This window comes from Pseudomonas sp. WC1 (assembly GCF_050586565.1).
In the GTDB taxonomy this organism is placed as follows: domain Bacteria; phylum Pseudomonadota; class Gammaproteobacteria; order Pseudomonadales; family Pseudomonadaceae; genus Aquipseudomonas.
Window position 1 is genome coordinate 1 of the sequence record NZ_JBOBDQ010000020.1, and the last position, 57,671, is coordinate 57,671.

Here is a 57,671-nt window from a genome sequence, read left to right on the forward strand (position 1 = left end):
TCCGCAAGACCTGCGTTCGGCCTCCTGAAGTCGCAATTTGTGTCGCCTGAACTATCGCGCACTTAGAAGCAAGAGCAAGAGCAAGAGCAAGAGCAAGAGCAAGAGCAAGAGCAAGAGCAAGAGCAAGAGCAAGAGCAAGAGCAAGAAAATATGTTTTGGATTGGGAGTTGAAAGTTCTTATATGCAGTCAGGCCTCTCGCCGATAACCAGGCATGAGGCCACTGCAGAATTATCAAACTGTAAGAGAATTCTATAAACCGCCCTGTCCATCACGCACAAAGCCGCAATGGCTCCAACGTCCTGCACAGCACATCAAGCACACGATCTTCATGCTCATGTATAAAGAAATGCCCTCCCGGAAACTTCGCCAGCGAATACTCGCCAACCGTCTCCCGCCCCCAGGCCTGCAATTGTTCATCATTGGCGCGATCGTTCTCGCCAGCGAATACATGCAAGGGACATTGCAATGGCAGGCGCTGCTCATACGCATAACGGCCGCAAAGCAGGAAATCCGCCTGCACGATCGGCAAGGCCAGGCTCATGAGCTCTTCGTTGGCCAGCACCTCCTCGGAGGTACCACCCAACTTGCGCAATTCGGCGATCAATTCGGCATCGCCACGCGGCTCGGTCCATTTGCCACCGGCGTAATCCTCGCGCCGGGTCGGCGCTGCGGTGCCGCAGGCGAACAAGGCCACAGGCGGCGGGCAGCCGAGTGCACGCAACTCATGGGCCAGCTCGAAGGCGACCAACGCCCCCAGGCTGTGCCCGAGCACGGCGTAAGGCGCATGGGTGACGGCGCGCTGCTCATGGGCCAACTGCCGGGCCAGGGCCCGCAGGTCGGTGTGCAGCGGATCGCCCATGCGCGCGCCGCGCCCGGGCAGCTCTACCGGGCGCACCTGCAGCCAGGCCGGCAGCTTGCGTCGCCAGCGGCTGTAGACCATCGCACTGGCACCGGAATACGGCAGGCACAGCAGGTTCAGGGTCGACACCGCCTTACTGCGCCACGGCTTCGGCCATCTTCTGGCGCAGGCTCAGTGGGCGCATGTCGGTCCAGACTTCGTCGATGTACGCCAGGCAGTCCTTCTTCAGGCCGCTCTTGCCCACCGCGCGCCAGCCATTGGGGATCGCCTTGTAGTCGGGCCAGATGGAATACTGCTCTTCGTGGTTGACCACTACCTGGAACTGGATATCGTCGCGGTCGAAAACGGAAGTCATTGCCTGTCTCCTTGAATGATGAGGGCCGAACGCGCCGGGCGCAGGGCGGCTTTCATGAAAACGAAAGGCGCGCGGGGAAAATTAGGCCATTGCTCGTGGTCTTGCCAAAGGAGGGAAGCCCGCATGTCTTGCCGGGCTGCCACAGCGTACCTGGCAACACAGGCTACATCGCCTCGCTCCCCCACCCCAAGGCTTTGTACAGCGCAATCGCATCCAGGTACGAGGCCGTCTCCGCCTCCGCCACCTCGCGCTTGATCGAGAACAGCGCACGCTGGTTCTCGAGCACCGCCAGGTAGGTGCCGGCCCCGCGCCGATAGCGCTTGTTGGCAATGTCGATGGCCTCGCTGCCGTGCCCGGCGGAGGCCACCAGGCTTTGCAGCCGCGCCTGGTTGCGCACCAGTTGCGTAACGGCGTTTTCCACTTCCTCGCGGGCCAGCAGCACCGCCTGCTGGTAGCGCGCCTGGCTGCCCTCGGCCAGCGCCTCGCGCACCCGCAGGCGGGCGCGGGCATTGCCCAGGCGCAAGGCCGGCCAGGTGACCATCGGCGCCAGCTCATAAGCGCGGGCAGCGCTGCCCAGGTCGCCGCTGCGCAAGGCGAAGAAACCGATGAAACCGCCCAGGTCCAACCGTGGGTACAGCTCGGCGGTGGCCGCGCCGACATCCTCGGTGCTGGCCGCCAGCTCACGCTCGGCACTGACCACATCAGGTCGCTGGCCAATCAGCGCATCAACGTCACCCAGCGGCAACTGGCGCGCCAATGGCGGCAGGAACGGCGCGGCGCCCTGCTCCTGGCTGCCCGGCACCTGCCCGGTCAACACATCGAGGCGATAGCTCGCCTGCTCGATGGCCGCCTGCAACGGCGGTACCGCCGCCTCGCTGAGCAACAGGTTGGCATGGGCGTTCTGCTGGTCTTCGTACTGGCCACTGCCGGCGCGCACCTGGGCGCTGGTCAGTTGCAGGGTCTCGCGCCAGGCCTCGACCTGATCCTCGGCCACCACCAGGCTGCGTTTGAGCCCGAGCTTGAGGTAGTAATTGCGCGCCACCTCGGCGGCGATGCTCAAGCGCACCTGGCGAAGGTCAGCCGCCGCCGCGTCGGCACGCGCCTCGGCGGCGTCGGTCAGGCGCTGCAGGCGGCCGAACAGGTCGATCTCCCACTGCACGTCGAATCCGGCGCGGTACTGCTCGGTGCGCATGCGCCGCGGGTCGCTGCCATCGGCCGGTTGCTGCTGCTCCAGGCTCTGGTTGTAGCCAGCGCGGGCGGTGACCCAGGGGTAGCGGTCGAGGCTGCGGTCGTCGAACAGCGCCCGCGCCGCCAGCAGGTTGGCATGGGCCTGGCGGATATCGTGGTTGTTGACCAGGGCCTGGTCGACCAGACGCACCAGCTGCGGATCGTCGAAGAACCGCCACCACTGCTCCGGCATCTCGCCACGGGCGGCGAAGGCGGCGCGCTGCGGACTGTGCAGACCACTGGCAGGTGCCTCGGGCTTGCGGTAGTCGGGGCCGACGCTGCAGGCCGACAAGGCCAGGGCCAGCAGGGATACGACGAATACCGGCTTCATGGCTGCCCCTCCAGGGTTTCGGCCAACGATCGGGCCCGTGCCGAACGCGCCGTGCTGGCATGGTCACGGGCCAGCAGGCTGTAGATGGTCGGCAGCACGAACAGGGTGAACAAGGTGCCGACCAGCATCCCGGTGACAATCACCACGCCGAGCCCGAAGCGGCTGGCAGCACCGGCACCGGAGGCGAACAACAGCGGGATCAGCCCCACCACCATGGCCGCCGTGGTCATCAGGATCGGCCGCAAGCGGATCTGCGCTGCCTTGCCGATGGCCGTGCGCCGGTCCAGGTGCTGCTCGGCCTGCAAGGTGTTGGCAAATTCGACCATGAGGATGCCGTGCTTGCTGATCAGACCGATCAGCGTCACCAGGCCGATCTGCGTGTAGATGTTCACCGTGGCTACCCCCAGCGCCAGCGGTAGCAGGGCACCGCTGATCGACAGCGGCACGGTGATCAGGATGATCAGCGGATCGACCAGGCTTTCATACTGCGCCGCCAGCACCAGGTAGATCACCACCACGGCGGCGAGGAAGGCCAGCATCAGGGCGTTGCCCTCCTGCTGGTACTGGCGCGCGTCGGACTGCCAGTCGATGCTGAAGCCCGCCGGCAGTTCGGCGGCGGCGTGCTCGAGGAAGGCCACGGTGTCGCCCAGGGTGACGCCGGCCGCCGGAATACCCTGGAAGGTCGCGGCGTTCTGCTGGTTGAACTGGGTCAGGCGGTTGGGCTCGACCTGCTCGCTGACCTGCACCACGGTGGACAGCGGCACCAGCCTGCCCTCCTCGCTGCGCACGTACTGCCGGGTCAGGGCCTGAGGGGTCAGGCGCTGGTCACGCGGGCTCTGCGCGATCACATCATAGGAGCGGCCATCCAGGCCGAACCGGTTGAGGTAGTTCTCGCCCACCAGCACCGCCAGCGACTCGCCGATGTCCTGCATGCGGATACCCATGCTGTTGGCCTTGGCCCGGTCGACGCGCACCTGCACCACCGGGTTGTTGTAGTCCAGGTCGCTGTCGACCACGGCGAACAGGCCGCTCTGCCGCGCCTTGGCCTTGACCTGCTCCATGGTGTCGAACAGCACCCGGTAGTCCTGCGAGCTGCGCAGCACCATCTGCACCGGCAGGCCACCGGTGGAGCCCGGCAGCGCGGGCAGCTGGAAGGCGAAGATGCTGGTGCCCTCGACATCGTTCACCGCCGCCTGCAGGTCGAGCTGGATCTGCGAGGCATTGCGTTCGCGCTCGCCCCATGGCTGCAGGTTGATGCCGCCGATGCCCGAGGCGATGCCGTCGCTACCGTTGATGATCCAGGTGCTGACGGTCTCTGGCAGGGTCCGGTAGACCGCGTCGAGCTTGTCGGCGAAGCGCTCCACATAGGCCAGGTTGGCGTGCTGCGGCGCCTTGATCGCGGTGAGCAGCCCGGCCTGGTCCTCGGTCGGCGCCAGCTCGCGCTGCGGCAAGGCGTACAACAGCGGCAGGCTGACCAGCACCAGCAAGGCGAAACCGACGCTGATCCAGCGGTGTTTCAGCGAGAAGCCCAGCACATGGGCGTAGCGCTCGGCCAGCCAGTCGAAGAAACGGTTGGCTGCGTGGGCCATGCGCCCCTCGGACTGGCGGGCGTCGAGCAGGAACGAGCTCATCACCGGCGACAGGGTCAGGGCCACCACGCCGGAGACCACCACCGCCCCGGCCAGGGTCAGGGCGAACTCGCGGAACAGCGCGCCGGTCAGGCCGCCCATCATGCCGATCGGCGCGTACACCGCCGCCAAGGTGATGGTCATGGCGATCACCGGCCCGGCTACCTCGCGGGCGCCGATCAACGCCGCCGCCACCGGCGTGCGCCCTTCCTCGATATGGCGGTGGACGTTCTCCACCACGACAATGGCGTCGTCCACCACCAGCCCCACCGCGAGCACCATGGCCAGCAGGGTAAGCAGATTGACGCTGAAACCGAAGGCCAGCATCAGCGCCGCGGCCCCGAGCATCGACAGCGGGATGGTCACCACCGGAATCAGCACCGTGCGCAGCGAGCCCAGGCACAGGTAGATCACCACCACGACGATTGCCAAGGCCTCGAGCAAGGTCTTGGTTACCTCGTCGATGGAGGCCTGGATGAAACGCGCCGTCTCGAAGGCAAGCTCGGCCTTGACGTCGGGCGGCAGGGTCTGGCGAATCTGCGGCAGCAATTGGCGGATGCCGTCGACGATCACCAGCGGGTTGCCGCCCGGGGTGGCGAACAGCCCCAGATGCACCGCCGCTACGCCGTCCATGCTGGCGCTGGTCTCGGCCGAAGCCGCGCCCAGCTCGACCGTGCCGATGTCGCGGATGCGCACCAGGCCGTTGCCGTCGTTGCGGATCACCAGCTCACGGAAGTCGCCGACCGAGGTCAGGTCGGTGTCGACGCGGATATTGGCGATCACATACTGGCCCTTCACCTTGCCCGGCGCCGCCTGGTAGTTGTTGCGGCGCACCGCCTCGGCCACGTCGGCCGCGGTCAGGCCCCGGGCGGCCAGGCGTGCCGGGTCGATCCACAGGCGCATGGACAGGGTCTGGCCACCGAACACCTGGACCTTGGCCACACCCTCGATGGTACTGAGCAGCGGCTCGACCACCCGGGTGAGGTAGTCGGTCATGGCCGGGATCGGCAGGCTCGCGCTGGCAAAACCGATGTAGGCCACGGCCGTGGACTCGCCCGCCGAACGCTCGATCACCGGATCGTAGGCCCGCTCCGGCAGGCGGAAACGCACCTGGTTGACCTTGGCCATCACCTCGGTGAGGGCCTGGGTCGAGTCGCGGTTCAGCTCCATGCGCACGGTCACCAGGCTACGGCCCTGCACCGACGAGGACGACAGGTAGTCGATACCTTCCACCGACGACACCGCCTGGGCGATCGGCTGAGTGACGAAACCCTGCATCAGCTCGGCGGGGGCGCCGGGGTACTCGGTGGTCACGGTGATGGTCGAGCTTTCCAGCAAGGGGTACTGGCGGATCGGCAACTGCAGCAGCGACAGCAGCCCCAGCAGCAGGATCAAGGTGCTGACCACCAGCGCCAGCACAGGCCGGCGCACGAACAGGTCGGTGAATGTCATGGCGTTTTCTCGCTGGGGTCAGGCGCCGCTGGCCGGGGCCTGCAGGGTGTCTTCGGTGGCTTGCACGGCGGCGCCGTCGCTCAGGCGCAACTGCCCGGACACCACTACCTGGTCGTCCTCGCGCAAGCCCTGCTCGATCACCACCCGCCCGGCCTGGCGTTCACCGGTCCGCACCGCCACACGCTGCACCACCAGGGCATCGGCGGCGGCATCGTGGCGGGCGACGAACACCGTGTCGCCGTAAGCGGTATAGGCAACGGCGGTTTCCGGCACGGTCAGCACCTGGCCGTCATCGGGGCTGGCTACCTGCACGCTGGCATACATGCCGGCCGACAGGCGCGCATCGGGCTTGGCCAGGGTGGCCTGCACCTGCACCGTGCGCGAACGGCCGATCAAGGGGTCGATAGCGGTGATGTGCGCGGTGAAGGCCGTATCGGGGAAGGCATCCAACCGCACCTCGACCGCCTGGCCGGTGCGCAGCTGGGCGCTGAGCTGCTCCTCGAGGGAGAAGTTGACGTACAGGCTGCGGGTGTCGATCAGGCTGACCACCGGGTCGCCGACATTGAGGTACTGGCCCTGGTTCACCCGGCGGATACCCAGGCGCCCGTCGAAGGGTGCGCGCACCGCCTTCTGGGCGATCACCGCCTCGGTACGGGCCAGCTCGCCCTGGGCCATGTCGCGGGCCGCCAGGGCGTTGTCCAGCTGTTCCTGGGTGGCGGCGTTCTCGCGCAGCAGGTCCTTGACGCGCCGGTAGTTGGTCCGCGCATTGTCCAGCTGGGCCTTCAGGCGCAGGCGCTCGGCCTGCTCCGGGGCATCGTTGAGGGTGACCAGCACATCACCCTTGCGCACCTGCTGGCCGGAGCTGAAGTTGATCGCCGTCACCCGCCCGCCGATCTCGGCCGACACCAGCACCTGGTGCACCGCCTCCAGCTCGCCGACGCCGGCGAAGGCGCGTTTCTGCGGTGCTTTCTGTACCGTGGCCAGGGCCACCTTGACCAGGTGCCGCGGCGCGGCTGCCGTGGCCTGGGCCTCCCCGGTGTGGCGCCAGGCCAGGCCACCGGCGGTGGCCAGGGCCAGCACCAGGGCACTGCCAAGTATTGCCTTGCTATTCATTGCGCGTCCTCGCCTCAGGCCCAATCCAGGTTGAACAGGAAGAACGCCAGGGTCGCCCACAGCACCAGCACCAGGTGGGTGAGCTGCAGGCCTTCCTGGCGTATCCAGTAGCCGAACCACAGGCCCCCGAGCAGCATGGCGAAAGTGAAAGCGAGGAAGGCGCCAAGTGCCAGGTTCAACCAGGCCCGGGCCAGGAGCGGATCCTGGGCGACGATCAGCCCATAGGTGCCGACCCAGGCCGCCAGGCTGGCGACGATCTGCAGTAGCAGGATCACCAGCAGCGCGGCGCGGGCCAGGCCCGCCGAATGACAGGCCCTGCGCAGCAAGGGGAATTCAATGGCCGGCGGCTGGCGCAGTGGCGCCATGGCCAAGGTGGCGCCAATGGCGCCGACGGAGCTGGCGAAGGCCTGCAGGTTGTTCAATACCGCGATGCTCAGCCACAACGCCAGGCCCACGGCCTGGATGGCCTGGAACAGCCACAGGGAAGTGTGCAAATCCATATCAACGTCCGTATTGATGGCCTGGGCGGGACGCCAGGCAATTACACAAGAAAACGCTTGGATATTAGAGGCAGCCTTGCCGATACACAAGCGCCCCTATTACAGGGGCGCGTGTTGACAGGGAAGTTGATGCGGATCAGTCGGGAGACATTTGCAGGGCTGGAGGTGCCAGGAACCGGGATTCTTGGTCAATGAAAATCCTGCAAGAGCGGCTTTGACCGCTCCTGCAGAAGGCGTGGTTCACGCCTGCCCAGGCACCCGAGTCAGGGCTTCGCGAAAGCGCTGGGTACTGGCCAGCGCCAGCACCAGGCCGACAACCGCCACGCCGCCCCCCACCAGGCCGATATGCGCCACGCCCACCTGGCTGCTGACAATGCTGCCAAGCAACGCACCGCCACCGATACCGATGTTGTAGATACCGGAGAACAACGCCATGGCCACGTCGGTGGCATCCGAGGCAAGCTTGAGGGTCTTGGACTGCAAGGCCAGGCTGAAGCTCAGGATCGCCACGCCCCAGACCATGCTCAGGGCGGCGAACACCTGGAAATTGCCCGACAGCGGCAACAGCAGCAGCAGGCACGCGGCAAGCGCGCCGATGGCGCCCACCAGGAAGCCATGGGGGAAACGCTCGCTGTAGCGGCTGAACAACACCGAGCCGAACACGCCGGCACCGCCGTACAGCAACAGCAGCAACGTGGTGTGTTCGCCACTGATCCGTGCCACGTGCAGGGCGAAGGGTTCGATGTAGCTGTAGGCAGTGAACTGCGCGGTAATCACCAGGGTTACCAGCATGTAGGTGATCACCAGCGCCGGACGCTTGAACAGCACCGGCAGGCTGCGCAGCGAGCCGGAGTTCTGGCTCGGCAGCAGCGGCAGCGACTTCATCAGGCAGAGCATGGTCGCCAGCGCCACCCCGGCGATACACAGGAAGGTAATGCGCCAGCCCAGCGCCTCACCCACCACACGCCCCAGCGGGATGCCCATGACCATCGCCAGGGTGGTGCCGGTGGCCAGCAGGCCCAGCGCCTTGGCCTGCTGGCCGGGCGGCGCCACGCGCACCGCCAGCGACGCGGTGATGGCCCAGAACACGGCATGGGCCAGGGCGATGCCGATGCGGCTGACCAGCAGCATGGCGAAGCTCTGGGACAGCCACGACATCAAGTGGCTGACGATGAACACCAGGAACACCAGCAGCAGCAGGCGGCGGCGTTCGATGTTGCGGGTCACCAGCATCATCGGCAGCGAGGCCAGTGCCACCACCCAGGCGTAGATGGTCAGCATCAGGCCGACCTGTGCGGTGGTCATCTCGAAGCTGCGGCCGATATCGCTGAGCAGCGCCACCGGGACGAACTCGGTGGTATTGAAGATGAACGCCGCCAGCGCCAGGGCGATGACGCTCAGCCAACTGCCGCTGCCGGCGGTGGGAGGCATGGAGGTGGGGACGGGACCATTCATGTGAAGATGTTTTTCTCCGCGGACAAGGCAACAGGACGCGCATCGCCTGCCCAGGTTCCAGGCCGGTGACGCACGTTTTCTTATTGAAAGGATGTCCGGCATGGTACGCATCAAGGCCGAGCCTCACAACCGCGGGCGCGGACGGAGTACCATGCGCGCCTGCGTGCACCCTTTTGTCGCACATCACCTACCCTGCGGAACAAGGAGTTCGATCCGCCCATGGACAAGCAGCACCCCCAGCAGCAATGGCGCGAGGCGGTCATCGCCTATGCCGAGGCCATCAACCGCTATGTCGCGCAGGGCCGCGCGCAAGGCTGGGACGATCTGGAGGAACCACAGGCGCCGGCCACCGAGCACCTGCTTGACGCCTGGCAGGCGGCGCTGCTGGCCATAAACCGCCCGGGCACCGACGAACAGCAACGCCAGTTGTTCCGCGAAGCCTGGCCCCCGGCGCATCTGCCGCTGTTGCCATTGCTCGACGAACAGGCCCAGGGCATCGGCAACCTGCTGCTGCTCGACGACGGCAGCCTGCTGGTGCGCATCGGCATGCCGTTCGAGCGCGGCCAGGTGCTGCGCCTCGACGACCAGGGCGTCACCCCGGTGATCGGTGTCGAGCACTTCGGGCGCTGCCCAGGGCGGCGCTACTTCGCCCTGGGCAACGCCGAGGGGGTACGCGTGACCGATGGCTGGGGTGGCCCGCAAGTGGCGCGGCTGGCCTGGCCCCATGGTCTGGAAGGGTTACCGGCGGGTTACCCGTTCGACCCCTTCGACCTGCCGCCGACGCCCACTGCGCTGCTGCCCTTCCCCGATGGCCAGCGGGTCCTGCTGGTCAGCAGCGACGGCATCTTCGTGCTTGCCGCCGCTGGTGTCACGCGCCTGCTGCCACGCGAGGACGATATTCTCGAGGAGCTGCGCCAGGGCACTGACCCGGACGACATCGCCTTGGGCCTGACGATGGCACATGCCGCGCTGTCACCGGACGGCAGGCTGGTCGCCCTGGGCGAACAATGCGGCCGTCACCTGGTGCTCGACGAGCAGTTCAGGCGCATCGCAGAGGTCGGCCCGGCCAGCGAGTACCCGCACTTCGCGCTGTTCAACCGCCGGGGTGACCAGCTGATCCTCAATGCCTGCCACTTCTATCAGGGCGGCACCGTCGGCGTGCGGTTGGCCGACCTGCCGGGGCTGGATACCGGTTTCTACAGCAATGACCCGCGCACGCCACTGCTGCAGGACGGCGCAAGGGTCTACGCCGGGGTGGCCCGCGATGGCGAATACATCGTCGGTGACGCCCATGGCTACCTGCGCGCCTTCGGCGAGGACGGCCACGAGCACTGGCAGCACTATCTTGGTTCGACCATCAGCGCGATGGACATCAGCGCCGACGGCCGCACCCTGGTGGTGGCCAGCCATGCCGGGTTCATTTCGCAGATCGCCCTGGACCGTGGCCGACCGCAGTGGCAGATCGGCACGGGGGCGCATGGCGAGGTGCGCCGCTGGTTGTGCTGGAAAGGGTTCGACCGGCCGCTGGCCTGGTAGGTCGCTGGCGCGGGCCTGCGGCAGGGATCCGTCTCAGGAAGCCGCCGACGCCCGCGCGCCTTCCTCGACCCGCGCGGCATAACGCTGCGCCAGCACCGCGCAGACCATCAGCTGGATCTGGTGGAACAGCATCAACGGCAGGATCATCGCCCCAATGCCACCGCCGACGAACAGCACCTGGGCCATGGGCACGCCGGTTGCCAGACTCTTCTTGGACCCTGCGAAGAGAATGGTGATGCGGTCCTCGACATTGAAGCCCAGCAGCCGCCCGAGCAGCCGCGTGCCGAGCAGCACCACCGCCAGCAGGATCCCGCACACGGCGAACAGGCCCGCCAGGTGCTGCGGCGACACCGTGTGCCACAACCCGGTCACCACCGCCTCGCTGAAGGCGGTGTACACCACCAGCAGGATCGAGCCCTGGTCCACCAGCTTCAGCCAGCGCGCATTGCGCTGGACCCAGGCACCGATCCAGCGGCGGGCGATCTGCCCGGCGACGAAGGGCACCAACAACTGCAGGGTGATCTTCAGCACCGCGTCCAGCCCGGAGCCGGTGTCGCCCGAGGCGCCCAGCAACATCACCACCAGCAGCGGCGTGAGGAAGATCCCCAGCAGGCTCGAGGCCGCCGCGCTGCAGATCGCCGCAGGCACGTTGCCACGGGCCAGCGAGGTAAAGGCGATGGCCGACTGCACCGTGGCCGGCAAGGCGCACAGGTAGAGCACGCCCAGGTACAGCTCATTGCCCACCAGCGGCACGAACAGCGGCTTGAACGCCAGCCCCAGCAGCGGGAACAGCACGAAGGTGCAGGAGAACACCAGCAGGTGCAGGCGCCAGTGGCCGGCACCGGCGATGATCGCCTCGCGCGACAGCTTGGCACCGTGCAGGAAGAACAGCAGGCCGATGGCCAGGTTGGTCAGCCAGCCGAACAGCACCGCGCCCTCGCCTGCGCACGGCAGCACGGTGGCGATGAACACCACCCCGAGCAGGGCCAGGGTGAAGTTGTCGAACAGCATGCGCAAATATCTCATCACAGATTCCGCCTTGTCTTTGTGCAAGCCTGGACGATAAGGTCTCGGCCTTTATGCCACTAACGCCGGAACCCCTGCCAGTGTCGCCCAACGGACAACCCGGCGGCTGAATCACGAAAAGGAACCTTGCACCATGAAACGTCCCCCGCACCTGCTGCTGGCCACTGCCCTGACGCTGGCCGCGCCACCACTGTTGGCAGGTGACCTGCAGCACAGCGTCGATGGCGTCATCCAGCCGCTGATGCGCGAGCACGGCATCGCCGGCATGGCCGTGGCAGTGTATGCCAATGGCCAATCGCATTATTTCAACTACGGCCTGGCCGACAAGGCCCGCGGCCAGGCAGTGACCCGCGATACGTTGTTCGAGGTCGGCTCGGTGAGCAAGACCTACACCGCCACCCTCGCCGCCCTGGCCAGCGCCGAGGGCAAGCTCGACCTCGCGGCGCCCGCCAGCCGCTACCAGCCCGCCCTGGCCAAGGCGCCGATCGGCAGCGCCAGTGTGCTTGAGCTGGGCGCCTACAGCGGCGACTGCCTGCCGCTGCAGTTCCCCGACGAGGTGCAAACGCCTGAGCAGACCCTGGCCTGGTTGCAGCACTGGCAACGCCGCGCCGAACCCGGCACCCAGCGCTGCTACTCGAACCCCAGCCTGGGCCTGTTCGGCGACCTGGCGGCGCGTGCGCAACAGCGGCCATTCGCCGAGCTGATGACCCAGGGGCTGCTGCCTCGGTTGGGCCTCGAGCACACCTACCTGGAAGTACCGGCCAACCTCCGGGGCCTCTATGCCCAGGGCTACGACGCCAAGGACAAGCCTGTGCGAGTCAGCCCGGGCCCTTACGCCGAGCAGGCCTACGGCATCAAGACCAGCGCCAGCGACCTGTTGCGCTATGTCCAGTTGCAACTGCAACCGGCCGCGCTCGACCCTGCCCTGCGCCAGGCCATCGCCATCACCCAGGCCGGCTACTTCCAGGTCGGCGCCATGACCCAGGGCCTGGGCTGGGAGCGCTACCCCTACCCGGTCAACCTCGACACCCTGTTGGAATACAACGGCGCCAAGATCATCCGCGGAGAAAACCCGATAAAGGCGTTGAACCCGGCGCTGCCCGCCGAGCCTGCCGCCTGGTACAACAAAACCGGCGCAACCAGCGGTTTTGGCGCCTACGTGGCATTCGTGCCGTCGAAACAGATGGGCATCGTACTGCTGGCCAACCGCAACTACCCCAACGAGGAGCGGGTACGTGTCGCGCAACGCATCCTCTCAAGCCTGGAGCCATGACGGCCGATTCCCGGCGCCGGCGAACGGACTCGACAGACACAACGAAGAGGATTGTCCGACAAGATGTAGTGACTAAAAATAATCACTACAAAACGGTTGACGCCCTTCCCGCGCCTTGGGCATGATGAGGCCGTCTCCCTGATCGGGAGCGGTGGCAAGGGTGTTCCAGACGGCCTGCGCGGTAACGCAGGCCGTCCGTGGAGAGGGAAACTGCCCAGAAGGCAGCGTGAGAAAGCCCCTGTTGCGAAGCTGCTGTAGCAGCCTTGGTTAGCGCGCTACATGGTGTGGCGCCAATGTGAACTTCAGACGAACTTCACCAACGAATGTGAGTAATGGGGGCTTTATGATGAACTTGAACAACAATCCAACCATCGACCAACTGGCCCAGCTGTTCGCCGCGCGCAAGGACAGCCTCGACGACCACCTGCTGTGGGTCAGCCAATCCGGCGAGGTCCGCCTGGATCGCCTGCCGCCGAACACGGTCGAAGACGAGTTCGAATCGCACATGCCCAGCATGCGCGCCCGTTTCAAGGTCTACCGCCGTGGCCAGGGCTACGTCGGCAAGAAGGCCGCCGCCGACACCTCCTTCGTCGGTCGCGTACTCGAGACCCTGCAACAAGAATGGCCGACCGCCCGTGAGCGGCAGGCAATCAAGGTGATCGACGCGTTGAACTGATCCCGCGGCTTTACACCGTTTCTTGAGCCCGGCCCGACAAAGGCCGGGCTTTTTCATGCCTGGCGCCTGCGCGGCATCGCTTCGGGCAGCGGCAAGGCGCCCGTGGCCAGGGCGCGGGCACGGTCAACGCCCCACACCAGGGCCCGTGTCATGGTTTCGCCCGGACGCGAGGGGTAGTACTCCTCCAGCAGTGCCTTGCCGTCGCGGGCGTACAGCCCGAGAAACAGCTGCGTGGCGCCAACCCTGGACAGGCGCACCTGCACATCGATGCTGGTGCCGTCGCTCAACTCCTCGTCATGGCTGCGGCTGTGCAACTGCGCATCGGCCCATTGCCAGTAGGTCTCTTCCCTGATTCGCATTGAAGTCGATACTCCGTGTCTGAAATGCCGCGCAAGAAAAGCACAGCCTCAAGCCGGCGGCGAGGGGGACGCACCGATACCATGAGCGGGATCAAGAAATGACGGAAAATGCGTGCCGTTGGGCGGTTTTGCAGTGTTCGGACAAACATGATCGCGGGGCAAGCCGCCCCCACAGATTTCTAGCAAGGTCTGTGGGAGCGGGCTTGCCCCGCTAATGTGCTGTTTCACTTTTTCGACGGGACACGCGGCGTGAACCGCCCCTTCTTGGCCCGTTGCAGGTGCGCCGGCTGCAGTTGCTCCGATTCGTCCAGGGTCATGTTGGCAAAGCCCAGGCGCAAGGCCGCTTGCCCGCAGCGCACCTGGCTGTTGATCGGAAACGCATCGTTCAGGTCTTCAAAAAAAGATTCGCTCATGCCCTGACTCCCTCCAATGGCGACCGTGCCGGCAGGCAATGCACCTGCCTAGTGAAGCAGCGGCCCGTTGAAGTGAGACTAGTCGGTCATTTGCAGACCAGCCGGACAAAACCTCCTTGCCCGACCAGTGGCAACTGGCCTTACTTCAACCGCACCGCCGTACCGGTGGCGAACACCACGACCATGCCGCCCTGCACCGACGGCATGCTGATCTCGAAGTCCACGCCTACCACCGCATCGGCTTGCAACTGCCGTGCCCGCGCCACAAGCTCCTCGGTGGCCTGCTCGCGGGCCAGCTTCAGCGCGCTCTCCAGGGTCTGCGAACGGCCACCGAAGAAGTCGCGAAAGCGTGCGAAGAAATCGCGCACGAAGTTGATCCCCTGCACCGATTCGGCGCTGACCACACCGAGGTATTCGGCAACGGGGCGGCCTTCGAGCTGGCTGGTGGTGCTGATGATCATGGGTGAAGCTCCTGGAACAAGACAAAAGAGCACGATCCTAACAAATCCACTGCGGCCAAATTACACAAGCAACTTCTTGAATAATGATTTTCCGGCTCCTAGACTCCCAACGCAGGATCACGCAAGGAGCCTTCATGACCGCCATCCCCGAACAGCCCCCCGCACGCTGGAGCGAACTGCTCAGCGGCGGCAACGCGCTGCGCTCGATCGCCCTGGCCGGCGGGGTCGCCCTGCACGCCGTCAATGTCTATATCGTCACCACGCTGCTGCCCACGGTGATCGACGAAATCGGCGGGTTGGCCTTCTATGCCTGGAACACCACCTTGTTCGTGGTGGCCTCGATCATCGGCTCCACCCTTTCCACCCGCCTGCTGGCCCGCGGTGGGCCACGGGTCGCCTACCTGCTGGCACTGCTGGTGTTCACCCTCGGTTCGGCAGTGTGCGCAATGGCCACCAGCATGCCGCTGCTGCTGATCGGGCGCAGCGTGCAAGGCCTGGGCGGTGGCATCCTGTTCGCCTTGAGCTATGCACTGATCCACCTGGTGTTCGAGAGCCGCCTGTGGCCCCGCGCCATGGCCCTGGTCTCGGCGATGTGGGGGGTGGCCACGCTGTGCGGCCCGGCCGTGGGCGGTGTGTTCGCCGAGGGCGGGCACTGGCGCTGGGCATTCTGGTCGCTACTGCCGGTGGCCGCCGCCCTGGCGCTGATCGTCTGCCTGCGCCTGCCGGCGCGCCAGGCGCTGGACGACAATGGCGCACGCCCGGCCTATGGCCTGATCGCCTGCCTGGTGGCCTCGGTGTTGGCGATCTGCGCGGCCAGCCTGGCCGACTCACTGTGGGTCAATCTGGCCGGGATCGTCGCCGGGCTGGCCATCGCCGCGCTGATCGCCCGCCTCGATCCCCGTGCCCGTCACCACCTGCTGCCCACCGGTGCCTACAGTCTCAGGCAACCGATGGGCGCGCTGTTCGCCATGATGTGCCTGCTGGTGGCGGCCATCACCACCGAGATCTATGTGCCCTATTTCCTGCAGCGCATCCATGGCTTCGGCCCCCTGGCCGCGGGCTACCTGACAGCCGTGATGGCCGCCGGCTGGACGGTCGGCGCCCTGGCCAGCGCCGGGCGTGACCGCGATGGCGGCGCCTGGCAGATCCGCTGCGGTCCGCTGCTGGTGGCCCTCGCGCTACTGGCCCTGGCTCTGCTGACACCCGCCGTAGCGTGGGTGGCCAGCACGCCAGGCCTGGCCGTGTTTGCCCTGGCCCTGGCCGGCGTGGGCCTGGGCATCGGCCTGGGCTGGCCGCACTTGCTTACCCGCGTGCTGCAAGCGGCGCGCCCCGGCGAGGAAAACCTCGCTTCGGCCTCGATCACCACCGTGCAGCTGTATGCCACCGCGCTGGCCGCGGCCCTGGCCGGCCTGGTAGCCAACAGCGCCGGGCTGGTTGAGCCCGGTGGCGTCGAGGGCGCGCGCCGGGCGGCATTGTGGCTGTTCGCCGTATTCGCCTGCGCACCGCTGCTGGCCCTGCCATTGGCGCTGCGCCTCACCTCTGAACGCAAGGAGTGACCATGAAGGAATCCAAGGAAGTCTACGAGCGCATCAGCGAGCAGTTCGAAGACTTCACCAGCCACGCCAGCCAGCGCGGGGTCGAGGTCGACACCTTTCGCTACATGGCCGGCGAAGTGATCGGCGAGGAGATCCTCGACCTGGCCTGCGGCCATGGTTTCTTCAGCCGCCGCCTGAAGGACTGGGGCGCGGCGCGGGTGCATGGGGTGGACATCTCGCCGAGCATGATCTATCAGGCGCGCCAGGCCAACGACGGCATCGCCTACGAAGTGCGCGACGTGGCGCAGATGGGCCGCATCGGCCAGTACGACAAGGTCACCGCCGCCTGGTTGTTCAACTACGCCAGCAGCGTCGAGGAGCTGCGTCGCATGTTCGAAAGCGTCGCCCTCAACCTCAAGCCGTTCGGTCAATTGATTGCCTATACCGCCAACCCGGCCTTCGACCTGGCCCGCGGCAACTTCACCGAGTACGGCATCCACGTACTGGACGAACAGCCGGTCGAAGGTGGCTTCCGCTGCCAAGGACAGTTCATGAGCACGCCGCCGGCGGATTTTACTTACTACCGCTGGCACAAGGCTGTCTACGAGCAAGCCGCCCATGACGTGGGGCTGCGCAATGTGCGCTGGATCGCCCCGCTGATCAGCGGCATCCGCAAGAAGGCGCACCCGCCGGGGTACTGGGATCTGTTCGAGCAGAACAGCCTGCAGGTCGGGTTGATCTGCAGCCGCTGAGATCACTGGCGCCGCTAACGCGACGCATCGCCGGCAAGCCCGCACCGATCGCGTCAACCTCAAGCCATGCGCCATCCTGTGGGAACGGGCTTGCCGGCGATGGGACGCACAAGGCGTCCCCGCTCAAACCTGTACCAGCCACTCATCCACCAGCCCCTGGCGCGCCAAGGCCTTGCACCACGCCGGCTGCGCCTCGACCTGGACTTCATTGCAGTCGAGCTCGTACAACACTTGCAACACCCGCCGCGCATCGACATCCTCGATCACCTGGCAGCGCGCTCGGGCATAGCGCCCGTCACGTGTCGCCTGCGCCGCATGCAGCACCAGCGTCGGTGCAAGGCCATCCAGCACCTTGGCCGAGGCAGGGCAATCGAGCCCCTGATCGACCACCACCCGCAACGGAGTCACCGGCTCGACTCGCTGTGCCGGTACCTGCGCCAGCAACGACGGGTCGCAGGCCTTGACCCAGTCACAGGTGGTCAACAACGCCGACGCCCTGCCCCGCCAGTGCTCCAGCGGCGCCTGCTCGTCGCAATGGCTGAGCATCGCGCCCTCACCCATCGCGCCGATGGCCAGCGCCGCCGGCCGCAACACCCGCACCCAGGGGCGCTGGCGCTCGATGCGCGAGAAAAACCCGCGATTGAGTGCTCGCGCCGTGGGACAGGGCATGGCCTCGACCGCGATGCCAGCTTCGCGCAGCCGAACCGCACCGATGCTCTGCGACGCATCGGCACTGGCCGTGACCACCCGGCGCACCCCGGCGGCCACCAGGGCATCGGCACACGGCGGGGTGCGCCCATGGTGACCACAAGGTTCGAGCGTCACATAGGCGGTGGCCCCCCGCGCCGCCGGGCCTGCCTCCTGCAAGGCGTGTACCTCGGCATGGGCGTGGCCGGCGCGCTGGTGCCAGCCGCGCCCCACCACCTGGCCATCGTTGACGATCACGCAGCCGACGCGCGGGTTGGGCATGGTGCTGTACAGGCCCTGGCTGGCAAGCGCCAGGGCCATGTCCAGGTAATGGCGGTCGAGCGCACTCACGTGCGGACCAGCGCCAGCAGATAGCGGGCCTCGCCATGCTGACGCTCGATCACCTCCAGGCCCTGCCAGGTGAAGCCGTGGGCCTCCAGTGTCTGGCGGATGCCATCGTCGGTGAAGAAATAGCCCTGGCGCTGGTTGTCCATTTCCCGCCACCCCGCCTCGGGGTGGGCATCATCAACCCCGAACACGTTCAGCCCCACCAAGGCGCCGGGGCGCAGCAGCCGGCGCACATGGGCCAGGTAAGGGCCCCATTCATCCGGGTGCTGGTGGTGGAAGCAGCCGTTGTCCAGGGCCGCGTCGAACACCGTTCCCGGCGCCGGTTGCCAGTCCTGCATGGCCTTGTTCACCAGGTCCAGGCGATCGCCCCAACGCTTGCGCAGCAACGGCCAGCTGGAGTTCTCGACGATATCCAGCCCGGTGACGCGGTGCCCGGCGAGGATAAAGGTGGAGGCGTCGCGGCCGCGACCCACGCCGATATCCAGCACATGCTGGTCGCCCTGCGGGTCGAGCCGTTCAAGGAAGGCCTGGGCCGCCTGGATCATGCCGACATCCCACGACCACTCGTCCTCGCCATGGCTGTAGCGGTGCACGAACGAGGTGTCGAGGGCCTTGCGGTAGTCGCCCTGGGGCATGAAGTCGCTTGCTTGCTTGCTCATCGTGCTGCTCCTTCAGGATGCCAGGCGGGCGTCGATGCCGTAGATGCGCCCGTCATAGGAACTGGCCAGGAACGCATCGCTGGCCGCGTCATGGGTCAGGCAGGAAATGCCGCTGGCGGTGGGTCGCTGCACCGGCAGCCAGCGCCGCGAGGCCAGGTCGAACAGCGCCACGGTACCGTTGTAGGCGGCGGTGGCGATCACCCGGCCATCGCTGGAGGCAGCGATGCATTTGATCGAGTGCTGGTGCGGCGAATCGAACACCTCGTCGCCGGTCTCCAGCCACAGGCGCAACTTGAGGTCGCGGCCGATGCTGGCGAAACCGCCGGTGATCGGGCAGCAGCCGTTGGAAATGCGGGTGTGCGCCGCCTCGATGTGCCGCACGCAGCTGAAGTCGGCGATGCTGTGCAACGCGGCGTCGGCCGAGGCGCAGACGCTGAACAGGTGACGCTCGTCGGCGGCCACGCCCTTGATCGCGTTGTCGTGCATGGGGATCGACGCCACCAGGCGCAGGCCGCCCTTGCCGTCATGGCCGAACACCAGGCCTTCGCCGGTGTAGGTGCCGATCAGCGCCAGGTCCTCGCCCTGCTTGACGAAGGTGGCGCCACAGTTGAGCGGCGAACGGTGCTGGTAGAGCATGCGCCCGGACAGGCCATCGAACACCTGGCCCATCTGACCACCGGTCAGCAGCAGCGGCCCGAACGGCAGGAGGAAGTTGCACAGGCTGCCGACACAGGTCACCGGCTGGTCGTCACGGTGCAGGATACCGGCGTCGCCGATGCTGTACTGGCGCTCTTCGCTGCGCACCACGGCATTGATGCTCACCGCCGGCTCGATGCCCGATACCTGCCACTGGTCCTGCTCGTAGTTCCAGGTGGCGTAGCGCGAGCCGAAGGTGGCGAACACCAGTTGCTCGTCGCCGACGAAGGCGCAGCTGCGTGGCCAGACGATGCTCGGCAGCGCGGTGCTGCGGCGCTTGACCAGGTTGCGCCCGGCGTCGAAGGTCCAGAGTATCGCCGAGCGATCGTAGCTCAGGCTCACCAGCAGGCGTTTGTCGTCGTTCCAGACAATGCGCTTGATCCCTGCGGCATGGGCCGGCACGGTCTGCACCTGGCCGTCGGCGATGATCGAGATGCGCCCCTCGTCATCGCCGGCGAACACCACGCCTTCGCGGGTGATGGCGATGGTATCGGTTTCCACGCCGCCGATGTCCACCTCGTCGCATTGCTGGCCGCTGCGGGTGTCCCACTGGCGCACGGTGCCGTCATCGCTGCTGGAGATCAGGCGCTGGCCATCCGGCGACCAGACCACCGAGATCACGTCGGCCTGGTGGCCATGGAATGCCTGCAGCTGCACGCCATCGAGGTCGAAGATGCGCAGCACGTGGTCACGCGAGCAGGTCGCCACACGCTGGCTGTCAGGCGAGAACACCGCCATCTCGACGTCGTCGTTGTGCCCCTGCAACACGGCCTTCAGGCGCATGCTCGGCACTTCCCAGATACGCGCGGTGTAGTCGCTGCTGGCGCTGACCAGGTGCTTGCCGTCGCTGCTGAAGGCGCACTGGTTGGCCAGGTGGTCATGGTGCACACGGTGGATCGGCTCGCCGGTGGCGGCGTTCCACAGGATCACCTGGTTGTCGTAGCCTGCGGTGGCGACGAAGTGCGCGGCATGGGCGGCGATACCGCTGATAGGGCCAATGTGTTTCATCGAAAGATCCTTTTTCGCTGGGGGTCAGAGCTTGATCGAATGGGCGGACTTGACGGCCTTCGCCTGCAGGTAGTTGCGGTTGTGGTTGGTCAGGAACACCCCGGTGGGTACCTGCTCGATCACATCGATGCCGCCGGCGCGTAACTGGGCGACCTTCTCCGGGTTGTTGGTCAGCAGCCGGCACTGGTCCACGCCCAGGGCGCGCAGGATCTGCACGGCAGGGTCGAAGGAGCGTGAGTCGGCCAGGTGGTTGAGGCGCAGGTTGGCTTCGTAGGTGTCCAGGCCCGAGTCCTGCAGCAGATAGGCCTCGAACTTCGAGTACAGGCCGATACCGCGCCCTTCCTGGCGCAGGTAGATCAGGTAGCCGCCGACCTCCTTGAGAGTGCGCAGGGCCTCCTGCAGCTGCGGGCCGCAATCGCAGCGCTGCGAGCCGAACACATCGCCGGTGATGCATTCGGAATGCACCCGCACCAGCGGCACGTCGCACTGATCGCGCCCGATACCCACGGCGAAATGCTCCTGGTCACGCTCGAAGCCGTGGAAGCCGAAGAAATGAGCATCGACATCGCCGCCGAGGATGGAAATCGGCACGATGGTGTGAAGCGAAACATCCTTGTTCATGGAATCAGACCTCTTGCACGGAAGACGGAAAAACTCAGTTGTGGTTTTCAACCAGGCGCAAACCCATGACGTAGATCGGTCGCGGGTAACGCCCGTGGCGGCGCGCGGTACGCGCCAGGTCGCGGAAACGGGTGAAGCTGCCACCACGGGCCACGCGGTGGGTGCCAACATCGAGCACCAGGTCGTCCTCGATGCGGGGGCCACCGGGGTAAGGCTGGTAGTCCTCGGCAACGTACTCCTCCACGTTGCCGGCCATGTCCAGCACGCCGAACGGCGAGGCCGCATCGATGAACACACCGACCGGCGTGCTGTCCAGGTAGCCCAGCTCGGCAGTGTTGGCGTGCTCGACCTGGTAGGCGTCGCCCCAAGGGAACTGGCGCCCTTCAGCACCGGCGGCGGCATACTCCCACTGCGCCTCCGTGGGCAGGGCGAAGCGCCGGCCGGTACGCTCGCTGAGCCAGCGGGCATAGGCATCGGCATCGCTGGCCGAAACGCTGTACACCGGGTGGTTGGCATGGTGCCGTGGGTAACGGCCGAAGGCCCAGCCGTCGGGGATGCCGGCATGACCGCTGTCGAGCAGGAACTGGCGATACTCCTGGTGCGTCACCGGGAAGCGGGCGATGCGGAACGCCGCCAGCTCGACCGCATGGCGCGGGGTCTCCTTTTCGATCCAGCTGCGGTCCAGGCCCAGCCCGTCGAACTGGTCCATCACCTGCGCCACCGCGCCTGGGTCCAGGCCGATGTGCACCCGCGCCGCGGGAATGTCGATCATGTCCGGGGCGAAGGTGTCGATGCGTGGATCACCGCGCAGCGCCAGCACCTCGCCGGCGCCGATGCGACGCGCTAAAGGCTGGCGCGGCTGTTCCAGGATGGCGAGCAGGACGTCCAGCGGAGCCTGGAGCAGATCGGCGAACGCTTCGCCGACCTTGGCCTGCAGGGGATGCTCCTGGTACTGCTCGGAATAGCCCATCAATGCCCGGTCACTGACATCCTTGGGCAACGGGCTGGGCAGCCGTGGCCAATGCCACTGTTTGTAGCTGTTCATGCGAATACCTGCCTGGGCTCACACCTGCGCGCGCAAAGGCACGGCAGGCGTGTGACGACGTGGGGTCAGAGACGGTCGAGGAGCAACCGCGGGTTGCTTTCGATCATCTCCACTTCAGCGCTGTACACCTCGATCACCAACCCATCAGGGTCTTCGAAGTAGACGGCGCTGCGCACGTTGTCCGGCCCATGGTGATAACCCGGCGCCGGGCCGTTGCCCTTGACCAGCTTGATGGTGCCGGCGGCGGTGACCTGGTCGGCAATGCGCCTTACATCCTCGGGCAGTGCCCGTATGCCGATGTGGTAGCCGGCCGGGTAGCTGAACGACTCGCTCTGTTCGATGAAGAAGTCGAAGCCGTTAAGCTCCATGACTGCCTTGCGCGGGCCGAGGTTGTAGCAGTAGTTGGCGCCGAGTATGTCGCTGTAGAAGGCCTTGGACGCCTCCAGGTCGCGGGTCAGGATGTTCACGTGGTTCATTTCCGGACGCTGCCTGGCCCGCGCCGCCTCGTCCAGCCCCAGGCCGTCGAGGGAACGCCACAGTTTGGTTGCCGCGGCGAACTTGGCGAAGCCCGCCAGCCAGTCCTTGATCGCCACCCCGGGTACCTGCCCGCTGGCGATATCCAGCGGGTACGGGTAGAGGAAGCCCTGGCTGGCCTGCTGCCACTGGGCGATCACCCCCGTGGCGGACGGCAGCTGCGCCAGCGTGCCTTGCACCCGCACCAGCACCAGCGCGGTATTGCGGCACAGCCCGGCGGCCTCGCTGAGCAGGGTGTTCAGCGCCGTGGCGGGCGTGGCGCTGTCAAGCAACAGGCAGACCGCGTCCACCGGACCCTGGCCGACCGGCTTCTGGCTGACCTGCAGGCTGAAACCCGCTGCGGCCGCGGCGCTGCCCAGGCTGTCCAGGGCCTGGGCAGCGGCGTCACCGAGCGGCGCGGCGTGCAATGCCAATAGACGCAACATCAGGCAGCCCTCCGGCCGATCAGCAGGGTGTAGCGGCCGATCGGTTCCTGCTCCACCGTGAGCCCCGCCGCTGCCATGCTGTCGATCAGGTAACGGCTGGGGTGCAGTTCGCCGTTGACCGTGTTGAGCATCATGTGCAGGGAGAAGTCGGCCGACAGGGCCGGATGAATCTCATCGTCTTCCAGGGCCATGCTCAGCACCAGCAGCGCGCCGTCGCCCTCGACCATGCCAGCGGCGCCAGCGATCAGGGTGCGCACCTGCTCGCGGGTGAAGTAGTGCAGACAGTCGTTGAGCATCACCACATCGGCGCGCTCGCCCTGGTACTGGGCCAGGTCCAGCAGGTTGCGGGCATGGAAACCCAGGCGCTCGTCGAGTCGGTACTTGGCGAAGGTGGCCGCGGCCGCCTCGCGGGTGGGCTCCAGGTCCCAGACCTCCCCTTTGACCTGCGGATGGCGGCTGGCGATCTCGGCCAGGTAGGTGCCGTGGCCGCCGGCGAGGTCGATCACCCGACGGGCCTTGTCGAACAGCGGCAGGTCACGCAGCACGTCCACCATCGGCTGGCTGAAACGGACCATGGCGTCGTTGAAGGCATCGCGGGCCGCCAGGTCGTGCTTGAAGCGGTTCTCCTGCTGGAAGTCCAGCGAATCGCGGCTGCGCAGGACTTCGTCCAGGCGTGGCCAGTTGTGCCACTGCAGGCGCTGATGGTCGATGATCGGGCCGATGAACTCGGCGCTGTCGCTAACCAGGAAACGCTGGCTCAGCGGCAGGTTCTCGAAGCCTTGTGCGGTGCGCTTGAGCAGGCCCATGGCCACCAGCGCGTTGAGGAATATACGGCCCTTGTTCGGCACCCAACCCAGCGCATCGCTCAAAGCCTCGGCACCGACTGGCTGGCGGGTGTGGTCGAACACGCGCTGGGCCAGCGCCGAATGCAGGATGGCGGACTGGCGGTACTGGTCGGAGAGCTTCACCAGGTCGACCACGCCCTGCAGGCTGCTCACTTCATCGGCGTGTTCATAGATGGTCACGGGTTTCTGGGCATTCATGCACTCACATCCCTGTCGAGTTGTTGTTTGATGGGCCCATGCCCGGCATTTGCCAGCAAGGTGTTGACGCACTTGCACGCACCCCTCCCTGGGACCGGCAAGCACAGGCTCCGCAGATCAGCCTAGACGCGGATCTAATAAATACAACTAATACCTTTTATATTTTTATCGCATATGAATTTTCTCATCGATAATCGTTCCCCCTTGCACAAATCACCGCGAATCCGGGCTATCCTTCGCCCACTTGCCTGCGCAAAGGATGGCCCAGGAGAGTGCCCGATCCGCTCATTCACGCCCGGTTTCCAGCGCTCCATGACCTCGACCACCGTAGATTCGAACTGCACCGCCGACCGCATCCTGTTCCTGCTCAAGACCCGCGGGCCGCTCAAGACCGCCGATCTTGCCCAATTGCTCGCCATCACCTTCGAAGCCGCCCGCCAGCAGGTGCAGAAACTGCAGGCGGCCGAGCTGATCAGCGGCATCAGCGTGCCGGCCCAGGGCGCCGGGCGGCCCTCGCAGAAATGGGCGTTGACCGCCACCGCCCAGCGCCGCTTCCCCGATTCCCACAGCGTGCTAACCCTGCAACTGATCGAGAGCGTCGAGCAGGTGTTCGGCAGCGATGGCGTCGACCGCCTGATCAGCCGCATGGAAGACAGCAACAGCCGCGAGTATCAGCAAGCTTGCGCAGGAGCCGAAAGCCTGGAAGACAAGGTGCGCATCCTTGTGCAATTGCGTGAACGCGCAGGCTACATGGCCGAGATCCAGGCCGACGGCGACAACTGGCTGATCGTCGAGAACCACTGCCCGATCTGCATTGCCGCCACCCGTTGCCAAGGGTTCTGCCGCAGCGAGCTGCAGGTGTTCCAGGCGGCAATCGGTGAGCAAGGGCTGGTGGAGCGCTGCGAGCACCTGATCTCGGGGGACCGGCGCTGCGTCTATCGCATCTCACCGCGGTAGCCCGCTCCCAGGCAGTGCTCGTCACGCCGCTCCATCAGATCCGCCGCCTGCCCTTGAGCGCCGGGATGGTGGTCTGGGCGATCTCCACCTGTACCTGCTCGCGGCGGGTATTGGCCGCGAGTCCCGCCAAGGTCGGCTGGCTGAACAGCAACCGCGCATCGGCGTGCAAGCCGGCCTGGCGCATGCGTGCCACCAGGCTGACCGCCAGCAGTGAATGCCCGCCCAGCTCGAAGAAGTTGTCGTCGCGACCGACCTGCTCGATCTTCAGCACTTCGGTCCAGATCTGCGCCAAGGCCTGCTCCAGCTCATCGCGCGGTGCCTGGTAGGCCCGGCTGATCACCGCCGCAGCGCCTGGCACCGGCAAGGCGTTGCGATCGACCTTGCCATTGGCGCTCAGCGGCAGCTCGGCCAGCAGCACGTAGGCCGACGGCACCATGTAGGCCGGCAGGCGCGCCAGCAGGTAGCCACGCAACGCCTCAGGTGTTGGCGCGTCGTGGTTATCGCGGCAACTGGCATAGGCCACCAGGCGATCCTCGCGCACCAGCACCACGGCCTGGCCAAGGGCCGGGTGGCTCGCCAGTAGAGCCTCGATCTCGCCTGGCTCGATACGCAGGCCATTGAGCTTGACCTGGAAATCGTTGCGCCCAAGGAACTCCAGTTCGCCATCGGCGCGGTAACGCACCAGGTCGCCAGTGCGATACAGCCGGTCACCGGCCACGAACGGGCTGGCGATGAAGCGCTCGGCCTGCAGTGCCGGCAAGCCCAGGTAACCACGGGCCACGCCGATACCGCCGATGTGCAGCTCGCCGGCGCACCCCATGGGCACCGGGCGGTCATGGGCGTCGAGCACATACAGGCGGGTGTTGCCGATTGGCCGCCCGATCGGTGGGGCGACGACCGGCAGTGGCTGCTGCGGTTCCAAGGTCCAGGCGGTGCTGTCGACGGTGGCCTCGGTGGGGCCATAGACATTGTGCAGGCGCACCCGGGGCAGTCGCTCGCGCACGCGCTGCGCCAGTGCCAGGGTCAGTTCGCCGCCCCCGCAGAACAGATCGCGCAGGCTGGTGCAGCGCTCTACGCCCGGGGTATCGAGGAAGGCATGCAACAAGGCCGGCACGAACTTTACGGTGGTCACCTGGCGGGCCTGGATCAGTTGCACCAGGTAGGCCGGGTCACGGTGCCCGTCAGGGCGCGCCAGTACCAGGCGCAGCCCCGCGCACAATGGCCAGAACAGCTCCCATACCGAGCCATCGAAGCTGAACGGCGCCCGTTGCAGCAACCCGTCATCGGCCTGCGGCGGGCACAGGTCGCTGCCCCAGCGCATCAGGTTGCACAGCCCGCGGTGCTCGACCATCACGCCCTTCGGCGTGCCGGTGGTGCCTGAGGTATACATGACATAGGCCAGGTGCCCGCCGCCAAGCTCCGTCAGCGCGGGCGCCTGGTCGCTGTGCGCCTGCCAGGCGCCCTGGTCCAGGTCCACCAACGGTGTTTGCTGGCCATCGAACAGGCCGCGGGTGGCGCCCTGCACCAGCAGCGCCAGCGGTGCGCTGTCGGCGAGCAGGTAGTGCAGGCGCTCGTCGGGGTAGTCAGGATCCAGCGGCACATAGGCACCACCGGCCTTGAGCACGCCCAGCAGGCCGACGATCAGCGCCACACCACGCTCGAGGCATACGGCGACCCGCGTGTCGGGCCGCACGCCGAGGCCTATCAAGTGGTGCGCCAGGCGATTGGCCTGGGCATCGAGCTCGCGGTAGGTCAGTTGCGTCTGCTCGGTCTGCAGCGCCACGGCATCCGGCGCGCGCCTCACCTGGGCGGCGAACATGGCCGGCAGATGCGGGTATCCAGGGTCCAGCGCCACCTCGGTGGCGTTGACGGTCTCCAGCAGGTAGCGGCGTTCATCCTCCGGCAAGGTCGACAGCGATTCGAGCGCCACCGGGGTTTGGCCGGCCAGCGCCTCGGCCAAGCCCCGCAGCGCGCACGACACATGCCCGAGCACGCGCTCGGCGCCCAGCTCACGGGGCGCACGCACACTCAGGCGCAAGGTGTCGCCCTCCTCGTCCACGGTCAGCACCAGGGCATGGCTGTGCACCTCGCTGGCCTCGAGCAGCGACACGCCCGGCAACGACACAGTCTGCGCCGCGCCATGCCGATAGTTGAGCAGGCTGTCGAACAGTGCCACGCCGGCTGGCAGGCCGCTGCAACGCTGGGCCAGGACCAATGGCGCGTCCTCGTGCCCGAGCAGCGCCGCCAGTTGGCTATGGGTACCGGCCAGGGCCTGGGCCACGCTGCGCCCGGCCAGCGACACGCGCAACGGCAGGCTGTTGATGAACATGCCCAGCGCCCGGTCGGCGCCCTCGCCGGCCATCACCCGGCCCAGCAGCACGGTGCCGAAGACCACCTCGTCACGGCCGCCCAGCGCCCCTAGTACCTGCGCCCAGGCCAGGTGCATCAGGCTGCCAAGGCCTACATCGTGCTGGCGCGCGCGCTGGCGCAGGGTGGCGGCCAGGGCCTCGGGCACGGTGATGGCGCAGGTCTCGACCTGCGCCCCCCCTTGCGGCCCTTCAGCCATGCCGGCCAGCCGGGGCGGCGCCAGCACCCCGGCCAGGGCCTCGCGCAGGTACCGTTCATGGCTGGCCTGCCGGCGCTCATCGCGGCTCAGCGCAACATAGTTGCGGTAAGCCACCGGAACAGGCAGGTCATGGCCTTCGCCTGCCATCAGCGTCGCCAGCTCGGCGAGCAGCACCTGCACCGAGACCGCGTCGTTGACCAGATGGTGGAAATGCAGCAGGCCCAGCCATCGCGCCTGCACGCTGTCCTCGACACAGGCCAGGGCCATCATCGGTGCCTGGCGCAGGTCAAGCCGCAGCCCCTGTTCGCGTAGCCGCGCGGCCGCATCGCCCGGGCCGGGCCCGAGCACGCTCAATGGCAGCCAAGCCTGGCGCCACACCACCTGCTGGGGCTGTGCCAGGCCTTCCCAGGCCAGGCTGGTGCGCAGGATGTCGTGGCGCTCGATGACCCGGGCCAGGGCCTGGTTGAACGCCTCCAGCGCCGCCCTGCTGTCGAAGGCGAAGAGCGCCTGCTGCAGGTAGGGATCGCGCTCGTCGGTGAGGTGATGGTACAGCAGCCCTTCCTGCAACGGCGCCAGGGGGTAGATCTCCTGCACATTGGCCGCGCCGCCCGGAACCGTGCCGACGATCTGGTCGATGCTGGCCTGGTCGAGGTGGGTCAAGGCCAGCATCTCGGGGGTGATGCGCTGACAACCCGGCGCCACGCGGTTGGCCGGTACCGCTTGCGCGGGGGCGCTGCCGAGCGACGCGGCGAGGCTGGCCAGGGTCGGCTGGCCGAACAGCACCTGGGCATCGGCGTGCAGCCCTGCCTGGCGCATGCGCTCGATCAGGCGTACCGCCAGCAGCGAATGGCCCCCCAGTTCGAAGAAGTGATCATGCCGCCCTACCTGCTCTACCTCCAGCAGCTCGGCCCATAGCGCGGCCAGGCGCTGCTCGAGCTCGCCCTGCGGCGGCTCGTGGGTACGCCGCACCGAGGCTTCGCTGTCCGGTGCCGGCAAGGCGCGACGGTCGAGCTTGCCATTGGCGGTCAGCGGCCAGGCCGCCATCGCCACATAGGCCGAAGGCAGCAATGCCGCGGGCAAGCGGTCGCGCAGGTGCTCATGCAGGTCCAGCGGGGTCAGTACCTGCCCGGCGACATACCAGGCCACCAACTGCCCGTCACGCAGCAGTACCACGGCCTCACGCACGGCCGCGTGGTTCGCCAGCGCACTCTCGATCTCGCCCAGCTCCACCCGCACACCGCGGATCTTCACCTGATCGTCACTGCGGCCCAGATACTCCAGGGTGCCCTCGGGCAACCAGCGCACCAGATCCCCTGTGCGGTACATCCGCGCGCCGAGCTGCTGGGCGAAAGGGTCGTCAAGGAAGCGTTCGGCGGTGAGCTCGGGGCGGTTCAGGTAACCACGGGCGACCCCCGCGCCACCAATGTACAACTCGCCCACGGCGCCCACCGGCAGTTGTCGCCCCTGGGCATCCAGCACGTACAGGCGCGCATTGGCCACCGGCGCGCCGATATGCAGCACCTGCCCGGGGTGCACCTCGCCAGCGCTGGCGACCACCGTGGCCTCGGTCGGGCCGTAGTTGTTGATGATCCGGCAACCCCGCTCCCGGGCCAGGCGCCGCAGGCGGTCGCCGCCGACCAGCAAGGTCTGCAAGGTCGGGTGTGGCTCGCCCTGGGCGAAGGCGTGCTCGGCCACTGGCGTGGGCAGGAAGCTGACCTGCAACGGCTGGGCGCGCCACCAGCGCAACAGCGCATCGATATCCTCGCCCCCTTCGCTCACCGGCGCCAGGTGCAGCGTGGCGCCGGCGCACAGGGCTGGCCAGACTTCCCAGGCCATCGCATCGAAGCCGAAGCCGGCCAGGCTGGAGGCATGGCTGCCCGCGTGCAGGTCAAAGGCAGCGCAGTGCCAGTCGACCAGATTGGCCAGCATGCGGTGCTCGACCATCACGCCCTTGGGTTGGCCGGTGGAGCCGGAAGTGTAGATCACGTAGACCAGGTTGGCGCCGGACAGCTGGGCTACCTGGGGGTTGGCCAGCCCTGCCCTGGCCGATGGCAAGCGGTCCAGCTCGATCACCGGCACGCTCGTGGCCGGCAGGCGGTCACGCAGGCCCGAGAGGGTCAGCACCACCTTCGGCGCGCAGTCATCGATCAGGTACTGCAGGCGCTCGCTCGGGTGCGCCGGGTCCACCGGCACATAGGCCGCGCCAGCCTTGAGCACCGCGAGCAAGCCGACCAGGGTGTCCAGGCCGCGCCGGGCGAGCACCGCTACCCGCTGCTCTGGCAGCACGCCCATGGCCAGCAGTTGCGCGGCCAGCTGGTTGGCGCGGTCGTTCAGTTCGCCGTAGCTCAGGCTGCGCCCCTGATGCACGGCGGCCGTCGCCCCGGCGCGTGTCGCGGCCTGGGCCTCGATGCGTCGGTGAACCAAGGCTGGGCCCTCGGGGCCTTGGGCGGTGGCGTTCCACTGACGCAGGCGCTGGTGTTCCTCGGCAAGCAACAGGTCGTAGCTGTCGATGCCCGCCTGCGGTTGCTCGAGCCCTTGGGCCAGCACATGAAGCAAGCGCGCGCTGAACACTTCGACCTCCTCGGACGCCAGCCAGGCCTGGTTGTACACCAGGTGCAACCAGGCCTGGCCATTGTGCGGATTGCTGCGCAGGTAAATCGACAACGGGGTGGGCTCGTGGTCGTTGCACACTTTGACGCTGTGTGCGCCGAGGCTGCCGTAACGCAAGTCGTGACCCTCTTCCTCGTAGGACACGGTGATCTCGAACAACTGCCCACGGGCCTCGCGGGACAGGCCCAGCGCACGGTTGAGCTCGCTCAGCGGCAAGCGCTGGTGGCGCAGGTCGCGCTTCAGGGTGTCGCCAATGCGCCGCACCAGTTCGGCAAAACTCAAGGTCCTGCCGAAGTCCATGCGCAACGCATTGACCTGGGCGAACATCCCTTGCGTCGCCTTGGCCCGGGCATTGCCACGGTTGCGCACTGGCAAGCCGATTACCCAGTCGTCACGCTGCCAGGCCCGGGCGCAGCAGACATGCAGCGCCGCCAGCAACACATGCAGGGCCGACCCCTGCAACTCGGCGGCCAGCTGGTGCATGCGCGTCAGCAATCTGGTGTCGAAGCTGCACTCCAGCGCATTGCTCGGCGTGGCGGTGGCGGGCAGCCCCTGGTCACGTGGCCTGAGCAACGCATCGGGCAGCGTCCGGTACTTGTCCAGCCAGTAGGCGAGGTCACGCTGCTGGCGTGCCGAGCCCTGATACGCCAGGTCGTCCTCGATGAAGGCCTGGTAGGACGGCGCTGAGTCCGGCAACGCCAGGCCCTGTTCAAGCCAACCATAGTACTGGCCCAACTGGTAGACGAACTGCTCCAGGCCCCAACCATCGAAGATCAAGTGGTGACCTTGCAGGACCAACAGGCTGCGGCACTCGCTCAGGTGGAGCAGCGCCATGCGCACCAGTGGCCCGCGCTCGAGGGCGAAGCGCTGTTGCAGCAACGTCTTGATCAGCCCCTGCGCCGCCTCGAACGGTGCGCTGTGGTCGCGCAGGTCATGCTCGTCCAGCGCGACCCGCACGTCGCGGGCGAAGCGCTGGCGCGCCAGGCCATCGCCACCGGCATGGCGCACCAGCACCGTGCGCAACCCGTCGTGCACGCGGACCAGATGGTCAAGCGCCTGGCTCAACAGCCCGCAGTCCACACGGCCATCGAGCTCGACATAACCGCCGACATTGTAGAGCGGCGAATCGCCATGGCTGATCTGGTCGAGCCAGATGTCGCGCTGGGCGCAGGTCAGGGGAAAGGTGTCGGCGGCGGACATGGCGTGGATCTTCCTTGAAACGGGGTCGTTCGCGGATTCAAGCACCCACCCCGGCCCCTGTATGGCCCCCCAAACCCGGACAATGGCAGGGCCTTTTTGCTCAGCCTGAACCTGCGGAATCTTTTGTAGGACATTGACGCTAGCGGGCAGCCGGCAGCGGCCTACCCCTGTGAGCGAGCGTGGCAAACGCCGCCGATCTCGCCGCTTACTGGCGCCAATTGTCCGACAATCCTGCGATCCGCAAGGTACATCAGGGGAAAAACACCGACTTTTCTTGTCGGATTAATTGGCATTTCCTGTCCCCGCTTTCCGCTACAGACGCAGGCTTGGAGCCTGCTATTCAATAGCGCCAAGCCCCAGCACAGAGAGGACTCGACCGCGAAACCCCGCCGCGTTACCGGATCAAGGAAGACAAGCACATGAAGCTGATCGACAGCCTCGAACACTGCCACGACCCGCACCTGTACCTGCAACTGGGGGCACTGGTTGCCAGCACCGGCGATGGCACCTTCGCCGAACAGATGTTCCAGTTGATCGGTGACCAGGTGCCGCTCCATCGCCTCGACCTCAGCGAATGGACCCTCGACAGCGACCAGGCCAGCATCCGCCAGGTCAAGGCACTGGGCAGTGCCGGCCGCCCCGAAGAAACACCGGTTCAGGAGCCTCTGCGCCACCCCCTGCTGCAAAGCATCATGCGCATGGAAGACCCGCTGCTGATCCAGATAAACGCCCCCGTGCACCAGTGCAACCTGGTATCGCGCAGCGGCAACCGGCGCTGGGTCATCTGCTGCCAACGGCTGCGCAGCGAGGGAATGTTCTCGCTGGCCGAGCTGTCGCTGCTCAAGCGCCTGTCCGACACACTGCTGCCGTTGGTCGAGCATCATGCCCAGCTGTTCCTTCAGTCGGCCAGTCGCCGCCCGGGCGGCCTGCTGCCCGATGAGGCCGGGTCGCTGCGCCAGGTGTTCACCGAGCGCCTGGAGCAAGACGCAATCCGCCTGTCCAGCCGCGAGCAGGAGGTGTGCATCGGCCTGCTCACCGGTGGCACCGTGCCGCAGATGGCCCAGCGCCTGAACGTGAAGAGCAGCTCGATCGAGACCTACCTCAAACGCGCCACCGCCAAGCTCGGCGTCAGCGGACGCCACGGCCTGGCCCGCTGGATGGCCGGCACCTGAACCCAGAGACCCTGCCATGCGGCAAATCACACTACCCTTGCTTGCCCTCGTGCTGACCGGCTGCAGCCTGGCCCCCGACTACCAGCGCCCCCCCTCGCCCAGCGCCGAGCAATACCCCAGCGGCCCCGCCTATCGGGGCGGGCCGCCCACCACGGCACTGCCCCGCGACTGGCAGGGGGTCTTCCGCGACCCGGTGCTGCGCCAACTGCTCGACACCGCGCTGGCCAACAACCGCGACCTGCGCGTGGCCGTGCTCAACGCCGAAGCCTACCGCGCCCAATACCGCATCCAGCGCGCCGAGTTACTGCCGAAGATCGCCGCCAATGCCCAAGGCACACGCCAGTACCTGCCACGGCGGCGTACCGGTGGCGAAGGCGTGATCAGCACACAGCAATCGGCCACCATCGGCATCAGCGCCTATGAGCTGGACCTGTTCGGCCGCCTGCGCAGCCTCAGCGACCAGGCCCTGCTCAGTTACCTGGCTACCGACGAGGCACGGCGTGGCGCCGAGCTCAGCCTGATCAGCAGCGTTGCCGGCGCCTACCTGACCTGGCGCGCCGACCAGGAACTGCTGGCCCTGTCGCGCCAGACCTTGCAGGCCGACGAGAAAAGCCTGCGCCTGACCCAGCGCCAGCGCCGCACCGGCACGCTGTCGGCGCTCGACCAGATCCAGGCCACCACCCGGGTCGACAGCACCCGCGCCGCCGTCGCGCGCTATACCCGCCTGGCCGCCCAGGACCTCAACCAGTTACAGCGCCTGGTCGGCGCGCAGGTCGATGAACACCTGCCGCCCCTGCCCCTGGCCAACGAGCAGATCGCCCGGGTGCCGGCCGGCCTGCCCGCCGATCTGCTGCAGCGCCGGCCGGATATTCGCCAGGCCGAATACCAGTTGCAGGCCGCCAACGCCAACATCGGCGCGGCACGGGCGGCGTTCTTCCCAAGCATCAGCCTGACCGCCAACGCCGGCAGCAGCAGCCGCGAGTTGGCCGATCTGTTCGATGCCGGCACCGGCAGCTGGCTGTTCCAGCCGCAAGTGAACCTGCCGCTGTTCAACGCTGGCAGCCTGCGCGCGAGCCTCGATTACGCCAAGCTGCAAAAGGACATGCAGGTGGCGCGCTACGAGAAATCGATCCAGACCGCCTTTCAGGAGGTGGCCGACGGCCTGGCGGCGCGCACCACCTACCAGCAGCAGCTGCAGGCCCAACGCGACCTGGTCGAGGCCAGTCAGCGCTACCACGACCTGGCCGAGAATCGCTACCGCAACGGCATCGACAGCAGCCTGACGTTCCTCGATGCGCAGCGCTCGCTGTTCAGCGCCCAGCAAGGCCTGATCAGTGATCGCCTGGCGCAGTTGCTGGCCGAGGTGAACCTGTTCACCGCGCTGGGCGGCGGCTGGGACGAAGCACCGGGGCTGGCCTACCAGCGCTCGGCGGTCCTGCCGAAGTAGACCGATGGCGACACCCCGAGGGTACGGCGGAACATCGCGCTGAACGCGCTGGGGCTGTCATAGCCCAGGTCCAGCGCCACCTCCAGCACCGACTGTCCGGCCGCCAGGGCATCCAGGCTGGCCAACAGGCGCATGCGCCGCAGCCATTGCACCAGGCTCAACCCGGTCTCGCGCTGGAAGGCGCGAGTCAGGGTGCGCGCATTCAAGCCGCTGTAGGCCGCGGCGCGGGCCAGGCTCCAGTCCTCGGACGGGGCCTGGCGCAGCGCTTCACACAGTCCTTGCAGGTGCGCCGAATGCGGGCTCGGCACATGCAGGGCGAACACCGGCAGCACGCGGATCTCGTCGAGGATAAGTTGCATGATCCGCGCCTCGCGGCCTTGTGCCGGATGATCGGGGGCGATGTCCATGGCGCGGATGATCAGTTCGCGCAGCAACGGCGAGATCTCGATCACCTGGCATTGACGCGGCAAGTCCGGGCGCGCGCCCGGGTCGACGAACAGGGTGCGCATGCGCACCACGCCGGCCATGCGCAGCTCATGTTCGACAGCCGCCGGTACCCACACACCTCGCCCAGGGGGAACCACCCAGTTGCCCTCGCGGGCACTGACCGTGACCACGCCGCTGATGGCATGGATCAGCTGGGCGCGGTCATGGCAATGCGGGGCGATGTGCTCGCCATGGCGGTAGTTCTCGGCGAGCGGCAGGATGATAGGGCGCGGCATTGATGCGAGCCTGGCAAGGGTGAATACGGATTATTGGCGATGCGCGATTCAAAGGGGAATCCCAGGGGCTTGTGCGAAAAGCCCCGATCAGCAGCCCTGCGCCGAGACTGGCACATCGAAAACCTTGTCGAAGCCCCACTGGAACACGAACGCATAGACGAAGAAGAACACGAACAACGCCAGGTTGGTGACCAGCGCCGCCCACAGGCCGATATCCAGCCAGTACGCCACCAGCGGCAGCAGGATCAGCACCAGCCCGCCCTCGAAACCCAAGGCATGCAGCAGGCGCCGCAGCAAGGTGCGGCTGCGCTTGTGCTGGCGCGCCTCCCAGCGCTCGAAGGCCCAGTTGTAGGCCATGTTCCAGCTCATCGCGATGCCCGACATGAGGACCGACAATACCGTCGACTGCGCCATGCCCGCGCCGAACGCCAGCTCCAGCGCCGGTGCCACGCAAGCCACGGCGATGGCCTCGTAAAGGATGGCCTGGACGACCTTGCGCGCCTTGCCTTGCATGTTCAACTCCTTGAATAAAAGACCCGCAAAGCTACAAGAAGTAAGCCTCAAGAAAAAGTCACAAATACTTTATTGACTGACCGTTCAATCAAGAAAAATTAGCATAAACGTTTCCGCAACACCCATCCCTGGCGTCCGGCACCACCTTCCGCCGGCACGACCCATGCCTCGAAGCCTCTCGGCCAAGGCCTGCCCGGCACGTCTTGGGGCATGCCGCGCATTGGACAACCCTATGATCGACTGCTTGTATTTATGACTGGCAAGCGTCGACACGTCGTACACCTTCGTCCAGGGAATCGAACGAGGAACTACACGATGGCTTACACCGTGATGATGGTATTCGGTACCCGCCCCGAAGCGATCAAGATGGCCCCGCTGGCCCGCGTCCTGCGCGACTGGCCCGAGGTCGACCTGCAGATCTGCTCCACCGGCCAGCACCGCGAAATGCTCGAACAGGTCCTCACCGCCTTTGGCCTCGAGGTCGACCAGGACCTGCAGGTGATGACCCAGAACCAGACCCTCAACGGCCTGGCCCGCGACCTGCTGGACAAGCTCGACCAGGCCTATGAACAGGTCAGGCCCGATATCGTCCTGGTCCACGGCGACACCACCACCAGCTTCATCGCCTCGCTGGCCGCCTTCCAGCGTCACATTCCCATCGGCCATGTCGAGGCCGGCTTGCGCACCGGCAACCTGCAGCAGCCCTGGCCCGAGGAGGCCAACCGACGCTTGACCGGCGTGCTCGCCGACCTGCACTTCACCCCCACCCGCGACTCCGACGCCAACCTGATCCGCGAAGGCGTGCCGCCCGAGCACATCGAGGTCACCGGCAACACGGTGATCGACGCCCTGCTGTGGATGCGCGACAAGCTGAACAAGGACAACTGGCGCCCCGCCGCCGACTCCCCGCTCAATGCGCTGCGCGACGACCAGCGCATGGTGCTGATCACCGGCCACCGCCGGGAAAATTTCGGCAGCGGCTTCGAACGCATCTGCCTGGCCCTGGCCGAACTGGCCCTGCGCTACCCCGACGTACAGTTCCTCTACCCCGTGCACCTCAACCCACAGGTGCAGCACGCGGTGTACAGCGTGCTCTCGGGGCGCGACAACATCCATCTGGTCGCGCCTCAGGACTACCCGCACTTTGTCTGGCTGATGAACCGCGCCCATATCATCCTCACCGACTCGGGCGGCGTGCAGGAAGAGGCCCCCGCGTTGGGCAAGCCGGTGCTGGTGCTGCGCAAGGTCACCGAGCGACCCGCCGTGCTCAAGGGCGGCACGGTCAAGCTGGTCGGCACGCTCACCGAGCGCATCGTCCAGGAGACCAGCCAGTTGCTCGATGACCCGTCGGCCTACGAGCGTATGGCCCAGGTCTACACCCCCTTCGGCGACGGGCATGCCAGCGAACGCATCGCCGAACGCCTGAGCCGCTGGTTCGCCGAGCAATCCGCCGCACGGGACAACGCATGAGCCTGGCCTTCATCGATTTCCTCACCTATGTCCTGTTCGGCCTGAAGATCCTTGCCATCATCCTGGCGACACTGATGTTCCTGCTGGGCCTGGACGACCTGTTCATCGACCTGTGCTACTGGGGCCGCAAGCTGATCCGGCGTTTCCGCATCTACGACAAGTTCGACAAGGCCGACGAAAAGCGCCTGTTCGAAGTGCCGGAGAAGCCCCTGGCGATCATGGTGCCGGCCTGGAACGAGGTCGGCGTGGTCGGCGAGATGGCGCGCCTGGCCGCCTCGACCATCGACTACGAGAACTACCAGATCTTCGTCGGCACCTACCCCAACGACCCGCAGACCCAGGCCGACGTCGACGCCGTGTGCCTGCACTACCCCAACGTGCACAAGGTGGTCTGCGCCCGCCCCGGCCCCACCAGCAAGGCCGACTGCCTGAACAACATCATCGACGCCATCCTGCGTTTCCAGCAGGACGCGCGCATCGAGTTCGCCGGGTTCATCCTGCATGACGCCGAGGACGTCATCTCGCCCATGGAACTGCGCCTGTTCAACTACCTGCTGCCGAACAAGGACATGATCCAGATCCCGGTGTACCCCTACGCCCCGGAATGGAAGGGCTTCACCGCCGGCCACTATGTCGACGAGTTCGCCGAGAACCACGGCAAGGACGTCATCGTGCGCGAGGCGCTCACCGGCCAGGTGCCCAGCGCCGGGGTCGGCACCTGCTTCAGCCGCCGGGCGATCAGCGCGCTGCTGGAGGACGGCGACGGCATCGCCTTCGATGTGCAGAGCCTCACCGAAGACTACGACATCGGTTTTCGCCTCAAGCAAAAGGGCATGAAGTGCATCTTCGCCCGCTATTCCATCACCGACCCGGCGCTGGCCCTCAAGCAGGAGTGGCGCCCCGGCATGAGCCGCGAGTTTGCCCAGGTGATCTGCGTGCGCGAGCATTTCCCCCGTGACTGGCAGCACGCCATCCGCCAGAAATCGCGGTGGATCGTCGGGATCGTGTTCCAGGGCACCAGCAATCTCGGCTGGAGCCGCAAGGGCGCGCTCAACTACTTCCTCTGGCGCGACCGCCGCGGGCTGTTCGCCTATCTGTTGAGTTTTTTGGTCAACCTGTTGCTGCTGGTGCTGCTGGCCATGTGGCTGGTCACGGTGATCGCGCCGGAGTCGTGGCGGTTCATGTCGATCCTCAGCGACAGCACGCTGCTCAGCACCTTGCTGTGGCTCAACGGCCTGCTGTTGTTCAACCGCCTGTTCCAGCGGTTCTGGTTCGTTACCCGCTACTACGGCGTCTTCGAAGGCCTGCTCTCGGCGCCACGGATGATGTGGAGCAACTTCGTCAACTTCTTCGCCAACCTGCGCGCCCTGCGCCAGGTGATGGAGATGGGCGATTCGCGGCGGGTGGCCTGGGACAAGACCACCCACGAGTTCCCTGCCCTCGCCGCGCCGGCACGCACCCCGCTGGGCCATCGCCTGGTGGAGAAAGGCCTGATCAGCGAAGAACAGCTGGAGCAGGCCATCACCAGCCCGGTTCGGCGGCGGCTCGGACGCGAGCTGCTGCTGCGCGGCTGGCTCACCAGCGAACAGCTGGTCGAGACCCTGGCCGAGCAACTGGACCTGCCCTGGGCACCGCTCAATCCGTTCAAGATCGCCCCGGCGCTGATCGCCAAGCTGCCGCGCAAGCTCGCCACGCACTACGGCGTGCTGCCGGTGGACGAAGACGGCGACACCCTGGTGCTGGCCAGCGAAAGCCCGGTCAGCCAGGTCTCGCTGGGGGTCATCAGCCGCCAGCTCAAACGCCCGGTGCGTGCCCGCCTGGCGCCGCAGGGGCGCGTTACCCTGGGCCTGCGCTATCACTACCCGAGCCCTTGGCAGAAACCCGAGACCCGGGAAATGCTCGAGGTACTCGAACGCCACCAGGACGATGCCGCGCTGCTGGAGAGGGTCGGTACCCACCAGGTGATGCTCGGTTCGCTGCTGCAAGTGCGCGGCATGGTGCCGGTGACCCTGTTCAACCAGGCCCTGATCGACTTCAACCCTGAGCAGCAGAGCCTGGGCGAACACCTGATCGCCCGCGGCATCATCACCGAGGAAGTGCTGCAGCAAGCCCTCGCCGAGCAGGCCAGCGAACAGCAGGCCGCCTACGACCTGACCCGGGAGGTGGCATGACGCCCCGTCTTTCCCTGACCATCGCCAGCCTGTTGCTGTGTTCTTCCGCCCTGGCCGCACCGACCAAGCCGATGACCGACTTCCAGCGCTTCACCAGCTACCCCTTCATGGAGCGTGGCTATCGGGAGGCGCAGAAAGACAACTGGGCCGAGGTCGAGCGCCTGACCCGCCATGTGCTGGGGCGCGTGCCGAACAACAACGAGGCCCGCGCCCTGCTGGCCGAGGCCCTGGCCCATCAACGTCGGTACAAGGAAGCCCAGGCCATTGCCGAAGACCTCGACGACAATCCTGAACACGCCGATGCCCTGCTGGAACTGCGCCTGACCTGGATCGAACAGGACCCGCCGGCCGCGAGCCAGGTGGAGGCCTGGCTCGCCGACAGCCAGGGCCAGCAGCGCGTGCGCCTGTGGCAGGCCTACAGCGTCAGCCTGGCCAAGTTCGGCGGCGCGGCCAAGGCCCTGGAGTGGCTCAACCATCTGCCGGTGCGCGACGATGGCATGGTGTTGCGCATGACCCGGGCCAACTTCGCCGAGCAGTTGCGCAACTGGGGAGAGACCATCGATCAGTTGCAGCCGCTGGCCGACCAGGGCCAACTGCCCCCGCAGGACTGGCAGCGCCTGGCCAATGCATATATCCAGCAAGTCGATGAAAAGGGCCTGAACTCACTCCTGGCCAGCGCACCTTCCCAGGAAGCGGCGACCCACGCCCGCCTGGCCATGGCCAACCGCGCCATCGCCATGGGCTATAACCAGCAGGCCGAGCGCTGGCTGCAGAGCCTGCCCGCCGAGCAACTGCAGCACCCCGAGCAACGCCAGCAGCTGTGGGAGCTGGCCCGTGAAGGCGATGATGCGCCGCTGGTGCGCCAGCTGAGCAATGAACTGCAACGCCCGTGCCTGGAGACCGTCGACTGGCTGTCCCACAAGGACCTGAAGCTGGCCCGCGAGCAGCTCGGCCAATGCCAAGCCCGCGACAATCCGCGCAGCTATGCCATCCTCAGGCAACGCCTGTATGGCGAACCCGCGCAGCCTGCGCAACCGCGCACCGCGACGCAGTGGGAGCAACGCTACCGACAGACCGGCGATCTCGCCGCCTTGGAACAAGCCAGCTTCATGCTGCTCGAAAGCGGCCAGAGCGAGCGCGCCCGGCAGCTGCTCGACAACGCCTACGCGCGTCGCCAGGGCAGGCTGACGCCCTCGCTGCTGCAACGCCTGGGCAATCTCTATGCGCGTAACGACGGCCCGCTGGACGGGCCACGCATGCTCTCCCTGGTGCCACGGGTCGATGCCGTCACCCGTGGCCAGCTACTGGGCCGCCTGGCCGAAGCCGGCCAGTGCGACGCCGTGCGCAAGGCCATCCCGGCCACCCCGGTCGAAGCCGGGCAGTATCGCGCCCTGGGGCGCTGCGCCATGCCTGATCAGCCCGGCGAAGCTGTGGTCTATTACCAGGCCGCCGAACGCCTGGGTGATAGCGGTAGCCGCCTGCCCCTGGCCTACGCCCTGGAAGCCTCCGGCGACTCAGAGGCAGCGCTGCCGATCTGGAACAGCCTGCCGGCCAGCGCCTGGACCGACAATGCGCGCCTGACCGCCGCCCGTGGCGCACTGAACGCCGGTGACGCCGACGCCGCCCGCCGCCACTGGGATGCGGCGGCGCACCAGAGTGCCGACGACTGGGCGCTGGGCGCCGCCATTGCCCAGCGCCAGGGCAACCCGCAGCAGGCCCTGGCCTTCCAGCGCGAAGCGCTGCGTCATGCCCCGCGCGCCGATCACTACTACGCTGCCGCCGGCACCGCCCAGCAGGCCGGCGACAGCGCCCAGAGCAGCGCCTGGCTGGCCGAGGCCGTGCGCCTGGCGCCGGACCAGCCGCGTTACCGCGCCGACTACGGCATGCGCCTGGCGGGCTCGGCGGACAAGCAGCAACGCCGCCAGTCCATACCCTACCTGGAGCGCGCCAGCCGCGACTTCCCCGAGGACTACCGCCTGGGCGAAACCCTGGCCCTGCGCTACGACGAGGTCGAGGACAGTGCCTCGGCCCGCCGCGAGCTGCGCCGGGTACTGGAAGTGGAGCGCAACCTGGTCGACGGCGACGACGAGTACGGCAGCCTTGAGGCGCGCAAGTACCGCCAGCGCCGCGCCCATGAAGCCCTGTCGCGCCGCGACAGCATCACCCTGGCCAGCACCTGGTCGCCCGCCGGCACTTCGACCAACGACAAGTTCCTCGACAGCGGCGAACGCAGCGGCACCTCGCGCCGGGCCCGCTCGCAGAACGTGCAGCTGGCGATGTGGGACCACGCCCTGGGCGAGGAGCCCAGCCGCAATGGCAGCACCCTGTCGGTCTACGGCCGCGTGCTGTTCGGTGGCCAGAGCCGCACCGACTATGCGCAGAGCATGGGCACCGGTGTTGGCCTGCGCTACAAGCCGCTCGGTCAGGCCAACCTCAACCTGTACGCCGAGCTGTACCACCAGCGCCAGATCGACAGCACGCACTACAGCGGCCTGAGCCTGGGCGAACTGCTCAGCCCGGCCAAGGTCGGTGGCAACTGGGGCGACCTGCGTCACAACGCCGAATCGAGCAACGACCTGCTGCTGCGCGCCACGGCTTCGTTCCTGGATCAGGGCAAGTACCGCAACGACTGGCGTATCGACGAGGACGACTGGGACGAGCGCTTCCTCTACCTCGACGCCGCCTGGTGGACCCGTGCCGGCGACCATGCCTGGCTGTCGCGCTTCCAGCAGGGCCATGCGTGGAAACTGCCCAGCCAGTCGCCGCAGACGATCATGCCCTACGGCTTTCTCGAATTTTCCAGCCAGGACCCGAGCAACGACTGGCGCCAGGACGCCCGCGCCGGGGTCGGCGTGCGCTGGCAGTGGTGGTTCGACGATGACCGCTACAACGCCTATCGCGGTTCGCTGAAAGTACGCGCCGAGTACCAGCAGGCACTGGGCGGCAACCTCTACGAGCGCGGCAACGGCGTACTGCTGGGTGTGGAGATGAACTTCTGATGCGTAGCTTCCTGGCTCTCTGCCTGCTGATCCTGTGGCTACCCGCCCAGGCCGACCAGCGCCTGTTCTACCAGCCGCTCAACCGTGACGCGGACGTCACCCCGGCGCAGTGGCAAAACCTGTGGCGAGCCACCGTGGCCCAGGGCGGCAAGACCCTGATCGTGCAGTGGAGCGCCTACGGCGACAGCGACTTTGGAGGCTCCGAGGGCTGGCTGGCCGGGAGCCTGCGCGAAGCGCGGGCCCAAGGCCTCGAGCTGGTGCTGGGCCTGTACATGGATCCGGCCTACTACCAGCGCCTCGAACAGCTCGACGACGAAGGCCTGAACAGTTACTTCAAGGCACAGCTGGGACGCTCGCTCACCCAGTATCAGCAGCTCAAGGCCGACTGGGCGCTGCCGGTGGCCGGCTGGTACCTGCCCATGGAACTGGACGACCTGCACTTTCGCGACCCGGCCAGGCGCGATGCGCTGCACACGCAATTGCAGGCTTTCAACCGGCAACTGGACAAGCCCCTGCATATCAGCGCGTTCAGCGCCGGCCAGCTATCGCCACGGGTCAATGGCGCGTGGCTGGAGCAGTTGGCCAGCCTTGGCCTGAACGTCTGGTGGCAGGACGGCGCCGGCACGGGGCGCCTGACGCCGCTGGTACGCCAAGGCTATGAACAGGCCCTGCCCTGCCGGGTGGGCATCGTGCGCGAGGCATTTCGCCAGGTCAGCAAGCCTGGCCAACCGTTCCACGCCGAACCTGCGCAGCCGGCGCTGAGCGGAGGTTGCCACGCCCAAGCCGTGTTCGCCCTGCGCTATCGGCCCTGGGCCAGAGGGACGCTTTCCAGGGATTGAAACCAGCCGCCTGAACGAATCTCATCGCGGGGCAAGCCCGCTCCCACGAATACCAGCACCCAACCTTTATGGGAGCGGGCTTGCCCGTGACAGGGCCGGCAAGACCCGCACAATAGCCGAGGGCATCCTCCAGCATGTACAAGACCCTCGAAGCCCACATCCGCCAGCAGGTCGCTCCCGCCGCCCTGCGCGCCGAGTTCCGCCAGCACGAATTCGAGGCCATGCGCCGTTTCTGCCTGCTGATCTTCTGCATCGGCATCGCCATCTGGCTGGTCTTCGACCTGATCGTCAGCTACCTCGGCGGCCAGGGCTTCACCTGGCTGTCCGGGATGTTCATCGCCCTGCTGTGCAGCCTCACCGTGGTCCTGGGCTTCACCCGCAGGAGCCAGCATTTCGACGTGCTCAACCTGCTGTTCGTGGCGGTGATCACCCTGGCCATGCGCCTGGTGATCGAGGGCATTCCCATCGCCCTGCGCCCGGTATGGCTGGTGCTCGGAGTCTCTACCGTGCTGTACACCGTGTCGGTGCTACCGGTGCGACGCTGGTCGTTCTTCTGCGCCATGGGCATCACCTGGATCATGCTCAATCCTTTCCTCCACACGCGTATCGAAGCCCTGGAGCTCGAAGGCGCGATGCTGATCAGCTACGCGGTATGCCTCAGCGGCCTGGTGATCTACAGCTACCTGCGCATCCGCCAGGCCAAGCTGCACAACTTCTACCTGACCAAGGTACTGCTGGAGCAAGCCTATATCGATGCGCTGACCAACATCCCCAACCGTCGCTCCTTCATGGCCAAGGCCGAAAAGCAGCTGCAACAGGCCGGCGAACAGTACCTGGCGATGATCGACATCGACAATTTCAAGCAGGTCAACGACCGCTTCGGTCACGACATCGGCGACGAGGTGCTCAAGCGCGTGGCGGCGCACATAAAGGCGGCGATGATCGGCCACGAGATCGCCCGGCTGGGCGGCGAGGAATTCGCGATCTTCTTCCAGGGGCTGGATGAAACAGGCGCCGAGCAGCAAGTTGCGAGGCTGTGCCAGCGGGTGCGCGAGGACCTCGGGGCACACCCGGTGACCATCAGTATCGGCCTGGCCCGGATCGATAGCGGCGATACCCTGAGCTCGGCGCTGATCCGGGCTGACCAGGCCCTGTACGAAGCCAAGCACACGGGCAAGGACCGCTTCGTGACCTGGTCGGCAAGCTTGTCAGGACAATGACCATCGCGGGACAAGCCCGCTCCCACACCAGTGTCCATCATCAGCGTGGGAGCGGGCTTGCCCCGCGATGAGGCCGGCCCAGGCGCTGCATCAACCGGCTGGCAAGCGAATCCTGAACTGCGCCCCACCCAACGCCGATTGCGCCACTGTGAGCGTGCCGCCCTGCCCTTCGATGGCCCGCCGGCTGATCGCCAAGCCCAAGCCGAAACCACCCGTGTTGCGATCGCGGCTGCGGTCCAGCCGGTAGAACGGCTGGAAGATCCGCTCACGCTCCTCGACTGGAATGCCGATGCCGTCGTCCTCGACCGTCACCAGGCAGGCGCCATCCTCTTCCAGGCGCAAGCGCAGCAGCAGGCTTTCGTCGCAGTAGCGCATGGCGTTGCGCACCAGGTTCTGTACCGCGCGAGCAGTCAGTCGCGGATCGAGGACGAAGCGTGGCAGGTCGGTGTCGCATTGCACCTCCCACTGGATGCCGCGATCGTCGAGCTCTTCGGCGAAACCACCGAGCACGCTGTCCACCAGTTCGAGCAACGACACCTCGACCCGCTCGCGGGCCTGGTCGGCGCTTTCCAGGCGGCTGTAGGACAGTAGCTCAAGCACCAGCTCGTCCAGCTCGCGCACATGGCCCACCAGCCCCAGCAGGCGTTTGCGGCTGGCCGGCGGCACCTCGTCGAACAGCAGCACCAGGCCGAAGTCCAGGCGGGTCAATGGCGTGCGCAGCTCGTGGGACACCGCGTTGAGCAGTTCACGCTGCTGATTGACGTGGCGCTCCAGGTCGCTGGCCATGGTGTCGAACACCCCGGCCAGCTCGCCGATGTTCGAGCGCGGCGAGATATGCGTGCGCTCGGACATCTCGCCGCGCCCAAGGCGCCGGGCGGTGTCCTTCAGGCGCTCGAGGTCGCGCCAGTGCGGCCATACCCACAGCAACAGGCAGCCGAGCATGGCCGCGCCGATCAGCACGGTCACGCCCCAGGACAGCACATTGATGTCCAGCGGGTCGTCCGGCGAGTGCAGGCGTACCAGCCAGTCCTGGTCCAGCGGCGCCAGCGCCGTTTCGTAATAGCCCCAGTCGGCCATGCGCACCACATACAGGCCATGCTCGAGCCGGGCCTTTTCCTCGCTGCTCAGCTCGGCGTCGTCCATGCGCAGCAAGCGCACCTCCAACGGTTTGAACGCCGCGGCCAGTTCCTTTTCCACCGTCGGCCACTGCTCCCGCGGGGCCTGCTGGAACTGGCGCACGATCAGGGTCTGCACGCCCTTGGCCTGGTCGAGGTTGTAGGCCATGAAGCGATCGTGAAACAAACCGACGATGGTGTCGGGAATCAGCGCGATCGCCCCGGCATAGGCGACGATGATCACCAGGTACAACCGCACCAGGATCTTCAGCATGGCGTATCAGTACTCCCACTCGACGCGACTGAACAGGTAGCCCTTGCCCCATACGGTCTTGATCTTGCGCGCTTCACCTGCGCTGTCGTCGAAACGTCGGCGCAGCTTGGAGATGGCCACGTCCACCGAACGGTCGGTGCCGTTGAACTCGATGCCGCGCAATTGCTGGAGGATGCGGTCACGGCTCATCACCTCGCCGGCGTTGCGCGCCAGCACCACCAGCAGGTTGTACTCGCCGCTGGACAGTTCCACCTCTTCGCCGCGCCAGGTGACCGTGCGCTCGGCCAGGTCGATGCACAGCCCGCCGATCTGGATCAGGTCGCAGTCCAGGCGCGGCTCGTTGACGCTGCTGCGGCGCAGCAACGTGCGCACCCTGGCCAGCAGCACGCGGGGCTCGCACGGCTTGGTGACGTAGTCGTCGGCGCCCATCTCCAGCCCCAGCACCTGGTCGTGGCTGTCGTCGCGGGCGGTCAGCATGAGGATCGGCAGGCTCTGGCTCTCCTGGCGCAGCAGGCGGCATACCTGCAGGCCGTCCAGGCCCGGCAGCATCAGGTCGAGAATCACCAGGTCCGGTTTCTGCCGGCGGAATTCGTCCAGCACATGGTCGCCGCGGGCAATCACCCGGACATGGAAATCGTTGCGTTGCAGGTAGCTGGCGATCAGTTCGGACAACGCGCTGTCGTCTTCGACCAGGAGAATGTTCGGCATAAGGGGATTTGACGAAAGATTGAAGTAAGGCAGGATATAGAATCCCGGGCGGGCCACCGCCCATTGTTCACACTTTTTCACACACGCCCAACACAGCTTAACAGCCGTCACCCGAACGGCTGCTTTAGCATACGCTGGATCAAACCTGGAAGATCCGTATGTCCACGCTCCGTGCTTTGCGCCTGCGCCCTCTGGCGCTACTGGCGCTGATGACCCTTTCCCTGGCCGCTTGCAACGACGCCGCCGAGCAGGAAGAAAAGGCCCCGCCCTCCCAGGTCCGGGTCGAAACCCTTGCCGTGCAGCCGCTGGCCATCAGCACCGAACTCAGCGGCCGCATCCTTGCCCCCCGCACCGCCGAGGTGCGCGCCCGGGTGGCCGGCGTGGTGCTCAAGCGGGTGTACCGCGAAGGCAGCGACGTGAAACAAGGCGACGTGCTGTTCCTGATCGACCCGGCACCGTTCAAGGCCGACTTCGACAGCGCCCGCGCCACCCTGGCCAAGGCCGAGGCGACGCTGTACCAGGCGCGCCTGCAGGAGCAGCGCTACCGTGAACTGGTCGAGGACAAGGCCGTCAGCCGCCAGGAGTACGACAACGCCCGCGCCGCCTTCCTCCAGGCCGACGCTGCGGTCGGCGAAGCCAAGGCGGCGCTGGAACGCGCGCGCCTGAACCTGGGCTATGCCACCGTCACCGCACCGATCTCCGGGCGCATCGGCCGCGCCCTGGTAACCGAGGGCGCGCTGGTCGGCCAGAGCGAGACCACGCCGCTGGCCACCATCCAGCAGTTAAACCCGATCCACGCCGACGTCACCCAGTCGACCCGCGAACTCAACGCCCTGCGCCGCTCGCTGCGTGCCGGCGAGCTGCAGCAGGTGGGCCGCGACCAAGTCAAGGCCACGCTGATCCAGGACGATGGCAGCGCCTACCCGCTGGCCGGCAAGCTGCTGTTCTCCGATATCAGCGTCGACCCGAGCACCAACCAGATCACCCTGCGCAGCGAGTTCCCCAACCCGGACCTCGACCTGCTGCCCGGCAGCTATGTGCGCGTGCGCCTGTACCAGGCCGTGCAGCCTCAGGGCATCAGCGTGCCGCAACGCGCCATCCTGCGCGATAGCGCCGGTGTGCCCAAGGTGCTGCTGGTCGACCCGCAGGACCGTATCAGCGAACGCCAGGTGACCCTGGGCAGCGCCCAGGGCGACCGCTGGATCGTCAGCGAGGGCCTGGCCCCGGGTGACCGCGTGGTGGTCGAGGGCCTGCAACACGTCAAGGCCGGCGACCAGGTGCAAGTCGACGAACAACCAGGCGCCACCGCAGTCGCCCAACACAACGGCCAATGAGGGCCTGATCCATGCCGCAGTTCTTCATCGACCGCCCGGTGTTCGCCTGGGTGGTGGCCCTGTTCATCCTCCTGGTCGGCGCCCTGGCCATCCCGCAGTTGCCGGTGGCCCAGTATCCCGACGTGGCACCGCCGCAGGTGGAAATCTACGCCGTCTACCCCGGCGCCTCGGCGGCGACCATGGACGAGAGCGTGGTCAGCATCATCGAGCAGGAGCTCAACGGTGCCGACAACCTGCTTTATTTCGAATCCCAGAGCAGCCTGGGCAGCGCCACCATCACCGCCAGCTTCCAGCCCGGCACCAACCCGGACATGGCCCAGGTCGACGTGCAGAACCGCCTCAAGGTGATCGAGTCGCGCCTGCCGCGCCCGGTCACCCAGCAAGGCCTGCAGGTGGAGAAGGTGTCTACCGGCTTCCTGTTGCTGGCCACCCTCACCTCCGAGGACGGCAGCCTCGACGAGATCGCCCTGTCGGACATTCTCGCGCGCAACGTGATGAACGAGATCCGTCGCCTCAAGGGCGTCGGCAAGGCGCAGCTGTATGGCTCCGAACGGGCCATGCGCATCTGGATCGACCCGGCCAAGCTGGTCGGTTTCAACCTCACGCCCAACGACGTGGCCGAGGCCATCGCCGCGCAGAACGCCCAGGTCGCCCCCGGCAGCATCGGCGACCTGCCGAGCCGACCGACCCAGGAGATCACCGCCAACGTGGTGGTCAAGGGCCAGCTGAGCACCCCCGAGGAGTTCGCCGCCATCGTCCTGCGCGCCAACACCGACGGCTCCACGGTCACTGTCGGTGACGTGGCGCGGGTCGAGATCGGGGCCCAGGAATACCAGTACGGCACCCGCCTCAACGGCAAGGCCACCAGCGCCTTCAGCGTCAAGCTTTCGCCCGGCGCCAACGCCATGGAAACCGCGACCCTGGTCAAGCAGAAGCTCGACGAGCTGGCGCGCTACTTCCCGGCCGGGGTGAAGTACGACATCCCCTACGACACCTCGCCCTTCGTCAAGGTCTCGATCAAGCAGGTGATCAACACCCTGCTCGAGGCCATGGTCCTGGTGTTCGCGGTAATGTTCCTGTTCCTGCAGAACTTCCGTTACACGCTGATTCCGACCCTGGTGGTGCCGGTGGCGCTGATGGGCACCTTCGCGGTGATGAACGTGCTGGGTTTCTCGGTCAACGTACTGACCCTGTTCGGCATGGTGCTGGCCATCGGCATCCTGGTGGACGACGCCATCGTCGTGGTGGAAAACGTCGAGCGGATCATGGCCGAGGAAGGCCTGCCGCCCAAGGAAGCCACGCGCAAGGCCATGGGCCAGATCAGCGGCGCCATCGTCGGCATCACCCTGGTGCTGGTGGCGGTGTTCCTGCCGATGGCCTTCATGCAAGGCTCGGTGGGGGTGATCTACCAGCAGTTCTCGGTGTCGATGGCGGTGTCGATCCTGTTCTCGGCGTTCCTCGCCCTGAGCCTGACCCCGGCCCTGTGTGCCACCCTGCTCAAGCCGCTGGAGAAAGGCGAGCACCATGAGCGCAAGGGCTTCTTCGGCTGGTTCAACCGCCGCTTCGAGGGCATGAGCAACGGCTACCAGCGCTGGGTGACCCACGCCCTGGCCCGCAGCGGTCGGTACCTGCTGGTGTACGCCGCACTGGTCGGCGTGCTGGTGTACGGTTTCAGCCAACTGCCCACCGCCTTCCTGCCCACCGAGGACCAGGGCTACACCATCACCGACATCCAGCTGCCGCCAGGCGCCAGCCAGGCGCGCACCATCGAGGTCGGGCAGCAGATCGAGGCGCACAACGCCGAAGAACCCGGCGTGGCCAACACCACGCTGATCCTCGGCTTCAGTTTCTCCGGCAGCGGGCAGAACGCGGCGCTGGCCTTCACCACGCTCAAGGACTGGTCCGAACGCGGTGGCGACGACAGCGCGCAGTCGATCGCCGAACGCGCCACCATGGCCTTCACCCAGCTCAAGGACGCCATCGCCTACGCGGTGCTGCCGCCGCCGGTGGACGGCCTGGGCGAGTCGACCGGTTTCGAGTTCCGCCTGCAGGACCGCGGCGGCATGGGCCACACCGGGCTGATGGAAGCTCGTGACCAACTGCTGGACGCGGCGCGCAAGAGCAAGGTGCTGGTCAACGTGCGCGAAGCATCGCTGGCGGAGAGCCCTCAGGTCGAGCTGGAAGTGGACCGCCGCCAGGCCAACGCCCTGGGCGTGTCGTTTGCCGATATCGGCGCGGTGCTCGACACCGCGGTGGGGTCGAACTACGTCAACGACTTCCCCAACCAGGGCCGCATGCAGCGGGTGGTGGTGCAGGCCGAAGGCGACCGGCGCAGCCAGGTCGAAGATCTGTTGAAAATCCACGTGCGCAACAGCAGCGGCAAGATGGTGCCCCTGGGCGCCTTCGTCAGCGCCCGCTGGCAGTCCGGCCCGGTGCAGCTGACCCGTTACAACGGCTACCCGGCGGTGTCGATTTCCGGCGAGCCGGCGGCCGGCTACAGCTCGGGCGAGGCCATGGCCGAGATCGAGCGCCTGGTGGCTCAGCTGCCGGCAGGTGCCGGCCTGGAGTGGACCGGCCTGTCGCTGCAGGAACGCCTGTCCGGTAGCCAGGCGCCACTGCTGATGGCACTGTCGCTGCTGGTGGTATTCCTGTGCCTGGCCGCGCTGTACGAAAGCTGGTCGATCCCCACCGCAGTGCTGCTGGTGGTGCCACTGGGCGTGCTCGGCGCGGTGCTCGCGGTGACCCTGCGCGGCCTGCCCAACGACGTGTTCTTCAAGGTCGGCCTGATCACCCTGATCGGCCTGTCGGCGAAGAACGCCATCCTGATCATCGAGTTCGCCAAGGACCTGGTGGACCAAGGCATCGATGCGGCGGACGCGGCGATCCAGGCCGCGCGTCTGCGTCTGCGCCCGATCGTGATGACCTCGCTGGCGTTCATCCTCGGCGTGGTGCCGCTGGCCATCGCCAGCGGCGCCAGCTCGGCCAGCCAGCAAGCCATCGGCACCGGGGTGATCGGCGGCATGCTCAGCGCCACCTTCGCCGTGGTGTTCGTGCCGGTGTTCTTCGTCGTGGTGATGCGCCTGGCCGGGCGCGGCAAGACCAAGGCGGCGCAGGTGGCCACCCACCAGGCCTGACTGGACAAGCCCTGCGGTAAATGGGAGGGTTCCCGGCATTGACTGCCCGGAACCCTTTTTCATGCCCGACGTTCTTCCCCCCTGCTCCATCCTTATTCTTGCCGGCGGCCGTGGCCAGCGCATGGGCGGGCGCGACAAGGGGCTGGTGCCCTGGTGTGGCGAGCCGTTGGTGGCGCATGTGCAACGCGCCGTGCGGGCACTGAGCGATGACCTGGTGATCTCCTGCAACCGCAACCAGGCGGCCTACGCGATCTACGCCGACCAGCTCGTCACGGACGCCGAAGCGGACTTTCCCGGCCCGCTGGCCGGCGTGATCAGCGGGCTCAGGGCAGCCCGGCACGAATGGGTGGTAGTGCTGGCCTGCGATGCGCCGCGCATCGACCGGGCGCTGGTCGAGGACCTGCTGCGCCTGGCCGTGGCGCATGACAGCGCGGCCATGGTGCGCCAGGGTGGGTATTGGCAGCCGATGTTCAGTGTGTTGCCCCGGCGCGTGTTGCCATTGCTGGAGCAAGCCTGGCAGGTGGGCGAACGGAGTTTGCAGAAGGCTTTGCTGCAGGCGAGTTTACAGGGGTTGGCGTGTGCCGAGGACGATGCGCGATTGAGTAACTTCAACAGTCCGGATCTGTTGCGCGATTAACGCTCGCCTGTTCGGCCCCTATCACTGGGCAAAAAAACGCCCCAAGGCAGGGACACCTGGGGCCAAGCGGTTGGATTTCCCAACCAAAGGAGGCATTTCAACCTTGGGCCGGCCAGCTACCGCCCAAGGCACGGAACAGATCGACCAGTGCCAGCTGGCGCTGGGTGCTGGCCTCGATGAACGCCGCTTCGTTGACATAGCCGCTGCGCTGCGCGTCCAGGTAGCGCAGGTGGTTGTCCACCCCGCCCTCATAGCGCGCCTTGGCCAGCGTTACGGTCGCCCGGCTGGTGTCGGCCAGGGCACGCCGCGCGGCTTCCTCGCGGCGCAAGGTATCGGTGGCGGCCAGGGCGTCGGCCACTTCGCGGAAGGCGCTCTGGATCGTGCCTTCGTAAGCGGCCACCGCCGAGTCCTTGCGCGCCTCGGCCAGGTTCAGGCCGGCCTTGTTGCGCCCGGCGTCGAACAGCGGCAGCGACAGTTGCGGCATGAACGTCCAGCTACGCGAGCCACCGTCGAACAACCCGGACATCTGCGCGCTGGAGGTGCCGAAACTGCCGGTCAGGCTAATCCGCGGGAAGAACGCCGCCCGCGCCGCGCCGATATCGGCATTGCGCGCCCGCAGCCGGTGCTCGGCGGCGAGGATGTCCGGGCGGCGCTCGATCAGCGCCGACGGCGCGCCTGGGGCGATGTCCTGCAGGACCATCGGCGCCTGCGCCCGCTCGGCGGGAATCGACTTGGCCGCCTCGGCGCTGCCCAGCAGCAGCACCAGGGCGTTGTAGGCCTGGCGCTGCTCGCGCACGATGCCTTCCAATTCGGCCCGTGACTGCTCGACCAGCCCCAACGCCTCCTGATGGTCCAGTGCAGTGGCCGTGCCGGCGGCGCGCCGCTGGCCGACCAGGGCCAGCGAGTCCTCGCGGCTGGCCAGGGTCTGGCGGGTCAGCGCCAGGCGCCGTTCGGCACCGTCCAGGCTAAGGTAGGCCTGGCTGACATCGGCGATCAGCGCAATGCGGGCGGCGCGGCCGGCCTCCTCGGTGGACAGGTACTGTTCCAGGGCCGCATCGCTCAGGCTCTTGACCCGACCGAACAGGTCCACTTCGTACTCTGGCAGCGACAGCCCCACCTGGTAGCTGCTGCTGACCCCTTCCCTGCCGCTATTCGACAGGTCCGCCGGCAAGTGCTGGCGATTGCCGGAAGCTCCGGCACTCAGGCCAGGCACCCGATCGGCCCGCTGGATGCGGTATTGCGCTCGGGCCTGCTCGATGTCGAGCAGGGTCTGACGCAGAGAGCGGTTGTTGTCGAGTGCCGTGGCGACCAGTTGGCGCAAGGCCGGATCGACGATGAACGCCTGCCAGTCCAGCTGCTCAACCGACTTGCCATGATGGCCGGTGGCATCGCCCCAGGCAGCCGCCACCGGCGCCTCCGGGCGCTGGTAGGTCGGCGCCAGGGAACAGCCGACCAGGGTCAAGGCCAGCACGAACGGTAGTGCACATTTACCCATGACCATCACTTCGCCACCTCGACAGCGTGTTGCACAGGGGCCGGCTTGCGCTTGAGCAGCTTCAGCACCCAGACGAAACAGATCGGCACGAACACTACGCCCAGCAAGGTGGCGCTGAGCATGCCGCCAATCACCCCGGTACCGATGGCGCGCTGGCTCGCCGCGCCGGCGCCGGTGGCGATGGCCAGGGGCACCACGCCGAGGATAAAGGCCATGGAGGTCATCACGATCGGGCGCAAACGCAGGCGCGCGGCCTCGATGGCGGCGTCGCTCAAGCTGTAACCCTTCTCCCACAGCTCCTTGGCGAACTCGACGATCAGGATGGCGTTCTTCGCCGCCAGTCCAATGATGGTGATCAGGCCGACCTTGAAGTACACGTCATTGGGCATGCCGGTGAGCAGTACCGCCCAGACCGCGCCCAAGGCGCCGATCGGCACGATCAGCATCACCGTCAGCGGGATTGCCCAGCTCTCGTACAGCGCCACCAGCAGCAGGAACACCACCAGGATGGCCAGGGCGAACAGGCCGGCAGCCTGGCCGCTGGACACCTTTTCCTGGTACGAAAGGCCGGTCCAGGCATAACCAATGCCAGGTGGCAACTCACTGACCAGACGCTCCATCTCGGCCATCGCCTGGCCAGTGCTGTAGCCGGGCGCGGCGTCACCGGCGATGCGGATCGACGGGTAACCGTTGTAGCGCACCAGTTGTACCGGCCCCTCCTCCCAGCGAGTGGAGACAAAGGCGCTGAACGGCACCTGCTCGCCGCTGACATTGGGTGCATACAGGCGTAGCACGCTTTCCGGGGTCATGCGCTCGCCCTGCTCGGCCTGCACCACCACGCGCTGCTGGCGCCCGGCATTGCTGAAGTCGTTGATCACCGCCGAACCGAAGGCGGTGGCCAGGGTGCTGTTGATGTTCTCGAAGCTCACGCCCAGGGTGCGGGCTTTCTCGCGGTCGATCTGCACGCGTAGCTGCGGCGCCTCGGCCAGGCCCTCCATCATCGCGTAGAGGATCACCGGGTTGCCGTTGGCGCGGGCCAACAGCTGATCACGGGCCGCCAGCAGCGCATCGCGCCCCAGGCCGCCACGGTCCATCAGGCGCAGGGCGAAACCGCCGGAGTTGCCCAGGCCGTCGATCGGCGGAGGCATGACCGCGGTGATGGCACCATCGCCATTGGCCGCGAACTGGGCGTTGATGGCTGCGGTTTCCGCCTCTGCCGACTGCTCCTTGCCGCGCACGGACCAGTCCTTGTAGGTGGGGAACGCCAGCGCGGCGTTGTCGCCCTGGCCCGAGAAGCTGAAGCCGCTGACGATGAACGAGCTGGCCAACGCGTCGCGCGACATCAGGTACTTTTCCAGTGCCTCGGCGGTGTGGTCGGTGCGTACCCGGCTGGCGCCGGGCGGCAGTTGCACGTCGACGATGCTGTAGCCCAGGTCTTCTGCTGGCACGAAGGCCTCCGGCAGGCGCAGGTAGGAGTAGCCGAGCACCACCAGGATACCGACGTAGGCGAGCATCCAGCGCCCGGCACGGGCCACCAGGGCGCTGTTCATCACCGAGTAGCGCTCGGTGACGCGGGCAAAGGCGCGGTTGAAGGCACCGAAAAAACCACCCTTTTCATGGTGGCCATGGGGCACCGGCTTGAGCAGGGTGGCGCACAGCGCCGGGGTGAAGGTCAGGGCGAGGAAGCCGGAGAACAGGATCGACACCGCCAGCGAGACGGAAAACTGCTGATAGATCACCCCGACCGATCCGGACATGAACGCCAACGGCAGGAACACCGCGGCCAGCACCAAAGTGATGCCGATGATCGCCCCGGATACCTGCCCCATCGCCTTGATGGTGGCCTCCACCGGCGACAAGCCTTCCTCGGCCATCAACCGCTCGACGTTCTCCACCACCACGATGGCGTCATCCACCAGGATACCGATGGCCAGCACCATGCCGAACATGGTCATCATGTTCACCGAGAAACCGAGCAGCTTCATGACCATCAGCGTACCCAGCAGGCACACCGGCACCACGATCGACGGGATCAGGGTGTAGCGCACGTTCTGCAGGAACAGGAACATCACCAGGAACACCAGCACCATGGCTTCGATCAAGGTGTGGATGACCTTCTCGATGGCCACATCGACGAAGCGCGAGGTGTCGTACGGCACCGAGTATTCAACGCCTTCCGGGAAGAACTGCGACAGCTCGGCCAGGCGCTCCTTGACCAGCGTCGCAGTCTGGATGGCATTGGCGCCAGGTGCCAGCTGCACCGCGCCGGCCACGGCCGGTTTGCCATCCAGGCGCGAGGACAGGTTGTAGTTCTCGCTACCGATGGCCATGCGTGCCACATCGCCCAGGCGTACGCTGGAGCCGTCCGGGTTGGCGCGCAGGACGATGGCGGCGAACGCCTCCGGCGTTTCCAGGGTGCCTTGCACAGCCAGCGTCGCGGTCAGTTCCTGCTCGCTGGCCCCCGGCGTGCTGCCGAAGCTGCCGGCAGGCACCTGGACGTTCTGGCCACGGATGGCGTTGTTGATATCGTCGATGGACAGGCCATAGCCCACCAGTTTCTGCGGATCAACCCAGACCCGCATGGCCGCCTCCGAAGAGAAGAACTGCAGCTTGCCCACACCCGGCACGCGCAACAGCTCGTTATTGATGTTGCGTGCGGCATAATCGGCCAAGGCCGTGGTATCACCCTGATCACCGGCCGTGCTGGTCAAGGCGTAGATCAGCAGGAAGCCGGAACTGGCCTGCTCGACCTTGAGCCCCTGGATCAGCACCGCCTGGGGCATGCGCGCCTCGGCCTTCTTCAGGCGGTTCTGCACATCGACCTGGGCCATGTCCGGCTGGGTGCCGGGCTCGAACGTCACCAGCACTTCGGCCACGCCGTTGGAGTTGTTGGTGGACTCGTAGTAAAGCAGGCCCTTGGCGCCGTTCAACGACTCCTCGATGATGCTGGTCACCGACTCCACCAGCACCTTGGCCGAGGCGCCCGGGTAGGAGGCGGTGATGGAGATCTGTGGCGGTGCCACGCTGGGGTACTGGGCCACCGGCAGCGCCGGGATCACCAGCAGGCCGGCCAGGGAAATGAACAGCGCCACGACCCAGGCGAAGTTCGGCCGATTGATGAAGAACTTGGACATCTCGCTACCCTCGCCTTAGTGTGCCGCGGCCTGTTGCGCCTGGGCCGGCTGCACCGACATGCCAGGCGCAAGGCCGGCCGGGCCGCCGACGATGACCTGGTCACCGGCGCGCAGGCCCTCGGTGATCTGCCAGCGCGAGCCGTGCATCCCGCCGGTGCGCACGCTGCGCGCCTCGGCCAGGTTGCCGTTGCCGACCACCAGCACCCGCGCCTCGCCGTCGCTGCCGCGCTGCACCGCGCGCTGCGGCACCAGGATGGCCTGCTGGTCGGTGCCCTGTGGGGTACGCACGCGCACGTACATGCCCGGCAGCAGGATGCCGTCGGCATTGTCGAAGCGACCGCGCAAGGTGACCTGGCCGGTGCCACGGTCGACCGCCACGTCGGTGAACATCAGCGCGCCCTGGCGCTGGTAGTCGGTGCCTTCCACCTGGGCGGTCAGCGCCTTGTCGTCGCCACCACCGAGCGTGCCTTCCTTGAGGGCCTGACGCAGACGCAGGGCTTCGGCGGCGGACTGGGTGAAGTCGACGTAGATCGGATCGAGCTGCTGGATGCGCACCATCAAGGTGGCGTCGCCCTGCCCGACCAGGGCGCCTTCGGTGGCCAGGGCGCGGCCGACGCGGCCGGAGATCGGCGCGGTGACCGTGGCATAGCCCAGGTTCAGGCGCGCGGTCTGCACGTCGGCCTGGGCCGAGCGCACGGCCGCCTGGGCGCTGCGCAGCTCGGCGCTGGCGGTGTCGAAGTCCTGCTGGCTGACCGCCTCGATCTTGACCAGCGGCTCATAGCGCTTGACCCGTGCCTGGGCCTCCTGCTGCACCGCCTTGGCCCGCGCAAGGTCGGCCTCGACACGCGCCAGGGCAGCCTTGAACGGTGCTGGGTCGATCTGGAACAGCACATCGCCGGCCTTGACGTCGGCGCCTTCCTCGAAACGTTTGTGCAGGACAATGCCGGCCACCCGGGCACGCACCTCGGCCACCCGCATCGGTTCGACCCGGCCCGGCAAGGTCGAGGTAAGGGCCAACTGTTCGCTGGCCAGCGTCACGGTCTCCACCGGAAATGCCGTTTCAGTCACGGCCTGCTGTTCTTCAGCCACTCCGCAACCGGCCAGCGCTACCGCCACTGCCAGCCAGCTGACCATCCCTATTGCACGCAAATTGCTCATGAACTCACCCGAGCCGTTAGCTAAAATTGGCGCGAATGGTACTTGCACATTGATTTTGAGTCAATTTGGTCTCATTTGAAGTTTTTGTGAAATGTTGTAATCACCCTTCCGATCGTCGGCTGAGCGCAGCCTGGGCCCATGGCAGGCGTCAAATGAACACTACCTGCTGAGGAGATCCCCATGACCTTCCATGCCGTGGCCAGCCTCGACCTGCTCGAAGAACACCGTCCCCTGCGCGTCCAGGCCGGCACCGAAGACATCGTCCTGGTGCGCCAGGGCGAGCGGGTGCGTGCCTACCAGGCCAACTGCCCGCATGAGGGCGCGCCACTGGAACAAGGCGCGGTCTGTGGGGGGTTGCTGATCTGCCCATGGCACAAGGCCGCCTTCGCCGTGGATGAGGGCGCGGTGTGCGAGCCCCCGGCGCTGGCCGGTCTGCGCCGTCATGCCGTGCAGGTCAGGAACGGCCAGCTATGGGTGGACGACCAGCCACTGCCCGAGGCCGAAGCGCCGCGCCACCGCGACGCGCGCACCTTCGTCGTGGTGGGTGCCGGCGCCGCCGGGGCGGCCGCCATCGCCACCTTGCTCGACCATGGCTTTGCCGGGCGCCTGCTGTGGATCGACCAGGAACAGCCGAACGCCTACGATCGCACCGCGCTGAGCAAGTTCGTCATCGCCGGGCAGATGCCGGTGGACGACGTATCCTCATTGCTCGCCCCAGTCGACCTGCGCCGAGGCCAGCTGCGGCGCATGCACGGCAAGGTACGCGCGCTGGATGCCG

General features: G+C 66.8%; 43 protein-coding genes (1 of these 43 running past the window's edge). 17 read left to right on the top strand and 26 right to left on the bottom strand.

Going from position 1 to position 57,671, the window contains the following annotated elements; all coding sequences use genetic code 11:
• Positions 1-269: 269 nt before the first annotated feature.
• From ACQ4OD_RS11550 to ACQ4OD_RS11580, 7 genes are all read right to left on the bottom strand, one after another.
• A complete protein-coding gene (locus ACQ4OD_RS11550) occupies positions 270-989 on the bottom strand; it encodes a thioesterase II family protein (RefSeq protein ID WP_139670394.1) in 720 nt (239 codons plus the stop codon).
• A 4-nt stretch (positions 990-993) separates the two neighbouring features.
• Entirely contained in the window at positions 994-1,215 is a 222-nt protein-coding gene (locus ACQ4OD_RS11555) for an MbtH family protein (protein WP_054889282.1), read from the bottom strand.
• Positions 1,216-1,378: 163 nt separating this feature from the next.
• Positions 1,379-2,773, bottom strand: coding sequence for an efflux transporter outer membrane subunit (locus ACQ4OD_RS11560; RefSeq protein ID WP_102685043.1), 1,395 nt, complete (start codon positions 2,771-2,773; stop codon positions 1,379-1,381).
• The gene (locus ACQ4OD_RS11565; RefSeq protein ID WP_430944325.1) at positions 2,770-5,853 is read right to left on the bottom strand and encodes a MexW/MexI family multidrug efflux RND transporter permease subunit; all 3,084 of its coding nucleotides are present in this window, start codon (positions 5,851-5,853) and stop codon (positions 2,770-2,772) included. Before ACQ4OD_RS11565 ends, ACQ4OD_RS11560 begins: the two co-directional genes overlap by 4 nt.
• 18 nt (positions 5,854-5,871) lie before the next feature.
• Complete coding sequence (locus ACQ4OD_RS11570) at positions 5,872-6,966, bottom strand: efflux RND transporter periplasmic adaptor subunit (protein ID WP_139670392.1); 1,095 nt, start codon at positions 6,964-6,966, stop codon at positions 5,872-5,874.
• Between the two features lie 14 nt (positions 6,967-6,980).
• The gene (locus tag ACQ4OD_RS11575; protein ID WP_110701571.1) at positions 6,981-7,466 is read right to left on the bottom strand and encodes a DUF2165 family protein; all 486 of its coding nucleotides are present in this window, start codon (positions 7,464-7,466) and stop codon (positions 6,981-6,983) included.
• Positions 7,467-7,706: 240 nt separating this feature from the next.
• Positions 7,707-8,921 carry a sugar transporter gene (locus ACQ4OD_RS11580; protein WP_102685047.1) on the bottom strand — a complete coding sequence of 405 codons (1,215 nt, stop codon included), beginning with the start codon at positions 8,919-8,921 and terminating at the stop codon, positions 7,707-7,709.
• 219 nt (positions 8,922-9,140) lie between these two features.
• Here ACQ4OD_RS11580 and ACQ4OD_RS11585 point away from each other — a divergent pair, with 219 nt between their 5' ends.
• Positions 9,141-10,457 (top strand): hypothetical protein, encoded by a 1,317-nt coding sequence (locus tag ACQ4OD_RS11585; protein WP_430944326.1) that lies wholly within the window; start codon positions 9,141-9,143, stop codon positions 10,455-10,457.
• A 33-nt stretch (positions 10,458-10,490) separates the two neighbouring features.
• Here ACQ4OD_RS11585 and ACQ4OD_RS11590 read toward each other — a convergent pair whose 3' ends face one another.
• On the bottom strand, positions 10,491-11,483 hold the full coding sequence (locus tag ACQ4OD_RS11590; RefSeq protein WP_430944327.1) for a bile acid:sodium symporter family protein: 993 nt from the start codon (positions 11,481-11,483) through the stop codon (positions 10,491-10,493).
• Between the two features lie 133 nt (positions 11,484-11,616).
• Here ACQ4OD_RS11590 and ampC point away from each other — a divergent pair, with 133 nt between their 5' ends.
• Both ampC and ACQ4OD_RS11600 read left to right on the top strand, forming a co-directional pair.
• On the top strand, positions 11,617-12,756 hold the full coding sequence (gene ampC / locus ACQ4OD_RS11595) for a class C beta-lactamase (protein WP_258600544.1): 1,140 nt from the start codon (positions 11,617-11,619) through the stop codon (positions 12,754-12,756).
• Positions 12,757-13,099: 343 nt separating this feature from the next.
• Complete coding sequence (locus ACQ4OD_RS11600; RefSeq protein WP_046855208.1) at positions 13,100-13,432, top strand: hypothetical protein; 333 nt, start codon at positions 13,100-13,102, stop codon at positions 13,430-13,432.
• Positions 13,433-13,485: 53 nt separating this feature from the next.
• Here the strand turns inward: ACQ4OD_RS11600 and ACQ4OD_RS11605 are convergent, their stop codons facing one another.
• The 3 genes from ACQ4OD_RS11605 to ACQ4OD_RS11615 form a co-directional block, all read right to left on the bottom strand.
• Positions 13,486-13,791 carry a hypothetical protein gene (locus ACQ4OD_RS11605; protein ID WP_139670384.1) on the bottom strand — a complete coding sequence of 102 codons (306 nt, stop codon included), beginning with the start codon at positions 13,789-13,791 and terminating at the stop codon, positions 13,486-13,488.
• Between the two features lie 224 nt (positions 13,792-14,015).
• A complete protein-coding gene (locus ACQ4OD_RS11610) occupies positions 14,016-14,204 on the bottom strand; it encodes a hypothetical protein (protein ID WP_023632482.1) in 189 nt (62 codons plus the stop codon).
• 140 nt (positions 14,205-14,344) lie between these two features.
• Positions 14,345-14,665, bottom strand: coding sequence for a YbjQ family protein (locus ACQ4OD_RS11615; RefSeq protein ID WP_023632483.1), 321 nt, complete (start codon positions 14,663-14,665; stop codon positions 14,345-14,347).
• Positions 14,666-14,799: 134 nt separating this feature from the next.
• Here ACQ4OD_RS11615 and ACQ4OD_RS11620 point away from each other — a divergent pair, with 134 nt between their 5' ends.
• Together ACQ4OD_RS11620 and ACQ4OD_RS11625 are read left to right on the top strand one after the other, a co-directional pair.
• Positions 14,800-16,221, top strand: coding sequence for an MFS transporter (locus tag ACQ4OD_RS11620; protein ID WP_110701561.1), 1,422 nt, complete (start codon positions 14,800-14,802; stop codon positions 16,219-16,221).
• Between the two features lie 2 nt (positions 16,222-16,223).
• Positions 16,224-16,952, top strand: coding sequence for a class I SAM-dependent methyltransferase (locus tag ACQ4OD_RS11625; protein ID WP_198755121.1), 729 nt, complete (start codon positions 16,224-16,226; stop codon positions 16,950-16,952).
• Positions 16,953-17,075: 123 nt separating this feature from the next.
• Here the strand turns inward: ACQ4OD_RS11625 and ribD are convergent, their stop codons facing one another.
• From ribD to ACQ4OD_RS11660, 7 genes are all read right to left on the bottom strand, one after another.
• Entirely contained in the window at positions 17,076-17,990 is a 915-nt protein-coding gene (gene ribD / locus ACQ4OD_RS11630) for a bifunctional diaminohydroxyphosphoribosylaminopyrimidine deaminase/5-amino-6-(5-phosphoribosylamino)uracil reductase RibD (protein WP_430944328.1), read from the bottom strand.
• Positions 17,987-18,646: an SAM-dependent methyltransferase gene (locus ACQ4OD_RS11635; RefSeq protein ID WP_102685056.1), complete on the bottom strand. Its 660-nt coding sequence runs from the start codon at positions 18,644-18,646 to the stop codon at positions 17,987-17,989. The genes ribD and ACQ4OD_RS11635 overlap by 4 nt, the downstream gene beginning before the upstream one ends.
• Positions 18,647-18,658: 12 nt before the next feature.
• Positions 18,659-20,350, bottom strand: coding sequence for a WD40 repeat domain-containing protein (locus ACQ4OD_RS11640; RefSeq protein ID WP_110701558.1), 1,692 nt, complete (start codon positions 20,348-20,350; stop codon positions 18,659-18,661).
• 24 nt (positions 20,351-20,374) lie between these two features.
• Positions 20,375-20,971, bottom strand: coding sequence for a GTP cyclohydrolase II RibA (ribA, locus tag ACQ4OD_RS11645; RefSeq protein WP_102685058.1), 597 nt, complete (start codon positions 20,969-20,971; stop codon positions 20,375-20,377).
• A 34-nt stretch (positions 20,972-21,005) separates the two neighbouring features.
• A complete protein-coding gene (locus ACQ4OD_RS11650; RefSeq protein ID WP_139670375.1) occupies positions 21,006-22,016 on the bottom strand; it encodes a formylglycine-generating enzyme family protein in 1,011 nt (336 codons plus the stop codon).
• A 65-nt stretch (positions 22,017-22,081) separates the two neighbouring features.
• On the bottom strand, positions 22,082-22,975 hold the full coding sequence (locus ACQ4OD_RS11655; protein WP_258701500.1) for a VOC family protein: 894 nt from the start codon (positions 22,973-22,975) through the stop codon (positions 22,082-22,084).
• Positions 22,975-24,018 (bottom strand): methyltransferase, encoded by a 1,044-nt coding sequence (locus ACQ4OD_RS11660; protein WP_110701543.1) that lies wholly within the window; start codon positions 24,016-24,018, stop codon positions 22,975-22,977. Before ACQ4OD_RS11660 ends, ACQ4OD_RS11655 begins: the two co-directional genes overlap by 1 nt.
• 312 nt (positions 24,019-24,330) lie before the next feature.
• On the opposite strand from ACQ4OD_RS11660, the gene ACQ4OD_RS11665 reads away from it, so the two are divergent.
• A complete protein-coding gene (locus ACQ4OD_RS11665; protein WP_139670371.1) occupies positions 24,331-24,975 on the top strand; it encodes a helix-turn-helix transcriptional regulator in 645 nt (214 codons plus the stop codon).
• A gap of 34 nt (positions 24,976-25,009) precedes the next feature.
• Here ACQ4OD_RS11665 and ACQ4OD_RS11670 read toward each other — a convergent pair whose 3' ends face one another.
• Positions 25,010-31,351 (bottom strand): amino acid adenylation domain-containing protein, encoded by a 6,342-nt coding sequence (locus ACQ4OD_RS11670; protein ID WP_430944329.1) that lies wholly within the window; start codon positions 31,349-31,351, stop codon positions 25,010-25,012.
• 419 nt (positions 31,352-31,770) lie between these two features.
• Between ACQ4OD_RS11670 and ACQ4OD_RS11675 the strand changes: the two genes are divergently transcribed.
• Complete coding sequence (locus tag ACQ4OD_RS11675; RefSeq protein ID WP_139670367.1) at positions 31,771-32,523, top strand: helix-turn-helix transcriptional regulator; 753 nt, start codon at positions 31,771-31,773, stop codon at positions 32,521-32,523.
• Positions 32,524-32,539: 16 nt separating this feature from the next.
• Complete coding sequence (locus ACQ4OD_RS11680; RefSeq protein WP_198755126.1) at positions 32,540-33,970, top strand: efflux transporter outer membrane subunit; 1,431 nt, start codon at positions 32,540-32,542, stop codon at positions 33,968-33,970.
• On the opposite strand, the gene ACQ4OD_RS11685 is transcribed toward ACQ4OD_RS11680, so the two are convergent.
• On the bottom strand, positions 33,940-34,692 hold the full coding sequence (locus ACQ4OD_RS11685; RefSeq protein WP_110701533.1) for an AraC family transcriptional regulator: 753 nt from the start codon (positions 34,690-34,692) through the stop codon (positions 33,940-33,942). The two genes, ACQ4OD_RS11680 and ACQ4OD_RS11685, sit on opposite strands and share 31 nt — an antisense overlap.
• 87 nt (positions 34,693-34,779) lie before the next feature.
• Positions 34,780-35,205, bottom strand: coding sequence for a PACE efflux transporter (locus tag ACQ4OD_RS11690; protein WP_102682822.1), 426 nt, complete (start codon positions 35,203-35,205; stop codon positions 34,780-34,782).
• 315 nt (positions 35,206-35,520) lie between these two features.
• Between ACQ4OD_RS11690 and wecB the strand changes: the two genes are divergently transcribed.
• The 5 genes from wecB (at position 35,521) to ACQ4OD_RS11715 (ending at position 43,904) form a co-directional block, all read left to right on the top strand.
• Positions 35,521-36,675 carry a non-hydrolyzing UDP-N-acetylglucosamine 2-epimerase gene (gene wecB / locus ACQ4OD_RS11695; RefSeq protein ID WP_430944330.1) on the top strand — a complete coding sequence of 385 codons (1,155 nt, stop codon included), beginning with the start codon at positions 35,521-35,523 and terminating at the stop codon, positions 36,673-36,675.
• A complete protein-coding gene (nrfB, locus tag ACQ4OD_RS11700) occupies positions 36,672-38,846 on the top strand; it encodes a cyclic di-3',5'-guanylate-activated glycosyltransferase NrfB (RefSeq protein ID WP_267301222.1) in 2,175 nt (724 codons plus the stop codon). The genes wecB and nrfB overlap by 4 nt, the downstream gene beginning before the upstream one ends.
• Positions 38,843-41,845, top strand: a complete 3,003-nt coding sequence (locus ACQ4OD_RS11705; RefSeq protein WP_430944331.1) for a phage receptor — start codon at positions 38,843-38,845, stop codon at positions 41,843-41,845. Before nrfB ends, ACQ4OD_RS11705 begins: the two co-directional genes overlap by 4 nt.
• A complete protein-coding gene (locus tag ACQ4OD_RS11710) occupies positions 41,845-42,684 on the top strand; it encodes a DUF4434 family protein (RefSeq protein WP_258600525.1) in 840 nt (279 codons plus the stop codon). The genes ACQ4OD_RS11705 and ACQ4OD_RS11710 overlap by 1 nt, the downstream gene beginning before the upstream one ends.
• A 134-nt stretch (positions 42,685-42,818) precedes the next feature.
• Complete coding sequence (locus ACQ4OD_RS11715; RefSeq protein WP_139670355.1) at positions 42,819-43,904, top strand: GGDEF domain-containing protein; 1,086 nt, start codon at positions 42,819-42,821, stop codon at positions 43,902-43,904.
• A gap of 90 nt (positions 43,905-43,994) precedes the next feature.
• Here ACQ4OD_RS11715 and ACQ4OD_RS11720 read toward each other — a convergent pair whose 3' ends face one another.
• The gene (locus tag ACQ4OD_RS11720) at positions 43,995-45,293 is read right to left on the bottom strand and encodes an ATP-binding protein (RefSeq protein WP_110701519.1); all 1,299 of its coding nucleotides are present in this window, start codon (positions 45,291-45,293) and stop codon (positions 43,995-43,997) included.
• Between the two features lie 6 nt (positions 45,294-45,299).
• Positions 45,300-46,001 carry a response regulator transcription factor gene (locus ACQ4OD_RS11725; RefSeq protein ID WP_110701517.1) on the bottom strand — a complete coding sequence of 234 codons (702 nt, stop codon included), beginning with the start codon at positions 45,999-46,001 and terminating at the stop codon, positions 45,300-45,302.
• Positions 46,002-46,159: 158 nt separating this feature from the next.
• On the opposite strand from ACQ4OD_RS11725, the gene ACQ4OD_RS11730 reads away from it, so the two are divergent.
• The 3 genes from ACQ4OD_RS11730 (at position 46,160) to mobA (ending at position 51,106) form a co-directional block, all read left to right on the top strand.
• Entirely contained in the window at positions 46,160-47,335 is a 1,176-nt protein-coding gene (locus ACQ4OD_RS11730) for an efflux RND transporter periplasmic adaptor subunit (protein ID WP_430944332.1), read from the top strand.
• Between the two features lie 11 nt (positions 47,336-47,346).
• Positions 47,347-50,469, top strand: a complete 3,123-nt coding sequence (locus tag ACQ4OD_RS11735) for a multidrug efflux RND transporter permease subunit (RefSeq protein WP_430944333.1) — start codon at positions 47,347-47,349, stop codon at positions 50,467-50,469.
• A gap of 61 nt (positions 50,470-50,530) precedes the next feature.
• A complete protein-coding gene (gene mobA, locus ACQ4OD_RS11740; protein ID WP_139670349.1) occupies positions 50,531-51,106 on the top strand; it encodes a molybdenum cofactor guanylyltransferase MobA in 576 nt (191 codons plus the stop codon).
• A gap of 97 nt (positions 51,107-51,203) precedes the next feature.
• On the opposite strand, the gene ACQ4OD_RS11745 is transcribed toward mobA, so the two are convergent.
• Genes ACQ4OD_RS11745 through ACQ4OD_RS11755 form a run of 3 tightly spaced genes read right to left on the bottom strand, consistent with a single transcriptional unit; the run spans position 51,204 to position 56,893 of the window.
• A complete protein-coding gene (locus ACQ4OD_RS11745; RefSeq protein ID WP_430944334.1) occupies positions 51,204-52,607 on the bottom strand; it encodes an efflux transporter outer membrane subunit in 1,404 nt (467 codons plus the stop codon).
• Complete coding sequence (locus tag ACQ4OD_RS11750; protein ID WP_198755134.1) at positions 52,607-55,735, bottom strand: efflux RND transporter permease subunit; 3,129 nt, start codon at positions 55,733-55,735, stop codon at positions 52,607-52,609. Before ACQ4OD_RS11750 ends, ACQ4OD_RS11745 begins: the two co-directional genes overlap by 1 nt.
• Before the next feature lie 15 nt (positions 55,736-55,750).
• Positions 55,751-56,893: a MexC family multidrug efflux RND transporter periplasmic adaptor subunit gene (locus ACQ4OD_RS11755; RefSeq protein WP_430944335.1), complete on the bottom strand. Its 1,143-nt coding sequence runs from the start codon at positions 56,891-56,893 to the stop codon at positions 55,751-55,753.
• A 180-nt stretch (positions 56,894-57,073) separates the two neighbouring features.
• Here ACQ4OD_RS11755 and ACQ4OD_RS11760 point away from each other — a divergent pair, with 180 nt between their 5' ends.
• Positions 57,074-57,671, top strand: the beginning of a protein-coding gene (locus tag ACQ4OD_RS11760) for an FAD-dependent oxidoreductase (protein ID WP_430944336.1). The gene runs 938 nt beyond the window's last position; the window shows 598 of its 1,536 coding nt (coding positions 1-598); its start codon is at positions 57,074-57,076; its stop codon lies off the right edge, out of view.

Excerpts from the sequence above, each read along its gene's own strand:
- ACQ4OD_RS11605 (WP_139670384.1), bottom strand. The coding sequence starts at position 13,791 with ATGCGAATCAGGGAAGAGACCTACTGGCAATGGGCCGATGCGCAGTTG.
- ACQ4OD_RS11615 (WP_023632483.1), bottom strand. The coding sequence starts at position 14,665 with ATGATCATCAGCACCACCAGCCAGCTCGAAGGCCGCCCCGTTGCCGAA.
- ACQ4OD_RS11570 (WP_139670392.1), bottom strand. The coding sequence starts at position 6,966 with ATGAATAGCAAGGCAATACTTGGCAGTGCCCTGGTGCTGGCCCTGGCC.
- ACQ4OD_RS11575 (WP_110701571.1), bottom strand. The coding sequence starts at position 7,466 with ATGGATTTGCACACTTCCCTGTGGCTGTTCCAGGCCATCCAGGCCGTG.
- ACQ4OD_RS11745 (WP_430944334.1), bottom strand. The coding sequence starts at position 52,607 with ATGGTCATGGGTAAATGTGCACTACCGTTCGTGCTGGCCTTGACCCTG.
- ACQ4OD_RS11735 (WP_430944333.1), top strand. The coding sequence starts at position 47,347 with ATGCCGCAGTTCTTCATCGACCGCCCGGTGTTCGCCTGGGTGGTGGCC.
- ACQ4OD_RS11565 (WP_430944325.1), bottom strand. The coding sequence starts at position 5,853 with ATGACATTCACCGACCTGTTCGTGCGCCGGCCTGTGCTGGCGCTGGTG.
- ACQ4OD_RS11730 (WP_430944332.1), top strand. The coding sequence starts at position 46,160 with ATGTCCACGCTCCGTGCTTTGCGCCTGCGCCCTCTGGCGCTACTGGCG.
- mobA (WP_139670349.1), top strand. The coding sequence starts at position 50,531 with ATGCCCGACGTTCTTCCCCCCTGCTCCATCCTTATTCTTGCCGGCGGC.
- ACQ4OD_RS11710 (WP_258600525.1), top strand. The coding sequence starts at position 41,845 with ATGCGTAGCTTCCTGGCTCTCTGCCTGCTGATCCTGTGGCTACCCGCC.
- ACQ4OD_RS11560 (WP_102685043.1), bottom strand. The coding sequence starts at position 2,773 with ATGAAGCCGGTATTCGTCGTATCCCTGCTGGCCCTGGCCTTGTCGGCC.
- ACQ4OD_RS11580 (WP_102685047.1), bottom strand. The coding sequence starts at position 8,921 with ATGAATGGTCCCGTCCCCACCTCCATGCCTCCCACCGCCGGCAGCGGC.
- ACQ4OD_RS11720 (WP_110701519.1), bottom strand. The coding sequence starts at position 45,293 with ATGCTGAAGATCCTGGTGCGGTTGTACCTGGTGATCATCGTCGCCTAT.
- ACQ4OD_RS11690 (WP_102682822.1), bottom strand. The coding sequence starts at position 35,205 with ATGCAAGGCAAGGCGCGCAAGGTCGTCCAGGCCATCCTTTACGAGGCC.
- ACQ4OD_RS11725 (WP_110701517.1), bottom strand. The coding sequence starts at position 46,001 with ATGCCGAACATTCTCCTGGTCGAAGACGACAGCGCGTTGTCCGAACTG.
- ACQ4OD_RS11660 (WP_110701543.1), bottom strand. The coding sequence starts at position 24,018 with ATGAATGCCCAGAAACCCGTGACCATCTATGAACACGCCGATGAAGTG.
- nrfB (WP_267301222.1), top strand. The coding sequence starts at position 36,672 with ATGAGCCTGGCCTTCATCGATTTCCTCACCTATGTCCTGTTCGGCCTG.
- ACQ4OD_RS11715 (WP_139670355.1), top strand. The coding sequence starts at position 42,819 with ATGTACAAGACCCTCGAAGCCCACATCCGCCAGCAGGTCGCTCCCGCC.
- ACQ4OD_RS11640 (WP_110701558.1), bottom strand. The coding sequence starts at position 20,350 with ATGAAACACATTGGCCCTATCAGCGGTATCGCCGCCCATGCCGCGCAC.
- ACQ4OD_RS11675 (WP_139670367.1), top strand. The coding sequence starts at position 31,771 with ATGAAGCTGATCGACAGCCTCGAACACTGCCACGACCCGCACCTGTAC.
- ACQ4OD_RS11685 (WP_110701533.1), bottom strand. The coding sequence starts at position 34,692 with ATGCCGCGCCCTATCATCCTGCCGCTCGCCGAGAACTACCGCCATGGC.
- ACQ4OD_RS11705 (WP_430944331.1), top strand. The coding sequence starts at position 38,843 with ATGACGCCCCGTCTTTCCCTGACCATCGCCAGCCTGTTGCTGTGTTCT.
- ACQ4OD_RS11590 (WP_430944327.1), bottom strand. The coding sequence starts at position 11,483 with ATGAGATATTTGCGCATGCTGTTCGACAACTTCACCCTGGCCCTGCTC.
- ACQ4OD_RS11650 (WP_139670375.1), bottom strand. The coding sequence starts at position 22,016 with ATGAACAGCTACAAACAGTGGCATTGGCCACGGCTGCCCAGCCCGTTG.
- ACQ4OD_RS11625 (WP_198755121.1), top strand. The coding sequence starts at position 16,224 with ATGAAGGAATCCAAGGAAGTCTACGAGCGCATCAGCGAGCAGTTCGAA.
- ACQ4OD_RS11555 (WP_054889282.1), bottom strand. The coding sequence starts at position 1,215 with ATGACTTCCGTTTTCGACCGCGACGATATCCAGTTCCAGGTAGTGGTC.
- ACQ4OD_RS11750 (WP_198755134.1), bottom strand. The coding sequence starts at position 55,735 with ATGTCCAAGTTCTTCATCAATCGGCCGAACTTCGCCTGGGTCGTGGCG.
- ACQ4OD_RS11610 (WP_023632482.1), bottom strand. The coding sequence starts at position 14,204 with ATGAGCGAATCTTTTTTTGAAGACCTGAACGATGCGTTTCCGATCAAC.
- ACQ4OD_RS11665 (WP_139670371.1), top strand. The coding sequence starts at position 24,331 with ATGACCTCGACCACCGTAGATTCGAACTGCACCGCCGACCGCATCCTG.
- ACQ4OD_RS11600 (WP_046855208.1), top strand. The coding sequence starts at position 13,100 with ATGATGAACTTGAACAACAATCCAACCATCGACCAACTGGCCCAGCTG.
- wecB (WP_430944330.1), top strand. The coding sequence starts at position 35,521 with ATGGCTTACACCGTGATGATGGTATTCGGTACCCGCCCCGAAGCGATC.
- ACQ4OD_RS11620 (WP_110701561.1), top strand. The coding sequence starts at position 14,800 with ATGACCGCCATCCCCGAACAGCCCCCCGCACGCTGGAGCGAACTGCTC.
- ACQ4OD_RS11635 (WP_102685056.1), bottom strand. The coding sequence starts at position 18,646 with ATGAGCAAGCAAGCAAGCGACTTCATGCCCCAGGGCGACTACCGCAAG.
- ampC (WP_258600544.1), top strand. The coding sequence starts at position 11,617 with ATGAAACGTCCCCCGCACCTGCTGCTGGCCACTGCCCTGACGCTGGCC.
- ACQ4OD_RS11755 (WP_430944335.1), bottom strand. The coding sequence starts at position 56,893 with ATGAGCAATTTGCGTGCAATAGGGATGGTCAGCTGGCTGGCAGTGGCG.
- ACQ4OD_RS11655 (WP_258701500.1), bottom strand. The coding sequence starts at position 22,975 with ATGTTGCGTCTATTGGCATTGCACGCCGCGCCGCTCGGTGACGCCGCT.
- ACQ4OD_RS11670 (WP_430944329.1), bottom strand. The coding sequence starts at position 31,351 with ATGTCCGCCGCCGACACCTTTCCCCTGACCTGCGCCCAGCGCGACATC.
- ACQ4OD_RS11585 (WP_430944326.1), top strand. The coding sequence starts at position 9,141 with ATGGACAAGCAGCACCCCCAGCAGCAATGGCGCGAGGCGGTCATCGCC.
- ribA (WP_102685058.1), bottom strand. The coding sequence starts at position 20,971 with ATGAACAAGGATGTTTCGCTTCACACCATCGTGCCGATTTCCATCCTC.
- ACQ4OD_RS11680 (WP_198755126.1), top strand. The coding sequence starts at position 32,540 with ATGCGGCAAATCACACTACCCTTGCTTGCCCTCGTGCTGACCGGCTGC.